We start from the raw sequence: 55171 nt of genomic DNA on the forward strand, positions 1-55171 counted from the left end.
CGCCCCCCCTCGTGTTCGCCGCGCGCCCCGCGCCCCCGCGCGGCCTCCGGGGGCTGTCCCAGCCCCCCCGCCCCGCCGGCCCCCGCACTACACAGGCAAACAGGCACAAAAAAGGCGGGGATTCCCGCCTTTTTTGTGCCTGATGGAAACGCCGGTTTACTCGGCGTCCACCACGCTGCCCTTGAGCGGTTCGGTGCCCAGCGGCGAGGACGGATCAACCACCGTCACCGTTTCCACCGAGCCGTCCGGCCATACGATCTGGAAGCTGCTGCCCGGCTGCAAGGTGTTGAACGGCATGCCGCTCTGCGCGCGATACACCGCCGCCGCCTGGGTGGCGCCAGCACGACGCAGATCTGCATCGGACTTGACGCTGGTCAGCTTGATCTTGGACAGCGTTCGATAGCGGTCTTCGTAGGTATCGATCAGCACCACGCCAACCGCGCCTGCCGAATAGGCCACGAACAACACGACCCAGACCCAGAACTTCGCACCGTGCATGAAACGTCGGTAGTTCATCGCACACCTCGCTGCGTCTTGCGCAAGCTGTTGACCATTTCGTTCATTTTTTCCACACCCTGCCGCGGTACCGCAGCGTCGTAAACGAATGACTGAAAATCCTGTTGGGGATCACGCGAACAGATCCCGCCATTGGCGCAATAGGCCACCATCAAGGCGCTGCTGGGCCCGCACGCCAGACCGAGCTGGCAGGCAGCAACCTGCCAGGCCAGCTGGCTGAACTGGCTACCGGCAACCATGCCCGTGTAGGCATCGTCACCAGCCGCAGCGGTACCCATCGCACCGGAGATGGCCAGGAAGGCTTCCGGGTCCTGCGAGGACTGCACCCGCTCCACCAGCTCACGCCGGTATTTGGGGGCCTCATCCAGCGGCTCACCCATCGACAGCAGTGCCGCTTCCGCCGCCAGATTGCCGGCCTTGGCCGAGGCCAAGCGTTGTTGCAGCAGACGCGCACGGCCCAGCCCATCAGCAGCGGTAAAGCCCGCGCAGCCCTGGCGCACCTTGCCGCGTGCGGCCAGCATCGCGGAAATGGCATCCAGGTCCATGCGCTGCAATGCGGCACTGTCCAGCGCGTAGCCCGAGGGATCCATCGCGAACACGCCGCAGTAGTCGTAAATGCGGCTGGCCATCCAGCCGGCCTCGGCATTACCCGCATCGGCAGCAGCCTGCAGTTGCCGGGCATAGGCGAACAGATCGCTACCGCTCTCGAAGGCTGCGCGCAGATCCAGCGGCAAGCCCGCTGCGACGGCGGTGGATTGCTCAGGCACCGGCGCAGTCGTGGCAGCACTCAAGGTCGACGCGCCCAATTCGGCGGGGCTGGCGTCACCGGCTGCGGCAACTTCCGCAGTATCCCCGTGCAGGAGGTTGCCACTGCGAACACCCAACGCAGCCATCAGCACTGCCGCAGGCAGCACCAATAGATACCAGGGTTTTCTGGCCAGCAACGAAAGCATGGGATCCGGCGGTCTATGGCGCAGGTACAAGATATCAATCATATCAAGACCCACTGCCCAGCCGGATGAACCAGCCAGCTGAACGCGCAATTGGGGCCCGCCTCGTCTAGGATGCGTGCCCTGTCCCGCCGTTGCCGTACGCCGCCATGCCCTTCCTCGAATTGACCCTGCGCTGCACTGAAGCCACCCAGCCCCGCTACGAGAACGCCCTCGATGACGTCGGTGCACTGGCGGTGACCATGCTCGACGCCGACGCTGACACCAGCAACGAGCGCGCGATCCTGGAGCCCGGCGTGGGCGAAACCCCGCTGTGGAACGAGCTGACCCTGACCGCGCTGTTCCCGGCCGACACCAATGCGTTGGCCCTGCTGGCCGCGCTGGAGTCGTTCGACCCGGGCCTGGAATGGACCAAGGCCAGCTTCCGCGCCGTCCAGGACGAAGACTGGGAACGCGCCTGGCTGGACCAGTTCCAGCCGATGCAGTTCGGCCAGCGCACCTGGATCGTGCCGTGGAACCATGAGCTGCCGGAAGCCGCACAGGCTGCCGACGCCGCCATCGTGCGGCTGGACCCGGGCCTGGCGTTCGGCTCGGGTACCCACCCGACCACCGCGCTGTGCCTGCGCTGGTTGGACCAGCTCTCGGACGAGGGCAAGCTGGCCGGCAACACCGTGCTCGATTTCGGCTGCGGCTCGGGCATCCTCGCCCTGGCTGCGCTGAAGCTGGGCGCCGCCGCAGCTGTTGGCGTGGACAACGACCCGCAGGCCCTGATCGCCACCCACGACAACGGCGAGCGCAACGGCGTGCATATCGCCGCCTATCTGCCGCAGGACGAGCCGGTCGCCACCTATCCGGTGGTGGTCGCCAACATCCTCGCCTCGGCGCTGGACGCATTGGCCGAGCTGTTGGCCGCGCGTGTCGCCGCCGGCGGACAGATTGCCCTGTCCGGCATCCTGCACGGTCAGGAAGACGAGCTGCTGGAACGCTATGCGGCCTGGTTCGACCAGCTTGAAGCCAGCCAGGATGGCGATTGGATGCGCATCACCGGCGTGCGCCGTGCTTGAATGGGGCCAGTGCCTCAGCCTGCCCTGCGATGACTGACGAAACCACGCCCACCCAGCCCTCCTTGGCAACCTTCCTGCAAGGTCCGGCCAACATCACACCCAAACCAGGCACGCCGGGAAGCGCGCCTGTGGCGTCGGCAACCGATGACACGCAAGCCACACTCGCACTGGATCTGCCTCCGGCAGGTCCAGCCGAAGTGGTAGCGCCTGAAGTCGCACTGGCTGAAGTCGAGCGTGCGGAAGTCGAACGATCAGTGGTTGAGCGCGCTGAACCGACGCAGCTGGAAGCAGCGCAAGCCAATCTCGTTATGCCGGAAGCCGCAGTCATCAGTGACAGCGCCGGCATCGAGGACGCGGAGCCAACTGAAGACAGCGCGTCGCCAACTGCAGCCGCGCCCAGCTTCGCGCGCCAGAACCGCGCGCATGCAACACCACCGGCTGACACCCCGCGCTGGCAATGGGGTCTGGTGCTGGCACTGGCACTGCTGCTCGGCCTGCAGATCATTCTTGCCGACCGCGCCAGACTCGCCGCCGATGCAGGCACCCGGCCCTTGGTCAGCGGCCTGTGCACAGTGCTGCGCTGCTCACTGCCGGCGTGGCATGAGCCCAGCGCGTTCAGCATGCTCAGCCGCGATATCCGCCCGGTTCCCGCGCAGGCCGGCGCGCTGCAGGTGCAAGCCAGCTTTCGCAATGACGCGCGCTGGGCGCAGGCCTGGCCGGCATTGCGCTTGTCGCTGTCCGATGCCGATGGTCGGGTGATCGGCCGGCGTACCCTGCAGCCGGCCGAATACCTGGGCCCTGGCGCCGATCCGCTGGCGCGATTGGAGCCCGGACAAAGCGCGCAGGTGTCATTCCGGCTGCGCGAACCGGCCGCTGCCACCGTCGCCTTCAACTTCGAATTTCAGTAAACGCAGGACAATGGCGTGGCAGGCCGACGGCCCACGCGCTAGACTCCCTCCCCCATGCCGGGCCAAAGCGCCCGACTTTGCTGAACCCGGGAACTCTCCTTGAACGCTGCCCCCACCCGTCCTGACACCAGTCGTGGCGCTCCGAAGCCGCCGCTTCGCGAACACGTTGCCCAGTCCGTACGGCGCTACCTGCGCGATCTGGACGGCTGCGACGCCGACGACGTGTACGAGATCGTGCTGCGCGAGATGGAAATCCCGTTGTTCGTGGAAGTGCTGAACCACTGCGAAGGCAACCAGAGCCGCGCTGCAGCCCTGCTGGGCATACACCGCGCCACCCTGCGCAAGAAGCTGAAGGAATACGGGCTGGCGTAAGCCCTGCGCTGTCTGTAGTGCCGAGCCATGCTCGGCAGAAGCGTTACAGGTAATGCCTGCCGTCGTGCGTTGTTGGTAAGGCCCCTTGCCGAGCATGGCTCGGCACTACGGATAGATTACGGGGAAAGCCCCTGCCGAGCATGGCTCGGCACTACAGGGAAGCGTCCCGGCATTCTCCCGGCCACGGATGTGACCGCGCGGCTACAATATGGGCCCGCTTCCGCTTCCCCCTGCCTCCCCATGTCTTCTGATCTGCTGCCCGTACGCCGGGCTCTGCTGTCCGTTTCCGACAAGACCGGCCTGATCGATCTGGCCCGTGCCCTGGCTGCCCGCAACGTCGAGCTGCTGTCCACCGGCGGCACCGCCAAGGCGATCCGCGAGGCCGGCCTGCCGGTCAAGGACGTCTCCGACGTCACCGGCTTCCCGGAAATGATGGACGGCCGGGTCAAGACCCTACACCCGATGGTGCACGGCGGCCTGCTCGGCCGCGCCGGCACCGATGATGCGGTGATGGCAGAACACGGCATCGCCGCAATCGACCTGCTGGTGCTGAACCTGTACCCGTTCGAATCGGTCACCGCCAAGGCTGACTGCACGCTCGCCGACGCGGTGGAGAACATCGACATCGGCGGCCCGGCAATGCTGCGCAGCGCGGCCAAGAACTTCGCCCGCGTCGCCGTGGCCACCAGCCCGGACCAGTACGACGCACTGCTGGCCGAACTGGCCAGCAACGACGGCAAGCTGTCCGCCGCCAAGCGCTTCGAACTGTCAGTGGCCGCGTTCAACCGCGTCGCCCAGTACGACGCGGCGATCAGCAACTATCTGTCGGCAGTGACCGACACCAGCGCCGCTGTGCCGGTGCGCAATGAATACCCGGCGCAGATGAACTCCTCCTTCATCAAGGTCATGGACCTGCGTTACGGCGAGAACCCGCACCAGAGTGGCGTGTTCTACCGCGACCTGTACCCGGTGCCGGGCACCCTGGCTACCTTCGTGCAGCTGCAGGGCAAGGAACTGAGCTACAACAACCTGGCCGACGCCGATGCCGCATGGGAGTGCGTGCGTCAGTTCGAGGTGCCGGCCTGCGTCATCGTCAAGCACGCCAATCCATGCGGCGTTGCGGTCGCTGCCGATGTCGGCGCCGCCTACGAGATGGCCTACAACACCGACCCGACCAGCGCCTTCGGCGGCATCCTCGCCTTCAACCGTACGCTGGACGTGGCCACCGCCAAGGCCATCCTCGACCGCCAGTTTGTTGAAGTGCTGATCGCACCGGACTACGAACCGGCCGCACTGGACTACGCCACCAAGAAAGCCAACGTGCGCGTGCTGCGCATTCCGGCCGGTGATGCGCGCAACAACTACGACACCAAGCGCATCGGCTCGGGCCTGCTGATCCAGAGCGCCGACAACCGCGGCATGAGCGCCGACGAATTGAAGACCGTCACCCAGCGCGCGCCGACTGCGGCTGAAACGCGCGACCTGCTGTTCGCCTGGCGCGTGGCCAAGTACGTCAAGTCCAACGCCATTGTTTACGCCAAGGACGAGCGCACCATTGGCGTGGGTGCCGGCCAGATGAGCCGCGTCTACTCAGCACGCATCGCCGGCATCAAGGCCGCCGACGCAGGCCTGGTGGTACCGGGTTCGGTGATGGCATCGGATGCGTTCTTCCCGTTCCGTGATGGCCTGGACGCCGCTGCCGAAGCCGGCATCACCGCGGTGATCCAGCCGGGCGGTTCGATGCGCGACAACGAAGTGATCGCCGCTGCCGACGAACATGGCATCGCCATGGTGTTCACCGGCGTGCGCCACTTCCGTCACTGATTCCATCACCGAGAGCTGGCACATGGCGACCAGGGTTTTCCCGCGTTTGATTTCCCTGCTCGCCGTCGCCCTGCTGGCCTCGTGCCAGCAGGGCACGCCCGCACAGAGCGACGCTCCGGCAGCAAAGCCAAAACTCAGCTACGAAGCCGGGGTAATGGCCGTACTGCAGGAGCGCTACGGCAGCGCCGTGCAGCTGCAGGGGCAATGGGCCCAGCAATTGACTGATCCCAATCTGGGGCACGCGCGACCGGTGCACCGCGACATCTGCGCCGACCAGAGCATCAGCGTGCAGAGCGGCAACTACCGCATGCTGGCGATCTGCACCAGCTACGACGACGCCAGCCCGATTGAACTGGGCAGCACCGATTTCATCGTCCTGCGCCGCGCCGCCGATGACGGCGTCAGCATCGCCGCCGAACTGCTCGGCCAGGGCAGCGGCACCGGCGGCAAGCCGGGCAGCGTCACCACGCTGCAGATGGGCGCAAACGCATGGGGCTTCCAGGTTGACGACGAACTGGTGGTGGTTGGCGCAGCAATGCGCAATCGCGCCTGGTATGTATTCGACGGCGACAAGACGTTGTCCAGCGCAGGCTGGCTACGCAGCCATCTGGATGATCGCAACGCCATCGATTGCAATGCCTCCGGCAACTGCTCGCACGGGCGCCTGGACCTGAACTTCGACGCAGTCCCCGACAACAGCCAGCCGCAGCTCGCCTATTGGCCGCTGCGTGTGCAGGAGAAAGGTCGGGGCTGTGCCGGTGCAGTCAACAAGAGCCACAGCGTCGCCTACGACACCGCGCAGTCACGCTACCTTATTCCTTCCACCATGCAGCTGGAGGCTTGCACCTGATGCGTAGCGCCATTCTCGCTGTCACCGTCGGCCTTTATGCCGTCCTGCTCGTCGGCTGTGGCAACAGCAAGCTGAGCGACGCCCAGCACACCGCGCTCGCCACGCTCGGCAAGCAACTGCCGACGCCTTACCGCGATGGATTGATCACTGCCTCGGCGCATCGCCATGGCGACGACATCGTGTTCGTGGTGAGTTTTCCCGGCGCCAGCGTCGCGATGGCCAAGGCCAAGCCGGACGTGTTCGAGGCCTTGCGCCGCGACGAGGGCGAAGCGATCACTGAGCTGTGCAGGGAACCGGCACTGCAGCCGGTCTATGCCGCCGGCGGCGGCATGCGCCGTCGCTTCGTGGATACCAGTGGCGCGACGTTCTTCGAAGTCACGCTGAAAGCCTCCGATTGCCTTCCCAATTGATGCCCCACAGGAACTGACCCCATGAAAATCCTCGTCATCGGCTCTGGCGGCCGCGAACACGCACTTGCCTGGAAGCTGGCGCAATCGCCGCGCGTAAGCGAAGTGATCGTCGCCCCCGGCAATGCTGGCAGCGCCACCGAAAGCAAGTGCCGCAATGTCGCAGTCAAGGTCAACGACATCGAAGGCCTGCTGAAGCTGGCACAGGACGAGGCCGTGGGCCTGACCGTGGTCGGTCCGGAAGTGCCGCTGGTGCTGGGCGTTGTCGATCGCTTCCGCGAAGCCGGCCTGCGCATCTTCGGGCCGACCGCCGCTGCCGCGCAGCTGGAAGGCAGCAAGGCCTTTGCCAAGGATTTCCTCGCCCGTCATGGCATTCCCACCGCGTACTACGCCGTGCATACCGAAGTGGATGCGGCGCTGGCCTACCTGCATGAGAAGGGCGCGCCCATCGTGATCAAGGCCGATGGCCTTGCCGCCGGCAAGGGCGTGATCGTGGCGATGACGATGGCAGAAGCCGAGGCTGCGGTGCATGACATGCTCAGCGGCAATGCGTTTGGCGATGCCGGCGCACGCGTGGTGATCGAGGAATTCCTCGAAGGCGAAGAAGCCAGTTTCATCTCGATGGTCGATGGCCGCATCGCATTGCCGATGGCCACCAGCCAGGACCACAAGCGCGTCGGCGATGGCGACACCGGCCCCAACACCGGCGGCATGGGCGCTTACTCGCCAGCACCGGTGGTAACGCCGGAAGTACATGCTCGCGTGATGCGCGAAGTGGTGGAACCGACCGTGGCTGGCATGATTGCCGATGGTGTGCCGTTCACCGGCTTCCTGTATGCCGGTTTGATGATTGATGACGCTGGCGCGCCGAAGGTGATCGAATTCAACGTGCGCTTCGGCGATCCGGAAACCCAGCCGGTGATGCTGCGCCTGCAGTCGGATCTGGTTGATCTGGTTGAAGCTGCCATTGATGGCGCGCTGGCCGGTGTGGAAGCGCAGTGGGACCCGCGTCCGTCGCTGGGTGTTGTGCTGGCGGCCAAGCCTTACCCGGAAACGCCGATCGTCGGTGATGTGATCAGCGGACTGGCTGATGTACCTGCCAGCGCCAAGGTATTCCATGCGGGTACCGCATTGGATGCTGACGGTAATGTGGTCAGCGCCGGCGGCCGTGTACTGTGTGTTGCTGCGCTGGGTGACAGCGTTGGCGATGCGCAGAAGCATGCGTATGCAGGTGTGGCCAAGATCCACTGGGCCAACGAGTTCCATCGCAACGACATTGGCTGGCGCGCGATTGCGCGCGAGCAGCAATAAGCGAAGCGAAATGGTAGTGGCGGGGGCAGGGGGGGCGGGGGGGGGGGGGGTTTTGGGCCCCCCCCCGGGGGGGGGGGGGCCCCTCCGGTAACCCCCCCCCGCCCCCTGCCCTCGGCTCTACATTTGAAGCAGAGCCCGGCTCTACCGATGCACGCTGCCAATGCTTGCCGCCGGATAACGCAACCCCGCCGCGGCATCCACCGGGAATACCGCGTCAATCCGCGCCAGGTCCTCGGCACTCAGCAGCACATCCAGCGCGCCCAGATTCTCTTCCAGATACGGCAAGCGCTTGGTCCCCGGAATCGGCACCAGGTCATCGCCCTGCGCCAGCACCCAGGCCAAGGCCAATTGCCCCGGCGTCACACCCTTGTCGGCGGCAATCGCATTGACCTGCTCCACCAAGGCCAAGTTCCGTTCGAAGTTCTCGCCCTGGAAGCGCGGCGAGTTGCGCCGGTAATCACCGTCCTCGAAATCAGCCGGACTGCGGATCGCACCGGTCAAAAAGCCACGACCCAACGGCGAGTACGGCACGAAACCAATGCCCAACTCACGCACCGTAGCCAGCACCTCGTTCTGCTCCGGCTCGCGTGACCACAGCGAATATTCGGTCTGCAATGCGGTGATCGGGTTTACCGCATGCGCGCGGCGGATCGTCTCCGGCGCCGCCTCGGACAAGCCCAGATAACGCACCTTGCCCTGTTCGATCAGCCGCGCCATCGCACCCACGGTGTCTTCAATCGGCACCAACGGATCGACCCGGTGCTGGTAGTACAGGTCGATATGATCAACACCCAGGCGCTGCAGGCTGGCCTCGCAGGCGGCCTGCACATATTCCGGACGGCCATCAACGCCACGCGCCTGCGGGTCATTCGCGTCCAGACGTACACCGAACTTGGTGGCCAGGAATACCTGCCCGCGACGATCGGCAATCGCCTTGCCGACCAGCACCTCGTTGGTATGCGGGCCGTACATGTCGGCGGTATCCAACAGCGTCACGCCGCGCTCCAGCGCGCGGTGGATCACCGCAATCGAGGCAGCGTCATCGCCGCGACCGCCATAGAACGCGCTCATGCCCATGCAGCCCAGGCCCAACGCGGAAACAACCGGCCCATCACGGCCAAGCACTCGGGTTTTCATTGGCTACTCCAACTGGGGAAAGGACGGCGCTAACTGTAGGCCCTCGCCACTATGTCGATAAAGACGGATACTCAGCATTGACCATGAAGCCTGACTTCACAGTAGACCCAAGCCTGTTGCCAGCCCTGGCGGCCTTCGCCTGTGTCGCAAGGCATGCCAGCTTCCGCCAGGCAGCTGTCGAACTGGCGGTATCGCCGTCGGCGTTGTCGCAGACCATCCGCACTCTGGAGCGCCGTCTCGGCACCCGCCTATTGCAGCGGACCACGCGCCGGGTCGGTCTGACCGAAGCCGGCCAACGCCTGTTGCTCGACACCGCGCCGGCGCTGGCCCGCATCGGCGAGGCGCTGCACGCGGTGGAGGCCAACCGCGACGTCGCCACCGGCCAGCTGCGCATCACCGCGCCGCGCTTCGCCATCGAATACCTGCTGCTGCCACACCTGCCCGCCTTCCATGCCGCCTACCCGCAGGTTGAAGTAGAACTGGCGATGCAGGCAGCGATGGTCGATGTGGTCGGCGAAGGGTTCGATGCCGGTATCCGTCTGGGCGAATCACTGGCTGACGGCATGATTGCGGTGCCGTTGGGGCCGCAGCTGCGCTGGACCGTGGTCGCCGCGCCAAGCTATCTGGATCGCCACGGCACACCGCAGACGCCCGAAGCCCTGCTCAGCCACGCCTGTATCCGCCACCGCAGCAGCAGCGGCCGGGTAATGCCGTGGGAGTTCAGCCGCGATGGCCGTGACTTCAGCCTCGATGTCAGCGGACCGCTGCTGCTCAACGACAGCACGCTCGCCTTGCTGGCCGCGCGCGATGGCCTTGGCCTGCTGCAGGTATTCGAGCCCATCGCCCGCGCCGACATCGACACTGGTCGCCTGCACAGCCTGCTCGATGCCTGGCAGCCGCCCTATGCGGGCTTCCATCTCTACTACCCATCGCGCGAGTAACTGGCGCCCAAGCTGCGTGTCTTCCTCGATTTCATGCGCGCCGCCAACGTAGCTGCGACGTGACCAAGCCGCTTCAAGACGTATCGCGCTTGCCTGCATCGCAATGGCACCGCAAGCTGACAGTCCATTGACTCCGCGAGCTTCCGCTTCCGGCATGCGCCGCATCGACCGTCACCTCGGCCAACTCTGGGCCCACGAAAAAGCCAGCTACGGGCTGCGCGTGTTCATCGCGCTCACCGCCGCCATCGCCTATGGCTGGTATGACGGCCATATCGAAGCCATCCCCGGCCTGTTCCTGGGCATCATCGCCAGCGCCATCGCCGAGACCGATGACAACTGGCTGGGTCGTACCAAGTCGGTATTGCTGTCGCTACTGTGCTTTGTCGCCGCGGCGGCGACGGTCATCGTGCTGTTTCCACTGCCCCTGCCCTTCATCGCCACTTTGGCGCTGGCCGCCTTCGGCCTGACCTTGCTCGGTGCGCTCGGCGAGCGCTATGCCTCCATCGGCCAGGCCACGGTGACGTTGGCAATCTACGCGATGATCGCGATGGACCAGCACCACAACGTCAGCCAGCAACAGGCGCTGCGCGAGGTGATCCCACTGCTGGTCGGCGCGGCCTGGTACGGCCTGCTCTCGATCCTGTGGACGGCGATGTTCGCCAACCGCCCGGTACGCGAGCGGCTGGCGCGGCTGTTCTTCGAGCTCGGCCACTACCTGCAGCTCAAGGCCGATCTGTTCGAGCCGGTGCGGCAAGGCGATCTGGAAGCACGCCGACTGGCCTTGGCCGAGCAGAACGTGCGCGTGGTGCAGGCGCTGAACATCGCCAAGACCGCCATCCTCAGCCGCTTCGGCCGCTCCGGCCGGCCCGGTGTGCAGTCGGGCCTGTACTTCCGCCTGTACTACATGGCGCAGGATTTCCACGAACGCGCCAGCTCCTCGCACTACCCGTATGAAGCATTGGCCGATGCCTTCTTCCACAGCGACGTGCTGTACCGCTGCCGGCGCCTGCTGTCGCTGCAGGGCAAGGCCTGCCAGACACTGGGTCAGGCCATCCGCCTGCGCCAGCCGTTCGACTACGGCGAACGCACCCGCATCGCCGGCCAGGACCTGCAGTCCTCGCTGCAGTACGTGCGCGAGCAACGCAATCCGCAGTGGACGCGCCTGCTGGGCTCGCTGCAGCTGCTTGCCGCCAACCTGTCCAGCATCGAACGGCAGCTGTCCGAAGCCGCGTTGGCGGATACGCCACTGGAAGGCATCGACACCCGCCTGCGCGATTCCTCACCGCACACCCTGCGCGAGATGGGCACCCGCCTGCGCCAGGCACTGACGCCGGGCTCGCTGCTGTTCCGCCATGGCGTGCGCATCGCACTGGCGCTGATCGCCGGTTACGCGCTGCTGAAGCTGGTGCACCCGGAAAACGGCTACTGGATCCTGCTGACCATCGTCTTCGTCTGCCGGCCCAACTTCGGCGCCACCCGCCTGCGGCTGGTGCAGCGTATCGCCGGCACCCTGCTCGGCCTGGGCGTGACCTGGGCACTGATGCAGCTGTTCCCCGGCACCGGCCTGCAGCTGCTGTTGGCCTTGGCGGCGGCCTTGCTGTTCTTCATCACCCGCACCGATAGATATCTGCTGGCGACCGCCGCGATCACGGTGATGGCGCTGCTGTGCTTCAACCTGATCGGCAATGGCTTTGTGCTGATCTGGCCGCGCTTCCTCGACACCTTGATCGGCTGCGTCATCGCCGCCATCGCCTCGCTGCTGATCCTGCCCGACTGGGAAGGCCGGCGCCTGCACAAGGTGATGGCGCAGGTGATCGCCACCAGCACCGCCTATCTGGATGAAGTGCTGGGCCAGTACCGCAGCGGCATGCGCGACGACCTGCCCTACCGCATCGCCCGCCGCGACATGCACAACGCCGACGTCGCGCTATCAGTGGCGCTGGCGAACATGCTGCGTGAGCCGGGTTATGCACGCGGCAACCTGGACGCGGGCTTTCGTTTTCTTGCCTTGTCCAACACCTTGCTTGGCTATCTGTCGGCCTTGGGGGCGCATCGCGCGCAGGCTGAATCGGTCGGTGAAGATGCATTGGTTGCTGATGGGCACCAGCAACTGCAGCAGTCGTTGGCTGCGTTGGCTACAGCCTTGGGTAAGCGCCAGCCCGCGATGCCGCAGGAAGATGAGATCGCGCTGGCTGATGCCTTGGAGCAGATGCCAGATGACATCGATGAGAAGTCGCGACTGGTGCGCACCCAGTTGGCCTTGATGTTGCGGCTGTTGCCGAAGCTGAGGGCGGCGGCGGAAGAGGCGATGTTGCCGGCGTAGTTGCTACTGCTTCTACCCCCTCCCTTGCGCGGAGCGCAGGGGAGGGTTGGGGAGGGGTGCGGTTGATTTCGCCCTTGGTTCTATCTCCAGGAAGGGCAAGTCTTGCAGCGCAACCCGCGAACGGAACCATCGCCAGCATCGTGGCTTACGCCGCCCCCACAAGTGCATGATGAGTGCAGGCAATCCTTCAGCGGAACGTTTGCCAGCTTCGCGGCTCACGCCGCTCCCACAAGTGCATGGTGAGTGCAGGCAATCCTTCAACGGAACCACCACCAGCTTCGCGGCTTACGCCGCTCCTACAACTGCACGGCGGGCTGGCAGGAAGTACACCAGCAGGCCGATCGCGGAGACCAGGCCACCCAGCACGCAGACGCCCGTCCAGCCATAGCGCGCCCAGGCCACCGTGCTCAGTACCGAACCGCTGGCACCGCCAATGAAATAGCAGGTCATATAGGCCGAGGTGATGCGGCTGCGGGCACTTTCATCCAGCTGGTAGATCACGCTCTGGTTGTTGATGTGCACTGCCTGCACGGCGATATCCAGCAACAACACACCCACCACCAGGGCTGCCAGCGACACCGGCGAAAATGCCAGTACCACCCACGACAGCAGCATCATCAACAATCCGCCAACCGCCACCGCGCGGCCATGGCCACGATCACTCAGCTTGCCGCCGCTGCTGGCAGCCAGCGCACCGGCCGCGCCGATCAGACCAAACAAGCCGATCGTGGCGATCGAATAGCCATAGGCAGGGCCAGACAACAGGAACGCCAGCGGCGTCCAGAACACACTGAAGGCAGCAAACGACAACGCCCCCAACAACGAGCGCTGACGCAGCAGCGGCTCGTCACGCAACAGCACCAACACCGAACCGATCAGACGCGGGTAAGACAGCGTGGCGCTGGGCTGATGGGCGGGCAGCAGCCGCGCCAGCACCACCGCCAACACCAGCAGCGCCACGCAAGCCACCCAATAAATGGTGTGCCAGGAACCCAAACCGGTCAGCACACCGGAGGCGGTGCGCGCAAGAAGAATGCCCAGCAGCAAGCCGGCCATGATGGTGCCCACCACCCGGCCACGTTGCTCCGGCTCGGCAAGACCCGCCGCGTGCGCCACGATGATCTGCGCCGCCACCGCGCTGAGCCCGGACAGCGCCGTACCCACCAGCAACTGCATGAAGTGCGTCGCGGTCGCGCTGATCGCCAAACCCACCGCGGCCAACACGAACAGCACGACGATCAGACGTCGCCGCTCAAGCCTGTCACCCAGTGGCACGATCAGCATCAGCCCAACGGCATAGGCCAATTGCGCCACCGTCACCGCCCAGCCGGCCTGCTCGGCGCTGATCTGGAACTCCTGCGCAAGGATCTGCAGCAAGGGCTGTGCGTAGTAGTTGCCGGCCACGATCAGGCCGGTGGCTGCGGCCAGCAGCAGAACCTGGGCCTGACTCAAGGGACGGTGGTGGGAGGGGGATGCGGGGGTATTCATGGGGGAGACCACGGCGGGAACAGGGGCAAGTCTGAGCCGCCGCCATCAATGACGCCAATGTATTGTTTTCATCCCATCCATCTGTTTCAGTGATGGTATGTTTACCCTGCGCCAGCTCGAATTCGCCGTCGCCGTGGCCGAGGAAGGCGGCTTCACCGCTGCAGCGGCCCGCTGCCACACCGTACAGTCGGCGCTGAGCCACCAGATCGCGCGGCTGGAGGATGCCTTCGGCACGCGCCTGTTCGAGCGCAGCCACCGCCGGGTACGGCCCACCGCCGCCGGCGAGGTCTTCCTGCACAACGCCCGACTGACCCTGCAGGCCGCCGCCCGCCTGCAGGAGGAAATGGCGCTGACCCTGGGCACGGTGCGGGGCCGCATCAACATTGGCCAGATCACCTCGCTCAACGTGGTCGATGTGCCGGCATTGCTGGCGGCGTTCCGGGCCGCGCACCCTGCTGTCGAGGTACACCTTAAAGCCGGCATGAGCGATGTACTGCTGGCCGAACTGGAGCAAGGCAGCCTGGACGTGGCACTGGTCGGCGTTGGCCCGCAGATCACCCTGCCGCCGCAGCACCGTCTGTTGCATGAGGAAGGTCTGTCGCTGGTGATGCCCATCGATCATCCGTTGGCCAGTCTCGCGGCAGTCCCGCTGCAAGCATTGCAAGGCCTGCCCTTGGCTGCCCTGGTGCCCGGTGCCGGGGTGCGCCGCATGCTCGATGACGCTCTGCGCGAACGTGGCATCCAGGCCCAACTGCAATACGAGGTCACCCACAGTGAACTGCAGCAGCAGCTGGTTGCCGCCGGCCTGGCGGTGGCGGTGGTGCCGGACAGCATGGCCGCGCGCATGCAGCGCACGCTTGTACGGCCTTTGGCTGAGCAATTCCGCTTCCGCACCTGCGCGGTATGGCGAGCCGACCCGACCCCCGCTGCACGTGCATTGCTGGGACTGTTACCCGTCAGCGACGCTTGAGACCGGTCTGCAATGCGAGCTCGGCTTGACCAATAGCGCCACGCGGTTCTGCTAATGTGCCGCGCAGCACCGAGGAGTCACGATGTCCGGCCACAATCAGTTCGCCCTGCTCAAGCAGCGCCGCTTCCTCCCGTTCTTCATCGTCCAGGCGCTGGGTGCGTTCAACGACAACATCTATCGCCAGGCGATCATCGGCCTGCTGTTCTACCTCGGTGTCAGCAGCGAAGAACGCACGCTGTACACCAATCTGGCGCCGGCACTGTTCATCCTGCCCTACTTCCTGTTTTCGGCCTTGGCCGGGCAGATCGCCGAGAAGCTGGAAAAACAGAAGCTCATCGTCATCACCACCACCATGGAAATCGTGGTGATGTCGCTGGCGGCGGTGGGTTTCCTCACCCAGAACATGCCGGTGCTATTGATTGCGCTGTTCTGTACCGGCCTGCAATCGACACTGTTCGGCCCGGTCAAATACTCGGTGCTGCCGTCCATCCTCAAGCCTGAGGAACTGACCGGCGGCAATGGCCTGGTGGAAATGGGCACCTCCATTTCCATCCTCACCGGCATGATCGCCGGCGGCATGATCTTCGCGCTGGCCGGCGCCCATGGCCCGATCGTTGCTGCCGTGGCCATCATTGCGCTTGCCCTGATCGGCAACTTCACCGCACGCATGATCCCGCGCGTGGACGCCGGTGCGCCGGAACTGAAGATCAACTGGAACCCGATCAGCGAATCGCTGGTGGTGCTGCGCCTGGCCAAGAAGCAGAAGGCGGTACGCAACGCCATCCTCGGCGTGTCCTGGTTCTGGTTCTTCGGCACCGTCCTGACCTCGCAGCTGCCGACCTATGCGGTGGTGAATCTGGGCGGCGACGAGGTCCTGTACATCTTCGCGCTGGCGCTGTTCTCGCTGGGCACCGGCGTCGGCTCGCTGCTATGCGAGAAGCTGTCCGGGCGCATCGTCGAAATCGGCCTGGTGCCGCTGGGCGCGTTCGGCATGAGTGCGTTCCTGCTGGATCTGTATTTCGCCCGTACCGGCGCGGTGACCGCAGCCGGGCTGGATGTTGCCGGCTTCATCCAGCAGCCCGGCAGCTGGCGCATCATCATCGACCTGCTGGGCATCGGCCTGTTCACCGGCTTCTTCGTGGTGCCGCTGTTCGCGCTGATCCAGAGCCGCACCCCCAAGTCGGAAATGTCGCGCGTGTTCGCCGCGCTCAACATCCAGAACTCCGGCTTCATCGTGCTGGCAGCGGTGCTGGGCCTGATCACCCAGAGCGTGTTCAAGTGGAGCATCCCGCAGCTGTTCCTGGCACTGGCCGTCGCAAATATCGTTGTCGCGGTCTACATCTTCAGCATCGTGCCCGAGTTCCTGATGCGCTTCCTCAGCTGGGTGATGGTGCGGACCCTGTACCGGCTGCGGGTCAACGGCGTTGAAGACAATGTGCCGGACGAGGGTGCCGCGCTGATCGTCTGCAACCACGTCAGCTATATGGATGCGTTGATCCTGTCGGCGGTGATCCCACGCCCGGCGCGCTTCGTCATGTACTACAAGATCTTCAACGTGCCGGTGATGCGCTGGATCTTCAAGACCGCCAAGGCCATCCCGATCGCCAGCCCCAAGGAAGACGCAGCGCTCATGCAGCGCGCCTTCGACGAGGTGGATGCGGCGCTGGCTGAAGGCGAACTGGTCTGCATCTTCCCCGAAGGCGCCTTGACCAAGGACGGCGAGATTGCCGCCTTCAAGTCCGGGGTGGAGAAGATCCTGGCACGGCGCCCGGTGCCGGTGGTGCCGATGGCGCTGAAGGGCATGTGGTCCAGCATGTGGAGCCGGCGCGATAGCCGACTGGGGCAGATGCGGGTGCCGCGCCGCTTCCGCGCGCATATCGAAGTTGTCGCCGGACCGCCGGTGGATGGCGCCCATACCGATGCCGCCCAGCTCGAAATCCTGGTCCGCAAGTTGCGCGGTGACGAGGCCTGAGTAGGGAAACCACTTTCCAGAAATAGGACAAGTGGCTAGGCTACCCCCCTATGTGTCTGCCGGGGAACGCGGCACAGCCAAGGAGCAAGGGGACAATGGACAACGCCACGCCATCACTGCCAGCCGTGCCACCTGCGCCGCCAACCGCGCCGCAGCAGGTACACCACTACTACCATCCGCAGAAATCCGGCGGGATAGCAGCGTTGCTGGAAGTGCTGCCGGGGTTTTTCCAGGTTTTCGGCATTGGCCACCTTTATGCGGGCAATGTCGCCACCGGCCTGATCATCATGTTCGGCTACTGGGCAATTGCCTTCGTCAACTTCCTGCTGTGCTTTGTTTTCATCGGTTTCATCACCTGGCCCCTATGCTGGATTGCCACAATGATCATCTCGCCGCTGACTGCGGCGAATGCCTGCAAGTCAAAGTAACCCCCTGTTGTCCTATCGGAGAAATGGATGAACGCCGTCAACACCAACACCAGCATTCCCAACCACCTGGCGTGGTCGATCATCGCCACTGTTCTGGCTACCTGCCTGTGCTGCCCACTGGGCCTGGTAGGCATCGTTGCGATCGTGTTCTCCAGCAAGGTCAACACGCTGCTGAACCAGGGTGACCTGGAAGGCGCCCGCCGCGCTTCCAACAACGCCAAGACCTGGTGCTGGGTTGCTACCGGCATGGCCATCCTCGGCCTGCTGATCAACATCGGCTACTTCGCCATGGTCGGCAGTGCCGGTTACATGGAAATGCTGCAGCAGTACCAGTAATACCTTGGCGCTGACGCTTAAAACCAGCCACAAGCTTGCACTGGCCGGGATGGCTGTCGCCGTCCCGGCGGGTGCGTGGTTGTTGTGGAAGTTTGATCCAAACGCTGCCGGCAATCCGTTTCCGCCCTGCATGTTTTATGCCTTCACCGGCCACTATTGCATCGGCTGTGGCTTGACCCGCGCACTGCATGCATTGGCCCACGGCGATATAGCCCGGGCATTTTCGATGAACCCCCTCGGCCTCATCACGCTGGCGTTGATTCCGCTGATGACCCTGTGGTCGGCCGGCTGGCAGCCGCGTTGGTTGAATCCGCTGATGCGAGTAGTCATGGAGCCGAAGCTTTGGTTGGTTTTGCTGCCTTCGTACTGGCTCGCGCGCAACCTGCCGTGGTTCCCCTTTACCCTGCTCGCGCCAACCTGAAAGCCCTTTCAAGCGGTTGGTTCAGCTGCGCGCGGTGGGGGTGTACCGGCAAGGCCTATGCCGAGCATGGCTCGGCACTACGTACAGACAAGAAGCCCGGCTGTTGGCCGTAATCCTGCTCGCCCGAGCGGGCAGTCTACTGGCTCAGCCCACCCAACCGGCAATGACCAGCAGCGCCAGCAAGGCCATCCACAGCAGCAACGTGCGCCAGACCAGGCTCATCGCATCGCGCAGTTCCGGGTAGCGCTCGTCGACCGGTACCTGCCCGGCCAGCCGCGCTTCCTCAGCCTCTTCGACAAGCTCGGCACCAACGCTGGCGCGTGCTGCCTCGGCCAGAAAGCCCAGTTGCAGCGCCCAGCGATTGCCAGCAGCTCGCCGCCAAGCCGAAAACACCGTGTCGAAATTGCCCACCAAGGCCATCGACAGCGTCATCAGCTGTGCCACCGGCCACTCCAGCACGGCCAGCAGCCAATCACCGGCACGTCGCTCTTCGGCGGACAGCAGTGTTGATTGCAGACCTTGCGAGGACTGCGCCAGCAACCGGTACAACACCGCGCCCAACGGCCCCAGCAACAGGAACCAGAACAGCGGCGCGAACCAGCGCCGCAGCGCATTGATCGCGGTCGCCTCGACCAGGCCCACGGCGTCCTCACGCATGCTGCCACCTGCGGCCTGCAGCCTGGATACCGCCAATGCAGCAGCAGCCTCGTCTTCAGCATCGATCACCGCTTCGACATCACGGTCCAGATCGCGCGGGCCCCAGCACAGCGCCAACACCGCAATGCCGAACAGCAAGGCGGGCAAGCCGAACAGACGCTCGGCGAAGGCCCACTGCAGCAAGCCGATCAGTAATACGCAGGGCGCAATCAGCAGCAATACGCTGTAGCGCGCGGCCGACTCGCCCAGCTGCGCACGCAGCCAACCCAGGCAACGCCCGAACCAGCGCCAATCGCGCAACGTGGCCAGCAGCGCGGGCGCCAGATGGCCGAGCACCAGTGCGGCGATTACCGCTACCAAAGTTGTGAACATGCGATCCCTCCGGCCTGTGATTGTAGGCCCTGCCAGCGCTGCAACGCCCGGCAAACTGCGCGGTCATCAGCCCTCACGGCGCTGACTCTGGTACCACTGCTCGATCAGGGTGCGCGCGATCGACAGCCGCGGTGGCAGCAGGATGCCCTGCCCGTCGTCCTTGCTCTCACGCTGCAGCGCCGCGCCGACCTCGTCAACACTGAACCAGCGCGCGTCTTCCAGCTCACCATCCACGGTCGGCACGTCGTCATGCGCGCTGGCGCGGAAGCCCACCATCAAGGCGCCCGGGAACGGCCACGGCTGGGTGCCCTGGTACTGCGCCTGGATCACCCGCACCCGCGCTTCCTCGAATACTTCACGGGCAACGGTCTGCTCGAAGGTTTCACCGGGTTCGACAAAACCAGCCAGCACCGAATAGCGGCGCGCGACCCAGCTGCTCTGCCGGCCCAGCAACAGGCGGCCATTGTTTTCGACCGCGACGATTACCGCCGGGTCCACGCGCGGGTAGTGCTCGGTGCGGCACTGATCGCAATGGCCAATGAAACCGAAGCGACCAAACCGCACCGGCGAGCCACACACGCCACAGAATCGATTGCGTGAGTGCCAGTACGACATCCCGCGGGCATAACAGAACACGTCGGCCAGCTCGGCCGGCCAGGTCACTGCGGCCTGACGCAGGTCCATGCGCTGCGGTGCCTGCACGCTCAGCGTTGCCGCCTCGGCCACAAACCAGGCGCGGCCTTCGCGCAGGCCAAGGAAGATCGCCGTACCCGGGCCACCGCCTAGATCATTGCCACTGAACAGTGCTGCTTGCCGGTCATCATCGGCAAACGCGGTGCCATCGGTGTCCAACACCAATATCTGTGCCGTTGGCCACAACGCAGCCAACGCATCGGCATCCCCACGCAGGGCATCGGCACGGTCCAAGGGCGCCCCGACAAAGGCGTGCCCGGCAATACGGGATTCAGAATTCAGCATCCGCCAGAGCCTGACGACAAAGCAGCACAAGCGCAACCAGCCGCAGTACGGCCGGAACGGCTTAGACCGAGAAGCTGCTACCGCAGCCGCAGGTGGTGCGGGCGTTGGGGTTGCGGATCACGAACTGGGCGCCGGTCAGGCTTTCGCTGTAATCCACCTCGGCGCCCATCAGGTACTGCAGGCTCAGCGGATCGACCAGCAGGGTGACGCCTTCGGTGACCACCGCCAGATCGTCTTCGGCACGGTTTTCATCGAACTCGAAACCGTACTGGAAGCCGGAGCAGCCACCACCCTGGATGTAGACACGCAGGGCGAGCGCAGCATTGCCCTCGTCCTGGATCAGCTCACGCACCTTGGAGGCAGCCGCCGGTGTGAAGTTCAGCGGACGGTCCAGGGACTGGTAATCAGGCGCCGGCTGCATGCCAGGCAGGGAAACTAAGGTGCTCATGGCGCTCAGGATGGGGGCGACAAGCCCCTGTTTCAAGCCGCAGTAGCTTCAGCTTTCTTGGATTTCTCAATGGCTTTGGCATCCGGTGCCGGCAGTGCGGCCATCGCCGCGGTATGCAGCAGGCGGCCGTTGAGCTGTGCACCGGCGCTCATTTCCACCACGGTGTAATGCACGTTGCCGGTGACACGGGCGCTAGGGGTCAGCTCGATCCGCTCGCTGGCATGGACGTCGCCCTCCATGCTGCCACTGAGCACCACCACGGCGGCCCGTACCTCGCCTTCAATGCGGCCGTGTTCAGCCAGGGTCAGCATGGCCTTGGCGCCCTCCTCGGCAATCACCTTGCCGATGATGCGGCCTTCCACATACAGGCTACCGCTGAACACCACGTCACCGCGGATTTCCACCTGGGAGCCGATCAGGGCATCTACGGACAGGTCGGTATCGTGCTTGGATTTGCTTTTGAACATGTTTATTCCCCTCTGCCGTTGCCAGCGAGTTTCCAATCGAATGTCTGGTTGGAGCCCCCCCCGGATCCGGACAGGGAGACTCGCACACGTTGCGGTGTGAAATCCCGGGGCAGCATCACGCTACCGTCCAGTTGTTGAAAATAACGGAAGGAATAATCCTGCCCGGGCACGCCTTTGCGCTGATGTAGGTCATCCCAGCTGACGGTTGTCAGCTTTCCGTCCTTCACACCCTCAACCGAGAATCGCATCTGGCCCTGGCTGATCGCACCGCGATTCAGGTTCTGGGTCAGCACCACGCTGTAATGCCAAGTGCCAGCCGCTTCCGGGGAAAATTCCACCGAATGCGCGTTCAGCCCCTTGCGCTGACTGGTCGAACCGACCAGACGTTCATAGAAGGCGACATCGGCGCGCAGGCCGGCGATTTCTTCGTCGCGCTCGGCCAACGAGGTCTGCACTTCGTTGTTGGCAGCGCGGCTGATCTTGTCCGATGCCTCCAGCGTGGCCTGTCGCTGCCGCAATTCCTCCAGCTGGCTGCGCTGCTGGCCGACCAAAGCCTCGCTCTGGCGCAGCTTCTCGCGCATGCCGCCAGCATCGGGCGAGGCGTAGCGCGCCGCCAGCCAGCCAACCAGCAGCAGTGACAGCAGCCATGCTGCCGCCAGAACAGCGATCGGCACCCAGCTTGGGCGCGGGGTCGCGCCGCCATGCGGGGTGATCTTGAAACGTGAAGAAGGTCGGTTGGTCATGGCAGGCTCCAGTGCTCCCGGAAGGGCGACACCCGTGCTCGATCTGGAACGACGGGCCAGTGTAAACGACAGCAATGCACACGCGCTTGCGCGTTGGCGGCTGGCATTCACCGCAGGCATGCTCGATAGTTGTGGACCTGCTCACAGTACCCCGGCCGGACTCTCCCCATGACCGAAGCCCACGTATTCGTCATCGGCATCTTGCTGGCCTGGCTGGCCGGCATCCGTGTCTATCTGACCGTGTTCGGCGTCGGCATGGCCGGACTGATGGGCTGGGTAGACCTGCCGCCGGCATTGCAGGCCACCGAGTCCTGGTGGGTGCTCGGCACCTCCGGCGCCCTGGCCGTGGCCGAGTTCTTTGCCGACAAGATCCCCGGCGTGGATTCCATCTGGGATCTGCTGCAGACCCTGGCCCGGGTGCCGGCCGGCGCCTTCCTCGCCGCTGCCACCCTGTCGCCCAATGGCGAACTGAGTACCGGCGTATTGGCCGCGGGCGCAGGCATTGCGCTGACCAGCCACGGCCTGAAGGCCGGCACCCGCGCCCTGCTCAACACCTCACCGGAGCCGGCCAGCAACTGGGTAGCCTCGTTTGCCGAAGACAGCGTGGTGATCGGCAGCTTGGCGCTGGCACTGGCGCACCCATGGCTGGCACTTATCTTCGTGCTCAGCGCCAGCATCATTGGCGCGCTGACGGTATGGCTGGTGTGGCGCATGCTATGGCGCGGACTCAAACGCATGTTCGCCAGCACCGACGCGCCAGCTTCGGCAATGCGCAAACCCGGTGACCACTCGCTGCCCCCCGCCCCGTGAGCACATAATTCCCCTCGATGGCCAGCAACGACACTCTTACCGCATCCAACCGCCCGCTGCGCGCGGAAACCCCACCGGCCGATTACTGGCAGCGTTGGAGTGTGCGCAATGCGCCACCCACCGAGGCCGTGCAGGCGCAGCTCAAACCAGACGCCGATGCAGGTGCGGCGGCCATGGCCAGCGATGTCGGTGATGACACTCCCTATCGCGTGCTGATCGTCGAGGACAACCGCTCGCAGGCACTGTTTGCACAAAGCGTGCTGCATGGCGCCGGCATGCAGGCCTTCGTGCAGATGGAAGTGGAAGGTGTGCAGCAGGCCATCAGTGAACACCGCCCGGACCTGATCCTGATGGATCTGCACATGCCCGGGCTCGACGGCATGCGCCTTACCGCGATGATCCGCCAGCAGCCACACCAGCAGCTGCTGCCGATCGTGTTCCTGACCGGCGAAGCCGACCCGGACCGCCAGTTCGAAGTGCTCGACTGCGGCGCCGACGACGTGCTGGTCAAACCGATCCGGCCGCGCCACCTGGTCGCCGCAGTCGCCAACCGCATCCGTCGCAACCGCATGCAGTCGCTGGGCAAGGCCGACGCCGGCCCATTGATGAACAACCCCGAGACCGGCCTGCCGACCCGTCACAACGTGATGCAGCAGCTACAGACTGCCATCACCGAGCGGCAACCGGCCGGCCTGATGTTCATCGAGATCGCCAGCGCGCTGGGGCTGCGTGAGCGCTATGGCTATGCCAGCTACGAACGGTTGATGGTGCAGGCCGGGCAACGCCTGGCCGAGAACCTGCGCCCGCACCAGCTGGCCCGCCTCAATGACAACAGCTTCCTGCTGCTCAGCCGCGGCATCGAAGAAGCGGCAGTACCGGCATTGGCGCAGCAGGTCCGTGATGGTCTGTCCGCGCAGCCGTTTGCACCGCGCGAAGACGAATCCGTATTCCTGCGTTGCGTGGTCGGCCACGCCAACCTGTCGCAGGATCTGAACGATGCTGACACCGCGCTGGAAGCAGTGGAGCGCACCGCCCTGCAGGCACGCCTGAGCAGCACTGGCATTGCTGCCTACGAGAGCAACGACGTCACCATCAACAACGAACACCTGGCCCTGCTCGATGGCCAGATCGAACTTGCCTACCAGCCGATCGTCGCCGTTGCCGGCGGCGACACCGCGCAATACCAGGTACTGCTGCGCCTGCGCCAGAGCACCGGCGCCCTGCTGTCTGCCGGCCAGGTGATTCCCGCGGCCGAAGCCGCCGGACGCATCGCCGACCTTGACCAGCAGGTTGTGGAACACGCGCTGGGCCTGCTGCATCTGTATCAGTTCGCGCAACCACCGATGCGCTTGTTCGTCTCGCAGTCGCTGCGCTCGCTGTCACGCAGTGCCTATGCCGAATGGCTGCTCAATGCGCTGCAGGAACGACAGGTAGCCGGCAATGGGCTGGTCATCGATGTGCGCCTGTCCGATGCACTGGTGCATGCGGTAAGCCTGCAACAGTTCTGCGCGCAGCTGATGCCGGCCGGCGTGCAGTTCTGCCTGAGCCAGTTTGAACCCGGTACCGAAGCCAATGCCTTGCTGACCCAGCTGCCTTTGAGCTTTGTACGCATGGCCGCGCGCTACGCCGAAAGCCACACCAACCAGAAGCTGCGCGACGAACTGCGCGGCACCATCGACCTTGCCCATCGCGCCAACCTGCAGATCATCGGCCAGCAGATCGAAGACCCGCAGGCGGCTGCCGCGATGTGGATGGGCGGCATCGACTTCATCCAGGGCAACGTCGTGCAACGCGCTGGCAGCGAGCTCAACTTCGACTTCCAGAACGCGGTGCTGTGAGCGCGGCTGCATCGGGCGCTGCGCGCGGTTGGGCACTGCTGGCAGCAGGCTGCGCCGCGGCCGCCTGCGCGCTCAGCTTCGTTCCCGCCATCCCTGCCGTGGCCGCCACTGCCTGCGCTGGCGTCGCTGCGGTCGCCGCGCTGCTGGCAGCCATCGGCGCCAGCCAGCAACTGCGGCAGGCGCATGACCTGCAACTGCAGATCGAAGAGCGGGTGCTGGAAAACACCCGCCTGCAGGTTGCCGCACAGGACCACAGCACGCTGCAGGAAGCGCTGCTGCAAGCCAAACAGGCCGCCGAAGCCGCCACTCTGGCCAAGAGCGAATTCCTGGCCACGATGAGCCATGAAATCCGCACACCATTGAACGGCATCCTGCCAATGCTGGAGCTGGTGGCACAGGGCCCGCTGAGCCTGGAACAGCGCAACATGCTCGACACCGCTACCGACAGTTCACGGCAACTGTTCCGCATCGTCGACGACATCCTCGATTACTCCAAGCTGGAAGCGAACCGCTTCGAGCTGGAAATCACCACCTTCAACCTGCGCGAAACCCTGGACGGCATGTTGCGGCTGATGCAGCGAGCCGCCGAGCACAAGGGCCTACGCCTGTCGCTGCACATCGACCCTGCAGTGCGCCTGTCAGTGCGTGGCGACCCGGTGCGGCTGCGGCAGATACTGGGCAACCTGCTGGTCAACGCGATCAAGTTCACCGAACTTGGCGAAATCAGCATCCACGTAAAGCGCCTGGGCGAAACCGCTGCACAGCACCGCCTGCGTTTTGAAGTGCGTGACACCGGCATCGGCGTGGATACCAGCCAACAACAACGCTTGTTCAACGCCTTCACCCAGGCTGATGCGTCCACCACCCGCCTGTACGGCGGCACCGGGCTGGGCCTGGCCATCTGCAAGCGCATCGTCGACCTGATGCACGGCAGCATCGGCGTGCACTCCGAACCCCTGCGTGGCTCCACGTTCTGGTTCGAAATTCCGCTGTTGAAAGTCATCGGCGACCTGCACCAGCCCGACCACCTGCGCAAAGTGCGCCAGGTGCTGCTGGTCACCCCCGAGCAGCGGCTGCGCCAGCGGCTGCAGTTGATACTGCCGAACTGGGGCTACCAGCCGGTTGTCGCCAACAACCTGCAGGAAGCATTGGAACGCCTGCGCAAGCCCACCGTGTCCGGTATTTTCCATGCCGTGATCGGCGATCTGGAGCCACTGCGCAACAGCGCGCCGGCCCTGCAGCGCGCGGTCGAGCGCATGGATGACAGCCGTCCACGGCTGCTGTGGCTATATGGCGACGCCCCGATCGCCGACGTACTGCGCGATGGCGCCACCCTGCTGCCGCGCCAACTACCCGATACCCAGTTGCGCAATGCCCTGGCCGAACCGCTGCAGCTTGCTGCCGGCCCACCTCCTGCACTCCTGCCGAGCACCGCCTTTGCGGCTGCGATAACGCCGGTTGCGACTACATCCACTTCGACAGCGGCAACAGCTGCACCTGCAGGCTTCCCTGCAAGCACGCAAAGCAAGCCGGTGACAGCGCCAGCCGCGGTCATCAGCACCGCCAACGCAGGCGCTGACCTGGCCGGCATGCTGGTGCTGTTGGTCGAGGACAACTCGGTCAACCTGATGGTGGCGCAGAAACTGTTGAAGGTCCTCGGCGCCAGCACCGAAGCCGCGGAGAACGGCGCCATCGCCCTCGACAAGATGCACGCCAAGCGCTACGACGCGGTACTGATGGACTGCCAGATGCCGGTACTGGACGGCTTTGCCGCCACCGGCCGTTGGCGCGAGCACGAAGCCAACAGCGGTGCCAGCAGCCGCCTGCCAATCATCGCCATGACCGCCAACGCCATGGCTGGCGACCGCCAGCGCTGCCTGGACAGCGGCATGGACGAATACCTGTCCAAACCCATCTCCCGCGCACAACTCCTGAACTGTCTGCTGGCCTTCAAGCCCGCATCCACCGCAACTGCCGATCCGGTTACCAGCATGCCCAGCACCGACCTCTCCGCCAATGCATTGGCCGCCGCCTCCACCGCCCATACCGATGGCATCACCGCCTCGATACTGGAGCGCAGCGTGCTGGATGAACTGTTCGAGATTGCCGGCGATGAGATCAACGCCATCATCGACGTGTTCCTGGACGAGACCCCGCAGTTGGTGCGGCATCTGCAGGAAGCAGCGGTGATGCCCGACCTGAAGCGACTGGGCGAGCTCGCGCACAGCCTGAAGTCTTCAAGCGCCAATGTCGGCGTACTGGCCCTGTCTGAAGCCGCGCGCCGGCTTGAGCACGGCGCGCGCAGTGGCACGCTGGAGCGGCCCACCGTGATGGTGGCGCTGATCGTGGCCGAGTTTTCGCGCGCGCGCATGGCACTGAACGGCTATCAGGCCGATCAGCGCGCGCAAACGCAGGAGTGATTCCGCTACAGCGGAATCAGTCTTCCAGCTTGGTGAGCAGGTAGTTCGGCTCGCCAATGCGTTCGATAAGATCGAGCTGGGTTTCCAGCCAATCGATGTGCTCTTCCTCGGAATCGAGGATCTTCACGAACAGCTCGCGGCTGACGTAATCACTGATCGACTCTGCATAGGCGACTGCATCGCGCAGCACCAATGCCGCCTCGTTCTCCAGCGCCAGATCGCACTTGAGGATTTCGGTGGGGTTTTCGCCGATGCGCAGCTTGCCCAGTGCCTGGAAGTTGGGCAGACCTTCGAGGAACAGAATGCGATCGGAGAGCACGTCGGCGTGCTTCATCTCGTCGATCGATTCCTTGTATTCGTGTTCGGCCAGCTCGTTCAAGCCCCAGTTCTTCAGCATCTTGGCGTGCAGGAAGTACTGGTTGATGGCGGTCAACTCGTTGTAGAGGACCTTGTTGAGAAATTCGATGACCTTGGCGTCGCCTTTCATGGCGCTGACTCCGACTAGAGGAACGAGCGCACTTTACCGGTTGCCGGCAGACAATGAAGGAACGCGAATCGTGATCATTAGCCACCGCCGCTGGCGGTGGCGGAGGGCCTGTTCAGGCCGCCCGCAGCAGCGGCAAGGGCAGCTCGCGGGTAGCACGCGCCTGCTCCAGCAGGCCGGCCGCCATGTCCAGGCAGGAACCGCAGTTGGAGCCGCAACCGGTGCGCATGGTCAGCTCAGACACCGTGTCGCAGCCGGCAAGCGCGGCTTCACGGATCTGGTGATCGGTAACTCCATTGCAGATGCAAACGTACACGGCTTGAGGCCCCAGAACCCGGCACGTATCGGCCGTGCCAGCATTCAATCGCAAATGCGAATGGTTGTCAATTTCGGACGTTAATCATTATTAATCTTCTTCCCGCGCCAAACCCCTGGACGCCGCGGGCGCTTGCGCGGCCGCTCATGGCCAGCACTGCTACCCGGCATCCAGGCCTCCTGTGCGGCCGCAGGCATCGCCTGAACGCCCTGGCCTGCGATACCCCGCGCCAAGGGCGCCAGATGGCGCAGCGCGCGCGCGTAGACGCCACGCTTGAAGATGACCACGTGCTCCACCGGGTACCAGAAGTCGACCCAACGCCAGTGGTCGAACTCCGGCGTATCGGTTTCATCCAGCCGCACATGCGCCTCGTCGCCGGTCAGCCGCAGCAGGAACCAGACCTGCTTCTGACCGATGCAGACCTGCTTCTCGGTGTGACGGATGGCCCGCGGAGGCAGCCGGTAGCGAAGCCAACCGGGGGTCGCCCCCAGGACTTCAACGTGTTCAGGCAGCAGGCCGGTTTCTTCCTGCAATTCGCGATACATGGCCTCGACCGGGGTTTCATCGGTATTCATGCCGCCTTGCGGGAACTGCCAGCCATCCCGGCGCACGCGTCGTGCCCAGAAAACCTGCCCGTCTTCCCGCATCAGCACTATGCCGACGTTCGGTCGATAGCCGTCCGGATCGATCACGATGCGGACTCCTAAAATTTCTACTGCCGAGGACTCTGCCATGGCTGCTGTCATGCCACAAGCACAGAAAAACCTGTTGACAAAACGTCACGGCACCACCAGAATTACCGGCTCCCAAGGCTATGTAGCTCAGCCGGTTAGAGCACAGCACTCATAATGCTGGGGTCGGTGGTTCGAGTCCACCTATAGCCACCATGGGAAGCAGGTTAGACCTGCACTACAGCCCCGTCGCCAAGCGGTAAGGCATCTGACTCTGACTCAGACATTCGGAGGTTCGAATCCTTCCGGGGCTGCCAAACATAAAAGGCCTGATCGAAAGATCAGGCCTTTTTTCTATTCCAGACCATCACACCCAGACCAACCAACAGGCCGGGTGTGCGATAATCGTCACGCACCATAGCCCCGTCGCCAAGCGGTAAGGCATCTGACTCTGACTCAGACATTCGGAGGTTCGAATCCTTCCGGGGCTGCCAAACATTAAAGGACCAGATCGAAAGATCTGGTCTTTTTTTTGCGCCTTGAGTTTTGCAGCAGACACCATTTCAGCTCCAGCTCCAGATCGACCCCCGCCCTTGCACCTACCCGCCTGCCGTCATTCCCGCGCAGGCGGAAATCGCCCTGGCCCGGGCTTTTGCATCCACCCTTGACCATGCAGATACCAAACCAGCAGCAAAAGGCAAAAGAGCCCAAGAGCGATTCCCGCCTGCGCGGGAATGACGGCATACAGCTGAATGCCAGGCCGAAGCCGAACGCAAATACAGAGGCAATTGAAATCCAAATCCCGACCCCATAAACGACAAAAGCCCGGCCAAGGCCGGGCTTTTGCTTTCCCAGTGGGATTCCGGAGAATCCCACCCCGAAGCGATTAACGCTTGGAGAACTGGGTGGCGCGACGTGCCTTGTGCAGGCCGACCTTCTTACGCTCGACTTCACGGGCGTCACGGGTCATGAAGCCAGCCTTGCGCAGCTCGGACTTCAGGGTTTCGTCGTACTCGACCAGCGCACGGGCGATGCCCAGACGGATCGCACCGGCCTGGCCGGTGGTGCCGCCGCCGGCAGCAGTGACAAGAATGTCAAAGCTTTCGGTGTTCTGGGTCAGTTCCAGCGGCTGACGCACGATCATGCGTGCAGTCTCACGGCCAAAGAACTCGTCCAGCGGACGGCCATTGACGGTGATGTTGCCAGTGCCCTTGCGCAGGAACACGCGAGCGGTGGAGGACTTGCGGCGGCCAGTGCCGTAGTTTTGAGTGATAGCCATGATTAGATATCCAGAACCTGCGGCTGCTGTGCTGCGTGCGGGTGCTCAGTGCCTGCATAGACCTTGAGCTTGCGGTACATCTGACGACCCAGCGGGCCCTTCGGCAGCATGCCCTTCACAGCGGTCTCGATGACGCGCTCGGGGTGACGCTCAAGCGCCTGCTCCAGGGACTCGGTCTTCAGGTTACCGATGTAACCGGTGAAGCGATGGTACTTCTTGTCCTTCAGCTTCTTGCCGGTAACAGTGATCTTGTCGGCATTGATGACGACCAGGTAATCACCGGTGTCAACATGCGGGGTGTAAACCGGCTTGTGCTTGCCACGCAGGCGGCGAGCCAGCTCGGTGGAAAGACGGCCCAGCGTCTTGCCGGCGGCGTCAACGAGGTACCAGTCGCGCTGGACGGTCTCGTTCTTTGCAGTGAAAGTGCTCATAAAGAACTCAGGTAGGTCGGGCTGGTTACGGCGAGATGAACCACCGGAACTTTGCCACGCGTTGTGAAGGTGAAACAGAAGAGGCGGGATTGTACTGGCCGCACGCCCCTAGCGCAACTCGGCGCCTGAACGGGCACCTCGCCACGGCCTTGGCAGGCCGCAGGCCAACGGCGAGAATCGGGCATACCCCACTGCACTGCCCTGCCATGATCACCGCCCGCGTAAACACGCCGCTGGACCACCTGCTGACCCAAGCCCAGCGCGCCCTGGATACGGTATTCGGCAATCCGCCGGCTGCCCGCCCCAACCCGGCCGGCGACACCCCGGAGGTGGTACTGGAACCCGCCGAGGTCCGCCACGCGGCCGGGCTGATGCGCATCAACCACGTCGGCGAGGTCTGCGCGCAAGGGCTGTATTTCGGCCAGGCAGCGGTCGCCCGCGACCCGGCCACGCGCGCACATCTACTGGAAGCGGCGCAGGAAGAGACCGACCACCTGAGCTGGTGCGCCGATCGCCTGCGCGAACTGGACAGCCGCCCCAGCCTGTTCAACCCGCTCTGGTACGCAGGCAGCTACACCATCGGCACCCTGGCCGGCCTGCGCGGTGACGGCTGGAACCTGGGCTTCGTGGTGGAAACCGAACGCCAGGTGGAGGCCCACCTGGATGAGCACCTGCAGACCCTGCCGCCGGCCGACCAACGCAGCCGCGAGATCCTCAAGGTGATGAAGATCGATGAAGCCCGGCACGCCGAGCACGCCGAACATGCCGGCGCGCGCAAGCTGCCGTTCCCGATTCCGTCGGTGATGGCACTGGCCTCCAAGGCCATGAAGGCCGTGGCCTACCGGCTTTGACGCCCGCAGCCATGCTGCGCCAGGGCTACCGGCCACGCCCCACCTGTAGTGCCGAGCCATGCTCGGCAGGGGCCTTACCGACCAAACTCCACCCGTAGAGCCGAGCCATGCTCGGCAGGGGCGTTACCGGGAAAGCATCTGCCGAGCATGGCTCGGCACTACAGGTGAAGCCCAATGCCGAGCCTGGCTCGGCCCTACATTTACAAAAAGAAGGCGGCCCCGTGCATTAACACCCGGCCCCCAACGGCAAAACTCTGCATCGGATGCAGGGCGGGCTGTCCCGCCTGTTTTTGCGCAAAACCGGCATACCGGCCGTGCGCAGGCAGTGCTTATTCGGCCAGATTGCGCCCGTGGAACAGCTCTTCGATCTCGCGACGCAGCAGCGCTTCGATCTTCATGCGTTCCTTGAACGACAGGTTCTTGGCCTTCTCTTCGAACAGGTACTTGTCCAGGTCAAAGTCCTGCAGGTGCATCTTCGTGTGGAAGATGTTTTCCTGATAGACATTGACGTCGAACATCTCGTAACGCGACTTGATGTTCTTGGCCAGGAAGTTCTGGATCGAATTGATCTTGTGATCGATGTAGTGCTTCTTGCCCTTGATGTCACGGGTGAAGCCACGCACGCGGTAGTCCATGATCACGATGTCTGATTCCAGACTCTCGATCAGGTAGTTCAGCGCCTTCAACGGCGAAATCACGCCACAGGTTGCCACATCGATATCGGCGCGGAAGGTAGCAATACCCTCCTGCGGGTGCGTTTCCGGATAGGTGTGCACAGTGATGTGCGACTTGTCCATGTGCGCGACCACGGCATCGGAGATCAACTCCTTGCCGGCCTGCTTCTTGTCGATCACCGGCTCCTCGGAAATGAGAATTGTGACCGAGGCACCCTGAGGGTCGTAATCCTGACGCGCAATGTTCAGGATGTTCGCACCGATGATTTCAGCCACATCGGTGAGGATCTGCGTGAGTCGATCGGCGTTGTATTCCTCGTCGATGTACTCGATATAACGCTGGCGCTCCTCTTCGGTACGCGCATAGCAGACGTCATAAATGTTGAAGCTCAAGGCCTTGGTGAGGTTGTTGAATCCTTGCAACCTCAGGCGAGGCAACGGCTTGACCACGGCGGTCGATCCTGTAGATGGTGGGAAAGGCGGAAGTATGGGGCAAAGTGGGTCGCTGTGATACTTGAACCTTTATGCCCGTTTGCCCCTTATGCTCAGCGTCGTTAAGCTTGCCCATTAAGCAAGTTCATCCAAACTGTGAACGCCATCATGAGCCCAGGTAACGCCACCACCGCGTCAAACGTGCGTCTTGCCTCCAGCCCGCTGGCGCTGGACATCGCGACCATCGATCGCTTTCTGGCCCACAGCCACCGCCGCCGCTACCCGGCGCGGACCGATGTGTTCCGTCCGGGTGACCCTGCGGGGACCATGTATTACGTGATCAGCGGCTCGGTCAGCATCATTGCCGAGGAAGACGACGACCGTGAACTGGTACTGGGCTACTTCGGTGCCGGCGAGTTTGTCGGCGAGATGGGCCTGTTCATCGAGTCGGACAAGCGCGAAGTCATCCTGCGCACCCGCACCCCCTGCGAGCTGGCCGAGATCAGCTACGAACGCCTGCACCAGCTGTTCCTGGGTCCGCTGTCGGTAGACGCACCCAAGCTGCTGTACGCCATCGGCTCACAGATCTCCCGGCGCCTGCTGCATACCAGCCGCAAGGCCAGCCGCCTGGCCTTCCTGGACGTGACCGACCGCATCATCCGCACCCTGCACGATCTGTCCAAGGAGCCGGAGTCGATGAGCCACCCTCAAGGCACCCAGCTGCGCGTCTCCCGTCAGGAAATCGCCCGACTGGTAGGCTGTTCGCGGGAAATGGCCGGCCGCGTACTGAAAAAGCTGCAGGTCGACGGCCTGCTGCATGCCCGCGGCAAGACGGTGGTTCTTTACGGGACGCGGTAGCACCCGCGCTGATACGTATTCACGTATCAACCCCATGGTTTGCGAAGCAAACCATGGGCCCCGGCTCATAAGCTCCCAATTCCCCGCGCCTGTCGGCGCGCCCCCTTTACTAAAGGGGGCTGTCTGGCTTGATTTACCTCGCGAAAGCCCTTTGTCTGCGATCTGGTAGCGCGGGCGAGCGGACGCGCACCCGGGGCCTTGGCGCGTTGGCGGCTATACCGTCAGCCGCCCGCCAATCGATGTGATGTTTACCGACTTCCTGCAGGCGTTATATCTTCCGTGCGGCATCGTTGAAGTGTGATGCCTGTCGGCGCCAAGAATCTCATTCGCCATTGCGAATTCCCGAGCTACTTCGTGCTCGATGCCACGCCAAATCGCCATTCCGAATCCCGCGGCGAATGACCACTTCGCCGACATAGTTGCGAATTAGCGACTGTTCGGCGCTGATATTGGTCAGAAATCGACCTGGGCCATTACTTACCGATGTAGCTTTCCTTGACCTGCCCTGCCGTGACCCGCAGGCTTGGGGTATGGAATTTGGCAATGAATTTTACTGGTTCATCCTGATCGGGCTGGGCGCGCAGCTGGTGGATGGCGCGCTGGGGATGGCGTTCGGGCTTATCTCGTCCTCGGTACTGCTGAGCATGGGGCTGCCGCCTGCGGCGGTCAGCGCCAGCATTCATACTGCCGAGGTGTTCACCACCGGGGCCTCCGGGGTTTCGCACCTGGTTGCGGGCAATGTGGATAGGCGCCTGTTCTTTCGTCTGGCGATACCCGGCGCCATCGGCGGGGCAATCGGCGCCTATGTGCTGACCCAGCTGCCCGGCGATGTCGTACGCCCCTTCATCTACCTCTACCTGCTGGTGCTGGCGATCTTCATCCTGGCCCGCGCGGCCGGTAAGTTCATGGCCAAGCAGGAAGTGAAGCGGGTGCCGGTACTGGGCTTCTTCGCCGGCCTGCTGGACGCAACCGGGGGCGGCGGCTGGGGGCCGGTGGCCACATCCACCCTGCTGGCCCGAGGCGGTCAGGCACGCACCACCATCGGCTCGGTCAACGCGGCCGAATTCATCGTCACCTTGTCGATCTCGGCGACCTTCCTGCTGTCGATGGGCCTGCAGCACCTGTCCATCGTCGCCGGCCTGCTGGTCGGCGGGATGATGGCCGCGCCGGTAGCGGCGCTGCTGGTGAAGCGGGTCAAGGAGCGCTGGGTACTGATCGCCGTTGGCGTACTGGTGCTGTCGATCAGCCTGTTCCAGATTGGAATGGCGGTGGTGAAGCTGCGGGGGGCTTGAGGCGATGTTGCTCTTAATAGCCCCTCTCCCGTTCACGGGAGAGGGGTTGGGGTGAGGGCAGCTTTTGCCTTAAAGCCTTAAAAGCCCCCTCATCCGCCCTCCGGGCACCTCGCTCCGCGCCCCGGCCCCGCGTAGCACGCGGGGCGTACGAACAGTCACGAGCCTTTGGCTCGTAAACGCCTGTTCTTAACCCCGCAGGCGGGAGAAGGGATGTCGGCTCCGGCAGGCTCTTCAGACACGTCAAAAGCCCCCTCATCCGCCCTTCGGGCACCTTCTCCCGTAGACGGGAGAAGGGATGTCGGCTTCGGCAGGCTCTGCTGGTGCGTCAAAAGCCCCTCCCCCGTCCTTCGGGCACCTTCTCCCTTAAACGGGAGAAGGTATGTCGGCTCCGGCTGGATCGTTGTCGGCTCCGCTTTGGATTACTTGGGCAGCGGCTTGCCGCCGCGCCCCGGGCAGCCCCAGTTGAGGATCGGGGTGCCGGCCGGCAATACCTTGCCGAAATACTCAACGCGCGAATGCTTGGGGTTCACCACCACCGGGGCCTTGGCGGCCTTGAGCAGCGGCAGGTCGGCAGTGCTGTCGGAATAAGCGATGGCGATATCGCCGTAGCCGCGCTCGCGCAGCATGCGCATCTTCTCTTCGTTGTGGCAGTGACGGGTGGCGCCCATCGCGCCCAGCCGCGGGCCGACTTCGCTGCCGATCACCGGCACGCCCTGCTCGGCCACGAAGGCCAGGATGGCGCGAGCCAGCTCCGGTGGTGCGCCGGTTGCCACGATCACCCGGTCGCCGGCACGGCGGTGTGCGGCGAACACCTGCAGGGCATGCGGCAGCAGATGCTGACGGATCTCGTCCTCGTGCTTGAACACATACTGGTCGATCACCTTGTTGAAATCACGGGCCTGATGCAGGCCGAAGGTGGCGATCCAGACATAGCCGGAAATACCGAAGCGACGCGTCGGCAGCATCGCCACCAGCAGCCCCAGCAGCGGCGTGGCAAGGATGGCTACCAGCAGCCGCAGCGGATTGCGCTTGATCAGCCAAGCAAACAGATGGCTGCCGGAATCGCCGTCGTACAGGGTGTGATCGAAGTCGAAGACAACCAGTTGCGCGTCGTCACGCGGGTTCGGGTAGGGATCAGTCATGCCGGGAAGAATAGCTGACGCAGGCCCTCGCCCGGCTCTTCGACGCGCATGAAGGTCTCGCCGACCAGGAAGGCATTGACCCCGGCGTCGCGCATCAGTTTGACGTCGGCCGGGCCCATGATGCCGCTCTCGGTGACCAGCAGACGGTCGCGCGGCACCGCGTTACGCATCTCCAAGGTGGTGTCCAGCGAGACTTCGAAGGTGCGCAGGTTGCGGTTGTTGATGCCGACCAGCGGCACCGGCACCTGGATGGCACGCTCCAGCTCATCGATGTCGTGCACTTCCACCAGCACGTCCATGCCCAGCTGCATCGCCAGATCCGACAGCTCGGCCAGCTGGCGATCGTCCAATGCCGAGACGATCAGCAGGATGCAGTCGGCACCGAGCACGCGCGCCTCATAGACCTGGTACGGATCGATGACGAAGTCCTTGCGCAGCACTGGCAGCGTGCAGGCCTCGCGGGCCTGGCGCAGGTACAGGTCGGCACCCTGGAAAAAATCCACATCGGTCAGCACCGACAGGCAGCTGGCGCCACCCAGCTCGTAGCTCACCGCGATGTCGGCCGGATGGAAATCCGGGCGTATCACGCCCTTGGACGGGCTGGCCTTCTTGACCTCGGCAATCACCGCAGGGTCACCATTGGCGATGGCCGCGTTCAGCGCGTTGGCAAAGCCGCGCACCGGCGAGGCATCGGCCAGGCGCGCCTTCAACTCGGCCAGCGGCACGTTGATGCTGCGCTCGGCTACCTCCTGCACTTTGCGGGCAAGGATGGTATTGAGGATGTCGCTCATGGATCTGCTTCCTGGAAGACGGGCGTTGCTGACGCGGGTGATGAGGGATTATCAGGGATTGCCGGCCAGCGCGCGGCTGGTGGCGACGTACTGCTGCATGCGTGCGCGGGCGCTGCCATCAGCAATCACCGCGCGGGCACGGGCCAGGCCATCGGCGATGCTGTCGGCGACACCAGCCACATACAGCGCGGCACCGGCATTGAGCGCGACGATATCGTTGGCCGGGCCCGGCTGGTTGTCCAGCACCGCGCGCAGCATGGCGATGGACTCTTCGGGATTCTCGACCTTGAGATTGCGGCTGGCCGACATGGCGATGCCGAAGTCTTCCGGATGAATCTCATACTCACGCACCTTGCCGTCACGCAGCTCACCAACCAAGGTGCCAGCACCGAGCGAGATTTCATCCATGTTGTCGCGCCCCCACACCACCAGCGCACGCTCGGCGCCCAGCTCACGCAGCACGCGCGCCTGGATGCCGACCAGATCCGGGTGGAACACGCCCATCAGGATATTGGTAGCGCCGACCGGATTGGTCAGCGGGCCGAGGATGTTGAAAATGGTGCGCACGCCCATTTCGCGGCGTACCGGCGCGACCACCTTCATTGCCGGGTGGTGCATCGGCGCGAACATGAAGCCGATGCCGGTCTGTTCGATGGCTTGTGCCACCTGCTCCGGCTGCAGCTCGATCACCGCACCCAGTGCTTCCACCGCATCAGCGCTGCCGGACTTGGACGACACACTGCGGTTGCCGTGCTTGGCGACCTTGGCACCAGCTGCGGCGACCACGAACATCGAACAGGTGGAGATATTGAAGGTATGCGAACCATCGCCACCGGTGCCGACGATGTCGACCAGATGGGTCTTGTCGGCAACCTGCACCGGGCGCGCGAACTCGCGCATCACCGTGGCGGCGCCGGCGATCTCACCAACGGTTTCTTTCTTCACGCGCAGACCGGTGAGGATGGCCGAGGTCATGGTCGGCGAAATCTCGCCACGCATGATCTGCCGCATCAGATCGACCATCTCGTCGAAGAAGATCTCGCGGTGCTCGATGGTGCGTTGCAGGGCTTCCTGCGCGGTGATGGTCATGACAGCTCCAGAATCAGGAAATAACGATGTAGTCGCTTTGGCTGTGGATGCCTGCGTGCGCGCCACGACTCAACTGCACGTGCAGGCCTCCGATCGGCCCCACCGGCAGGCAGCTGTCCACTTCCAACAGCGCGTCGCGGTGCGGCTTGATCCACTGCGCTTCGGCCTGCGCCAGCGCCTTGCGCTTGGCCTCGACCGCATCGGCAGCGACTACCAGCAGATAGCGATGCGCTTCGCCGAATTCGCCTTCGACATAGCCGCCGAGATTGACGAAGAACAATGTCGGCGCGTCGGCCGCAGGCGCGTCATCACAGATGCGTACCTGCCAGCCCTCGACGCCATCGACCGTCATCCACGAATCAAGGTGCAGGCCTGCAGCCTCGCCGAACCATTGCTGGCGCAGCTGTGGATAGGTCTGCTCGATGCTGGGGCCAACCCCGAACACCACGTCATGCACCTCGGTATTGGCGCGCGCATGGCGGCCACCGAGCATGACCACGAACAGGCGGAAATCCTGCAGGCTCATGGCGCCGGCCTCGCGGTGAGTGCCAGACGCAGGCCGAAGCCGATGAACAGTGCACCGGCCAGCTTGTCCAACCACTGCATGCCGCGCGCGGCCCAACGGCTGCTGCGCACGCGGTCCGCCGCCAGCACGTAGGCGGCATTGATCGGCAGTGCGTTGACCATGAAGATCAGTCCCAGCAGCGCAAATGCCAACGGCTTGTTCTGCACCGACGGCGCGATGAACTGCGGCAGGAACGCCAGGAAGAACAGCACCACCTTCGGGTTCAACACATTGGTCAAGAAGCCGCCGGCGAATACCTGCCACCACGAGCCTGCGCTACCGCTGCTGGCGGCGATGTCGGCCTGCAAGGTCGAGTCACCGGTGTTGCGCAGCAGGCGCACGCCCACCCACAGCAGATAGGCCGCGCCTATCCACTTGATCACGGTGAACAGCGTTGCCGAGGTCGCCAGCAGCACGCCCAATCCCAGCGACGCCAGCGCCACATGCACCAGACAACCAGCACTGATACCCGCGATGGCGGCAAACCCGGCACGACGGCCGCCGCGCAGTGAACGGCTGACGATGTACAGCACATCCGGGCCCGGCGTGAGGTTGAGCAACCAGCCGGCCAGCATGAACAGCAGCAACTGGCTCGGCTCGATCAACATGTGCGATCCAGGAAGTTCTTCATCAGCGCGTGGCCGTGCTGGGTAAGGATGGATTCGGGATGGAACTGCACACCTTCGACCGGGTACTCACGGTGGCGCAGGCCCATGATCTCTTCCATCGAACCGTCCGGGTTCTCGGTCCAGGCGGTGATTTCCAGAGCTGCCGGCAAGGTGTTCTTGTCCACCACCAGCGAGTGGTAGCGGGTGGCCTCGTAGCGGTCCGGCAGGCCTGCAAACACGCCCTTGCCTTCATGCCGAATCGGCGAAACCTTGCCATGCATGATGTTGCTGGCGCGGATCACATCGCCGCCATACACCTGACCGATGGCCTGATGACCCAGGCACACACCGAACAGCGGAATGCTCGGGCCAAGCTGGCGGATCACATCCAGCGACACACCGGCTTCGTTCGGCGTCTTCGGGCCGGGCGATACCACGATGTGCGAAGGCTGCAGCGCGGCGATTTCAGCGACGCTCATCGCGTCATTGCGCACCACCTTCACTTCGGCACCCAGCATCTGCAGGTATTGCACGAGGTTGAAGGTGAAGCTGTCGTAGTTGTCGATCATCAGGAGTCTCATGATTCTAAGTCCTTGATTTCATTAATGTTTTCCATTACACACAACCTCCATTACCCACTTTATTACACACATCGACAGTTGATTGCGATGGACGAAGCGCGAGCATGTGCTGGCTCAAGGTAGCAAGGGCTCCTGAGAGATGTCTTGGCGTGCGCCAGTGCGGTGTACTGACGCAGCGACGGCGCCCGCATGCCAGGGCCAAGTGCTGAGACTGGGCGGACAGACCTACCCCTCGCGGCGACACAGCGCGCGGGGCATCAGTTCTACGACGGGGCTGGGGTGCCAAGGGCATCGGGCAATCTCCTCAAATCTTGGAGCCGCCGTGCCGGGGAGCCTTCTTGAAACCTTGCCTGCCGGTACGGCGGCAAGGTGCGGTCAAGACCGCAACGACATGCCGCTTCCTATTGGAAGCGCCACCACAGAGCGATGTTGGTCGAAGCGGTACGGGTCATGGACAGACCAAAGTGTTGAATTTAAAAGCCAGAACTCGGCCCGAGTACACCCGAACGGAATTCCAAAGTAAGCCTGGGGAATTTTACCATGAGCATGTTAGGCAAAGCCACTTCCTGGAATGCCAGGGCATTCATCACCCCGCCCATCTACCTCGGACCGGACGACAACACTTCCAGTCTCGAAACCAGAGAGCAAGTAGACCAACTGCTACGGACTTGTGAGCATCGAATCTCAGGTTGGCAGTCATCTGGACCTGCGCGGGTGATGCTATATCGCTATATCAGCATCCGGGGCAGATATGACACCGCCGGATTTTCTCTGCCGACCCTAGGTCCCGGAGAACAGAAGCCGTTGATCGCAGCTTCTGAAACCATCGCCGTATCAGACCATACCAAATCGGTTTTGCGGGGAACAGCGCAGCGCATGACGCTGGTACCGTGAGCGCCAATATCGAGCTTTCGTCCTCATCGCTCGATGGGCCGGCAACCGATCGATTCTTGCACAACGAGCAAGACGAGGCCACCTACAGCGGACGCCAAACCAATCACCTCGCCCGTCTACGTTCAGGGCATCTTCCCAGGCACCCGCGGAAGGTCATAACGACACAGCAGCCCTTGGCAGGGCAAGAAAGGAGCCGGTGATGTAGCGCTTCCGAAAGGAGACGAAGACATGCACAAGGACATTCCAACATCGAAGGTGTTCTATCGTCCCATCGAGGCTGCCATACGGTGGGCCGGGTTGCTGCGGTACCTGCCGATGATCCTGGCTGCGATCGCGTCACCGCGCTTCCTGCCTCCATCGTTGAATTGCCCGCGATGGAATGAGTGCCGGCTGTACTCGGAGCGTATCTATGACGGCATCCTCAACGGGGAGCTGCCCTACGGCCAGAACGGCATCACGCTCAATGATCCGAAGCTGCTGCAGTCGCCGGATCTGACCGTTCGCCATGTCGATCTGAAGCGCTGGATGCGCAACCACTATCCCGAGCACCGGCCAGGATTCCTGTTCAGCCGTGGCGAACGCATGGCGCATCCTTTTATCACCTTGGAAACAGGACAGGCGATCCTGATCGAGCGACTGGCCCTTCAGGCGGCCCTGGAGCATGCGCGTCGCCAGATGCAGGAATTGCAGGAGCAGCGCGACACCTTGCTCAAGCAGTCCACCGCGCTGCTGGCTTCCAAGCAATGCGAGATCAGCGAGCGAGCGGAGACGACGTATCTCAACATCATCGGCGGGATGCTGACGCTGATGCTGGGCCAGTCCCCTTCGGGTGTGCCCTATTCCAGCTTCAAAACACAGGAGGCACTCGTCTCGGCATTGGTCGCCCACTTCGGCGGCACCATGGGCATCACGGAGCGAACCTTGAACGGCAAGTTCGCCAACGCCAGGAAGTACGTCCGTAGCGCAAGCGCATGAGGTTTTTCCAGCTTGTATGTGCAACCGCGGAGATTGCATTTGCAATGTCTTTCCGCAGCCAGGTCTATTGAATAGAGGTCACGCCAACAAACGCCACCGAGCGTTCAGGAGTGACCGCCATGTCGCAGCCCCCTGTACTCCCGCCGAACGAGCGCCGCATCCTGCGGCTCGATGAAGTCGAAGCCAAGTCCGGCTTCAAACGCGCCCACATTTACAACCTGATGAAGAAGCGCCAGTTTCCCCAGGCGCTGCGCCTGGGCGTGCGCGCCGTCGGCTGGGATTCGATCGAAATCGACCAGTGGATCGCCGAGCGCCTCAACCACCGGACCTGACCCGTTCTCCCGCGGACTTCCCATTCCCAGCCGGAGAGCGCCATGCAGGTCGTATCCATCATTTCAACGAAGGGCGGCGTCGGCAAGACCACGACGGCCGCCAACCTGGGCGGGCTCGCCGCGGACGCGGGCCTGCGCGTGCTGCTGCTCGATCTCGACGTGCAGCCCACCTTGTCCTCCTACTACGAACTGACCCAGCGCGCGCCGGGCGGCATCTATGAGCTGTTGGCCTTCAACGAGCGCGACCTTGGCCAGCTCGTGTCCCGCACGATCATCGCGGGCCTGGACCTGGTGCTGTCCAACGACCACCGGGGCGAGCTGAACACCTTATTGCTGCATGCGCCGGATGGCCGCCTGCGGCTGCGGCATCTGCTGCCAGCACTTGCTCCCCTCTACGACCTGGTGCTGATCGACACCCAGGGCGCGCGTTCCGTGCTGCTGGAGATGGCGGTGCTCGCCTCCGACCTTGCGCTGTCGCCCGTCACGCCGGAAATCCTCGCGGCCCGGGAGCTTCGACGCGGCACCATGCAGTTGCTCGAAGACATCGCGCCGTACCGGCACCTGGGCATCGAACCGCCGCCGCTGCACCTGCTCATCAACCGCGTCCACCCGGTGTCGGCGAACGCCCGACTGATCCAGCAGGCCCTGCGCGACCTGTTCCAAGACCATGCCGGCATCCGCGTGCTCGCCACCGACGTGCCAGCCATCGAAGCCTATCCGCGCGCCGCGACGCGCGGCCTGCCGGTGCATCGGGTCGAGCACCGCCAGCCGCCCGGCAGGGTCGCGCCGGCCTCGCTCGACACGATGCGCGCGCTCGCGAGCGAGCTGTTCCCGCAATGGCAGGACAGATTTGCCGCAATGTCCGGTCGCCCGCCACGTCCTCTTGATGCCGGGAGGTCCCATGGCGAACGCACATGAACTGGCCCGCGGCCACAAGCGGCTGCGCGCGCTGATCGAGTTCGCGGTCGGTGAAGGCTGGCACGTCAAGCGCACGCCGGGCGGGCACCTCAAGTTCACCAAGGCCGGCTGCGCGGCGATCTACACCAGTTCGACCGCGAGCGACCACCGGGCCGAATTGAACGCCCGTGCGCAGATCCGCCGCGCCGAGCGAGAGGCCCGCATGGCGCCGGCCGGCGGTCGTGGGGACTGCGAGGGGTGCGGCCATGGCTGACATGACCTCGCAGGACATGGCCGGCAAGCTGTTCGCGGCCGGCTTCGAGCGCAGCGGCCCAGCGGCTACGGCCTTGAGCGACCCGATCGCGGACACGCCCATGGTCGTGACGCTGGACCAGCTGCGGCCCTACGACCATGACCCGCGCATGAAGCGCAACCCCGCCTACGAGGAAATCAAGGCGTCCATCCGCGAGCGCGGCCTGGACGCGGCGCCAGCCATCACCCGCCGGCCCGGCGAGGACCACTACATCATCCGCAACGGCGGCAACACGCGGCTGGCGATCCTGCGCGAACTCTGGTCGGAGACCAAGGACGAACGCTTCTTCCGCATATCGTGCCTGTTTCGGCCATGGCCGGAGCGCGGTGAAATCGTCGCGCTGACCGGGCATCTTGCCGAGAACGAACTGCGCGGTGGCCTCACGTTCATCGAGCGCGCGCTCGGCGTCGAGAAAGCACGCGAGTTCTACGAGCAGGAGAGTAGCGCCGCCCTGAGCCAGTCGGAACTGGCCCGCCGCCTGGCGGCCGATGGGTTCCCCGTCCAGCGGTCGCACATCACCCGCATGGCCGACGCGGTGCGCTACCTGCTGCCCGCCATTCCCACTGTGCTCTATGGCGGCCTGGGGCGCCACCAGGTCGAGCGGCTGTCGGTCATGCGGACGGCCTGCAAGCGCACCTGGGAGCACTATGCCAAGGACCGCACGCTGCCGCTGGACTTCGACAGCTTCTTTCAGGAGGTGCTGGCGCAGTTCGACACGCAGGGCGACGAGTTCGCGACGCAGCGCGTGCAGGACGAGCTGATCGGCCAGATGTCCGAGCTGCTGGGCATCGGCTACGACGTGTTGGCGCTGGACCTGACCGAATCGGAAAGCCGCCACCGGGCGCTGGTCAGTGACCCGACGCCACCTGCGGCGCCGCCGGCGTTGCCTTCGCCCACCGCCGGCACGCCGCCTCCCCCGGGCGTAGCATCGTCCATCGCCAAGCCTGCAGCGGCGGCCAGTCCTCCACCCGCCAGCCCTCCGGCGTCCGAGCCCACCTTGCGCGAGGATACGGCCCGAGAGACGACAACGGAAAGCCCCGCGGCCGCACCAGGCGATCTGCTTCTCGAGCACATCGTCTCGCCGGCACCGACGACCGAACGGCTGCAGTCGATCCAGCGCATGGTTGCCGACCAGTTGGGCGATGCGCTGCCGCCCGACTTCTCGGCGAGCGTGCTGCAGTCCATCCCGGTGCAAGCCGGCGGGCTCTATCCGATCTCCGACGTCTGGTACATCGACGCCGGCCTGGACACGCCCGATCGGCTGCGCATCCACATCGCGCAGTTCGCGCGCGAGATCGCCGGGGAGGCAGCCCTGGACGAGTGCATCGAGGATCGCTCCGATGGCATCGGCTTCGTTTGCTGCGCGCCCGCCCATGCACCATCGCCGCTCGGCCGGGCGGTGCTGGCGCTGCTCATCACTCTGACGGGTCAGCCCACTGCTGAAGCGGGCGTGGATGGCGCGCAGCTCGCCGCCGACTTGCCAGCACTGCTGCACGGCCAGGGTCAACACCACGGCGACTGCACAAGGCGCTTGAGCGACACGGCGTTGGTCAAGCTATTTCGGCTGCTCCGCCTGGCCCGGCGTCTGCTGGACCTGGAAGCCGGCACCACGGCGCCCGGGACGTGAGCGAGGGAGGCCGCATGTCCACATCGCATCCGCTCAACCAGGCCGTGATTGCCCAGGCGCTGTATGACCTTCGCAACGGCCAACTGCGCCGCTGCAAGGCCATGGGCTTCGGCGAGGCCGAGCTGGATGCGCTCAAGCACCCCGCGCTGATCAGCGTGCTGGCCAACGCCAGCGTCTCGTGGTGCTCGGTCACGGTCAACCGCGAAGTGCTGCAGCGCCTGCTCAACCAGGCACAGGACGTGGAGAAGGAAATCGCCACGGTCGATCGCATGCTGCGGCTGGGGGCCAGCACGGAGATGGTCAGCCGCTTCTATGGCCTGACCCATCAGGAAGTCGCCCTGCGGCGGGAGATCCTCGGCCTGCCCAAGCGCAAGGGGCGCCACCCCGTCCTGGACGAGACCCAGGACACCGAACTTTGGCGGCAATGGAAAGCCGTGACCAGCAGCAGGAACGTCGATCTGGAGGATGAGACCTCGATTCTCGATGCGGCCATGGACCTGGCCGAGGGCATGTCACTGCCGCTCTCGGTGGTCTGGGCCGCGATCAGGAACTGGGTCGATCAGGGATTGGACTAGGCCATGGCCGTGGACGACACCGCCCCACGAGCCCCGCGTCAAGGCCCCATCGCACTCGCCGACCTGTTCGACGCTGCGCTGAAGGACCTCACGCCCAATCCAAATCCCCGCGCGCCAGCGCCCATGGCAGTGCCCACGCCTGCGGCGTCCGGCGACGCCTTCCTATTCAGTGGCAATCGGCACGAGAGCGTGCCGCGGCGGCTGTTCGTCGACCGCCGCCTGACACCGCTGGAGCGCAACGCCTGGCAGGTGTTCCGGCTGATGCTCAACGACGACGGCGTCACGACGTTCCCGACCTATGAGCAGTTGCGCCCATGGCTGGCGTCCATGCCCTGCGCGGGACAAGCCTCCCACGAGACCGTCGCGCGGGCGCTGACGCTGCTGCGCCTGACGCGCTGGCTGAGCCTCGTGCGACGACGGCGCGACCCCAAGACCGGCCGCATCCTCGGAAACCTCTACGTCCTGCACGACGAACCCCTGACACTGTTCGAGGCCATGCAGCTCGACGCCGACTACCTGGCCCTGGTCAGCCAGTCGCTGGGGCATTCCGCCAAGGCCGTCCAGGTGGTGGGACTCAACACCCTCCAGGAGATCGCGGACGACCCGATGTTGTCCGGACGCACCTTGCCGTCGCGGCTGCAAGTGCTCGCCGAGCGCCTGGCCGACCAGGGCATCACCGCCACCGCAAGTTATCCACAGGAGGATGCGATCCACGATTCCGAAGAAGGGCCCGCCAGCCTTCTTCGGAATGGCGAACGCCCTTCTTCGGAATCCGAAGCAGGGCCGAAACCCGCGCCAGACGGCGCTCTTCGGAATCCGAAGCAGGACCGTACAGTACGTAGTAGTCGTATTGATGAAGTACGTACTACCGCGCAGGCGCGCGCGCTGGGCGACCTGCAATGGCCCAAGCGTTTCGCGGAACTGAAGGCGGAACAGCAAGCCGGCGCCAGGATGGCGTTGCAGCAAGTGGACGCTGCCCTGCGGCAGGCTGTGCTGGACGAGTGGGCCGCACGGTGCGGCAAGCATGGCATCCGCAACCCCGCCGGGTACCTGTTCGGCATCATCCAGCGCGCCATGCGCGGCGAGTTCAATGCGTGGGCCAAGCAGACCAGCCCGGCAGCGCCAACACCATCGGCGGCGCGAGCGCCACCGCCCGAGCCGCCGCGCAACGTCGTGCCGCCCGCGGTGGCCCGGCAGCACATCGAGCGCCTGCGCGATCTGCTGCGCAAATCCTGAGCGCAGGGCCTGGCAAGGCCATGAAGCAGACCTCCTTGGCGGTCGGCAGAAACGGTCCCCAGGGGACGGCTGTGTGGTGAAACGCCGGACGACGGCGCGACATGCTGCGCAAAACCTGAGTAGAGCGCCTGCAAGACCATGAAGCAGACCTCCATGGCGCTCAACGGAACGGTCCCCTGGGGACGGCTGCGCGGCGAAGGATCGTGTCGAACGGCAGCGCGACGTGCGGTGCAGTACGCATACCGTCAACGACCGAGGCACGGAGCGCCAACGTGAATGCTCCGGCCTCCAAGGGACCGTTGCGCGCTGCGCCGCCAGCGCGCATAGAACCGGGGGCCGGCTCATTTCGGTTTGTTGACTGACTGCCTTCCGCTGCATGCGGATGCTGGCGGCTCCCTGTCCAACTGCGAGCGCTCACCATGGCAACCAGCAACGAACCATTGCAACTCAACCTCGGCTCCCTGCGCAGCGCGATGTCGCTGACGCTGCACACGCATCACGCTTCCCGCATCTGGCACGGCCGCGCCGCCGCCGAAGGGCGACCCGGCATCGTCGGCCTGAACGGCTACATCGCGGTGATGAATAAGATGAAGCGCGGCTCGGAGCAGGACGACCCCTACAGCGACTGGTGGATGCTGCGCATCGAGGACAAGCTCGACCAGACCAGGACCACGCTGCAGACCTTGCGCAAACAAGTGGACCAGGCACTGGCGGGCGTGCCTGCGGCATTGAGCCTGGGCGAGAACCTCAACGTGCAGCCCGTCAAGCTGCCGCTGTTCGTCAATGCGCAGTTGGGCTTTGCCGCCGTCTATCTCCTGGCCGACTACGACGACATCGCGCGCAAGCTGATCCTCGCCCACCACACCGCGCTGATCGACCGCAGCACTTTGGAGCGCTGGCTCAACGAGGGCGCGCACGCGCTGCGCAGCCTGTTCTCGCTGGCCCAGCAGTACCGCTACTCGGGCTGCACCCGCGACGATTTCGCGGCGAAGAATGCCGCAGCGCGGGTCGCGCTGGAGAAGTTCGGCGAGTTGCCGCAGGACGTCCTCGAAGGCACGCGCCGCTCGACGTTTGCGCCACCCATGGTGCGCCGTGGTCTGCAACAGCGCGGTGAGAATCCTGCCGCAGCCGCTACCAGCGTCGATGGTGATGCGGCCGCTGCTGCCGACCCGTCCGAAGGCGCAGCCACTGCCGGCGAGGACGAATCCGCATGAGCGATCTGAACCAGCCGACCCGCTACTTCCGGGGCCTGCAACAGGGAGCCTTCATGCGCCTGGAACACGCGGCCTCTCTAAAAGGCCTTTTAAAGCCTTTTAAAGGTAAAGGGGACTTGGAGGCCTGGGCCAGCCAGTGCTTCGCCATGCGCGACGAGTTGATCGGCCTGGCGCAGCGACAAGTGCTGCAACAGGCCGGTGGGCATCCCTTCCATCTGCTGCCCGTGGAACTGGCCCAGCAGACCACTGGCGCGGGAACGACGTTCCTGCGCTGGCGCAGGAACGACCGCTCGGCCATGGGCGTGGCCCTGTGGCAGGAGCTGATGGCGAGCACCAGCACGCCGGTCAACCTGCTGGCCGACCTGCACGCGATCGAGCTGCAGCGCATCACGCTGAACATGCAGATCAGCCTGTTGCACACCCTGGGTAGGCAGGCCCAGGAGTGCGCCAGCAAGGCCGCCGAGGCGGAAGACGCCTACCTGCGCCGGCTCGCGTCCATACCCCCCGGAGTGCGCGATCGGTGATCGCGTCGGGCACCCCAGCACGCGCCCGACGCCGACATGGCACGGGTATTTCAACCACCAAGGAGATTGCACCATGAGCACGCATTTTTCGGGCGAAGGCAACATCGGCTCGCCCCCCGAGTACCGGGAGTTCCCCAACGGCAACGACGAACCGCGGCGCTTGTTGCGGCTGAACGTGTATTTCGACAACCCCGTTCCCACCAAGGGCGGTGACTTCGAGGACCGCGGCGGCTTCTGGGCGCCGGTGGAAATCTGGCACCGCGACGCCGCACACTGGAAGGACCTTTACCAGAAGGGCATGCGCGTGCTGGTCGTCGGCCGCATGGAGCGCGAACCCTGGACCGACAACGAGGATCAGCCGCGCGAGACCTGGCAGATCAACGCGCGCAGCGTCGGCATCCTGCCGTTCCGCATCGAGTCCGTCGTTCTGAGCCCCAAATCGCAGGAGACCGCACAGGACGCGCAGCCCAAGCCCCAGGCCGCCCAGGAACCGGCAGCGTCGAAGGAGCCCAAGCGCAGGAAGTGATCCGGCGTGGGGGCGGCCGCAGTACGTTGCCGCCCCCCATGTCCTCGCGAGCTATCCCCAGGGGATAGCTCCATCAGCGTCCACCGGCTTCCGCGCGCTCCCGAACATCGCGGCTCCCGGCTCGCACACCGCCGGCCGCACGCCATCCCGCCCAAGCCGTTCCATCGGCGTGAAAGCGGTCGCTGCCGCATGCAGCTTGTTTGCTGCTGCCCCAACAGGCGCTCGGCATCCTCGATCCCAGCAACTCCATGAACAACGGGAAGCGGATGGACGGACATGCGGCTGTTTCTGTGCGAGAAGCCCTCCCAGGGCAAAGACATCGGCCGGATTCTCGGCGCCACGCAGCGCGGTGAAGGCTGCCTCAACGGCTCCGGTGTCACGGTCACCTGGTGCATCGGCCATCTCGTCGAAGCGGCAGCACCCGAGGTCTATGACGCGGCGCTCAAGCGCTGGTCGCTGGAACAGCTGCCCATCATTCCCCAGCAGTGGCGGGTCGAGGTCAAGCCGAAGACCGCCACGCAATTCAAGGTCGTCAAAGCGCTTCTGGCGAAGGCGACCCAGCTTGTCATCGCCACTGACGCCGACCGCGAAGGCGAACTGATCGCACGCGAGATCATCGACCTGTGCGGCTACCGCGGTCCCATCGAACGCCTGTGGCTGTCGGCGCTCAACGATGCGTCCATCCGCACCGCGCTCGCCAAGCTGCGGCCCTCGGCCGAGACGCTGCCGATGTATTACTCGGCGCTGGCGCGCTCGCGCGCCGACTGGCTCGTGGGCATGAACCTCAGCCGGCTGTTCACCGTGCTCGGGCGGCAGGCCGGCTACGATGGCGTGCTGTCGGTCGGGCGTGTACAGACCCCGACGCTCAAACTCGTGGTGGACCGCGACCGAGAGATCGCGGCCTTCGTGTCCGTGCCGTACTGGGCCATCGACGTGTCGCTGTCCGCAGGCGGTCAGACGTTCACCGCGCAGTGGGTGGCACCCGATGCCAGCACCGACGACGCCGGCCGCTGCCTGCGGCAGCCCGTCGCACAGCAGGCCGCGCAGCAGATCCGCGCCGCGGGCAGTGCCCAGGTGGTGTCGGTCGAGACCGAGCGCGTGCGCGAAGGCCCGCCGCTGCTGTTCGACCTGGGCACCTTGCAGGAAGTCTGTTCCAAGCAGCTTGGGCTGGACGTGCAGGAAACCTTGGAGATCGCCCAGGCCCTGTACGAGACGCACAAGGCCACGACGTACCCGCGCTCGGATTCGGGCTACCTGCCCGAAAGCATGTTCGCCGAAGTGCCCACGGTCCTGGACAGCCTGCTCAAGACCGATCCCACGCTGGCCCAGATCATGGGCCAGCTCGACCGCACCCAGCGCTCGCGCGCCTGGAACGACGGCAAGGTGACGGCGCACCACGGCATCATCCCGACGCTCGAACCCGCGAATCTCTCCGCCATGAGCGAGAAGGAACGGGCGTTGTACCGGCTGATCCGGGCACATTACCTGGCCCAGTTCCTCCCGCACCACGAGTTCGACCGCACCGTGGCGGATCTCTCCTGCGGCCAGCAGAAGCTGGTGGCTACGGGCAAGCAGGTCGTCGCCCGCGGCTGGCGCCTGGTGCTGGCCGAGTCCGAACGTGAAGGCAGCGCCGATGAGGATGGCGACGCCCCCGTGCGCACCCAGGTGCTGCCTGCGCTGCGTGACGGGATGGCATGCCAGGTCGCCGGGGCCGACATCAAGGCCCTCAAGACGATGCCGCCCAAGCCCTATACCCAGGGCGAACTGGTCAAGGCGATGAAGGGCGTTGCGCGTTTCGTGACCGACCCGCGCCTGAAGCAGAAGCTCAAGGACACGACGGGCATCGGCACCGAGGCGACGCGGGCCAACATCATCAGCGGGCTGATCGCCCGCGGCTATATCGTGAAGAAGGGGCGCTCCATCCGCGCATCGGATGCGGCGTTCACGCTGATCGACGCCGTGCCCGCGGCGATTGCCGACCCCGGCACCACCGCCGTCTGGGAACAGGCGCTGGACATGATCGAGGGCGGACAACTCACCCTGGATGTGTTCATCGGCAAGCAGGCCGCCTGGATTTCGCAGTTGATCGCGCAATACGGCAGCACGTCCCTGTCCATCAAGGTTCCCCAAGGACCGGCTTGTCCGCAGTGCGGCGCACCCACGCGCCAGCGAACCGGCAAGAGCGGCCCGTTCTGGTCGTGCAGTCGCTACCCCGACTGCAAAGGCACGCTGCCGGTGGCAACCGGCACGTCCAGGCGTGGTGCCTCGCGTCCACGCCGTACCAGTGGCGGTGGCCGCAAAGGCGCCTGACCGCCCCCGTTCCCCGTGAGCCATGCCCGCCATCGGCGGCGTGGCCCGTGTCCCGCATGCCCTGCGGGACGCCCCAGCGCGCAACGCCTTCTTGCTCCGTGTGCGCGTCCCGTCCGGCCGGCCCCGGCCGCGGGACCTGAAGGTGGCTTCTCCGCGAACCGCACCCCGCGCGTTCTCCTCGTCTGCATTCCTTCCGCCGCTGCGAAGGGTCCCCCGATGGCTTGCCTGTGCGAGCCATCCGGAGACCCTTCGCGGTCAGCGGTATTCGGTGCCGGTGCCCGCCGGCGCAAAAACGGGCTCCCTTTGTGCGCGGATGTGCGCCAGACGATGCCGGCCCCAGCCACGACATGGGCCGGGTGTGATTGCTGGATGAGCAGACGGTTCTAGCGACGACCGGGCCTGCCAATCAGCCCACGGGTGGTTCTTCTTTCCTCCCGAGCCGAAGGCCCCTGGGGCCTTCGGCGCCTTTCTCCTGCCTTTCAACGCCCCGGCCAGGGCGATGGCCCTGCGCCACACGAACGGGAGACCCACATGACCGCCAACATTGCAATCCGCCTCACTACGCACCGCCGATGCACCGAACTGCAAGGCGATCGGCAATTCCATGGCCGTGCTGTGCGTCGCGTGGCTGGGGACGCCGGCTGGTGCAGTACCTGCACAAGACGGGATCGATCGCTTCGGATTGATGCAAGACGCGGCCGGCGGGTCGCGCGATCCTCCCTCCTGCATTGCCGACGCATCGGCAACAGCCAGCAGCCAGGGTGTCCAGACTGCCGTGGGTTCCGCCCACGCCACCCGCCAGTTCGCCCCGGCATCTCTCCGGCGAACGCTGCCCACCGGGCATCGATGCCACCTTCCTCCAACCCACGGGATGTATGCCGCGTCCCGTCAGGGGCGTGTCGTCAACCCGGTCGATATCAGGACTTCCCATGGACACCATCACCCGACAAGACCGCATCACCCTCAAGAACCTCAAGGTCGCGGATTTCGCGAGCGAGGAAACGCTGTGCTTCACCGCCACCGTCATGTTCGACGGCAGGCCCATCGCCGAAGCCCGCAACGACGGACACGGCGGCTCGACGTTCGTGCGCGCGTTGCAAGGCCAGGCCGCGCTGCTGGCCCAGGCCGAGGAATTCGCCAAGAGCCTGCCGCCGGCATCGCTCGACGTCGAACGCGAAGACGACGAGCCGCTTCTCATCGACATGACGCTCGACTTCCTAGTGGACCAATTGGCCGATGCCATGCACGCGGAGCGCAAGCTGCGCACCGCGTTCAACCGCGACATCGGCAACAAGGTGCTGTTCATCAAGGACGGCAGGCTGCTGTTCCTCAAGGGCATCAAGCTCAAGGCCATTGCCGACCGCGCAGCGTATTTCGCAAAGCTGCGCAGCCGACAGGACCAGCCCATCGTCATCCTGGCCGAGCTGCCAGCGGACGAGGCATTCGCCATCTGGAAGCAGCATGTCCTGGGCGACAAGCCCCGCTGATCCAGCCTCACCGCACCGTCATGACCGCCCCGCACTTGCTGCGGGGCTTTTCTTTGTCTCTGCGTACATCAATCGGGGCTGGACCAGATGCCGATTTCCAACTGACGTGGCGCGCCCCCCCCACGAAGCTGCCCGCATGCTCGCTGATTCGTCAGCACATGCCAGCAGCCAGGGTTTCAGGCTGCCGCGGGGTTCTCCCCGCGCAACCCACCAGTCCGCATCGCATCCATTGCGCGGACGCACGTCGCCAAGACGCTGATGCTTTTTTTCAACCGCGTGCGGGAGCTGCCATCCCGTGAGGGACAGGGCCCCGCTTTTCCAAGGAGCCCATCCATGTCCCAGCAAGCCTCTTTCGGCCGATTCGGTCAATTGGCCTTGACCTACTGCGGCAAGTTCCTGCCGCTCGAAGTCCTGCACAGCGCCGCCGGCCACTACATCGGCACGCGCGATACCGAAGGTCCCGTTTCGCGGGAATCTCGTGAGTACTTCCGCAGCCATGCCGCGGCTCAACGTGCCCTCGAAAGAGGCGGCTGGTCCCAGCTCGCCGTTCCCTGATCCAACTGGAGGAATCACGTCATGAACCAGCTACTGCCGCAGGAAGTCGTCGATCAGATCGTTCGGGAAGAACGGCATTTCAGCGCCGCGCCCCAAGCCTTTTTCGAGGCATGGAAGCGTGGTGTCGAGATCGCCGGCCCGCAATGGTTTGGCGATGGCACCCGTGAAGGTCTGAACCAGGCCAAGAGCAAGTGGGATCTGCGCCCCGACATGCTGCGCCTCAACGACGCCCTCGGCGTCCTGAGCAGCGGGGAACGCATGTTCCTGTCCGCGATGGTCAGCTTCTACAACGCGCGCGAGGGCGGTGCCATGCTCAAGCGCTGCCACTTCAACGGGTTGTCGGACTTCGACGGCCTCGATCTGCCTCGTCGCCAGGTGATCGCCGACCTGCTGCTGAACTACAGCGGTTGGTGAGCCGGTCCCCGGCACACCTTCATCACTGCGTTCACGCGACCCCATGAGGGACATGCGCCTCGCCCGAGGCCATGTCCCTCGCGTTTCTCCCCGCCCAGTGCCATCCGGCATCAGGCGGTTCCCCTGCGGATGCCATCGTCCGCAAGGGCTGGCTCCGTTCATTCATCGAAAGGAGCCTTCATGGCCAACAATTACTACGAAGCCACCGGCGTTCTCGTGCTCGACCGTGTGACGCCCGTCATCCAGGCGCTGTTCGGCGCCTTCGCGCTGGACGAGAGCCATCCCGGCAACGGGCAGGCCTACATCGCCCAGATCGCCGAGACCACCAATCCGCAATGGCCGGACGTGCTCGATGGCCTGGAAGACCTGGCCACGCAACTCGGCATTCCGATGCCGGACGACGAAGGGCTTTCGATCCCGCCGCTGCTCGAACTGCTCGCCGTGCACTTCGGTGCCGATGAGGACGAAGAGCTGGGGAACTTGATCGAGCGTCATTCGTTCGAGGACACCGCCGATCTCGACGCATTGTTTCTGATCGCCACCCGATTCGATGACGGCCACCACCTGACCGCCATCCAGTTCGAGGGATGCTGGTATTGCAGCAAGCCGCGGCTGTTCGAGTTCGGCGGCAACGGCTGCTACCTGAGCCGCGAGGTCCGCGTCATCAGTTCCTCCTCGCAGGCCCTCCAGCTCGGCGACCAACTGCGCAAGGCCATTGTGGCCGCCGACATCGAAGAGGCCTCGGCCCTGATTGCGCTGGAGACCATCAATCTGCTGGCGGGCGTCAGCGACGAGCCATTCCGCATGAATTTGCGCCGACGCGTCGCCGAGCGATTGGCCCAAACGCCAACGATCAGCGTCACCTGACGCTGTTTCCTTTCTTTCCACCCACCGGGGTCAATTCCCGGTGGCGGGGATTGGCTCCATCATTATTCTGTTGGAGAAATCCCATGTCCCAGAATCCCAATCCCTTTCTACGCGGCTACTGGAATCTGAAAATCGTCCGCACGCTGTCCATCAGCCACGAGGACGGAAGCCCGCATGTCTGGCGAAACATCCACCAGAGCCAAGAACACCTCTCCGATGAGGAGCTGGTTTCAGCATCCTGCATCGTCACCAGCGATTTCGCCGTAGTCAGCAATGGCCCAGACTCCGTGAGTGCCGAGGTGCTGGCCGAACGCGATGCCGGTGAAGGCGCCTACGGCGTGGTGGGTGCCGTGGTGTACGCGATCCACGGCGACGACTTCGACGGCCGCCCCGTCCACATTGGCGACACTTATTCGGCCGAGGCCGCACGGGAAGTCGTGCAGCGGTTGAGCTTCGAGACCGGCTACTACAGCCGGTGCTGGGAAATCAGCAGCGCGCACATCAGCCACGAAACCGGCCAGTACCTGGCCAACCTGGCTGACCTCGCGACGCCGGAAGCCTTTTTGTTCATTGCGTTCCGGGTTCCCTACAGCCCGGCGATCGGCGTCAAGCTGATTTCCACGCCCTGGACGGGCCAGCACCTGCAGGACGTCGAGGAGATCTCCGCCGAGCAGCTTCGGCAGGAGCACTGCAGCAAGGGCATGCCGGACGACCTGGCACAGATCCTTGCACTGGCCGGCCAGGCCGATGTGCGCATCCTCATTCTCGATGCCGACGCACCCGTGTTGCCGGGCCTGCCGTTGGCCGGCGAATAACTGCCAGACACATCCCCAGCCTACCTTTTCCTCACCGCATGCCGGCCCGTCTCCCGCCAGGGAGCCGGGCCGGTTCACTTTCATAGGAGCGATCCCATGTTCCCCGATCTCATCTCGCCCGTATCGGACTTCGAGCACCAGCTTGGAGCCTGCTTCAATGCCATGAGCCAGGACGATGCCATCGGCCAGATCCTGGTAGTCGAGCGCATGAGCGGCATGCTGCACATGCGCCATATCGCCAGCGCCGACCTGATGGACACCGACGTGGACGACTACGAAATGGTCATCTTCGACGGTGGCAACACAAGCGGGGACACGTGGAAGCACGTGTTCTTTCCGCGTCAGCGCGAGCACTACTTCGTGTACCAAGCCTGACCCCTCCGGCCCCTTTCGAGGGGCTTTTTCTTGTACGCAGCACAGGAATGCGGGCATGTTGCGGTGCCGTTTCCTGCGGGCAGGCCGACCACCCCGGGGCCATGCTTACCCCATGTCCGTCGGCGCTGCCGACACATGCCCAGGCAGTCGAGACCTTCGAGGCTGCAAGCACGGGAAACCGTGCTGGTCGTTTCTTCCTACGGACCTACCGCGTCCATCC

The 55171-nt window shown here is 64.5% G+C and carries 59 protein-coding genes and 3 tRNA genes; 41 read left to right on the top strand and 21 right to left on the bottom strand.

What is annotated here, in order from left to right:
* Nucleotides 1-156: 156 nt before the first annotated feature.
* Nucleotides 157-516, bottom strand: coding sequence for a hypothetical protein (locus ACVOMB_RS01715; RefSeq protein WP_481529665.1), 360 nt, complete (start codon nt 514-516; stop codon nt 157-159).
* Nucleotides 513-1511 carry a hypothetical protein gene (locus ACVOMB_RS01720; RefSeq protein ID WP_481529666.1) on the bottom strand — a complete coding sequence of 333 codons (999 nt, stop codon included), beginning with the start codon at nt 1509-1511 and terminating at the stop codon, nt 513-515. The genes ACVOMB_RS01715 and ACVOMB_RS01720 overlap by 4 nt, the downstream gene beginning before the upstream one ends.
* A 104-nt stretch (nt 1512-1615) precedes the next feature.
* Here ACVOMB_RS01720 and prmA point away from each other — a divergent pair, with 104 nt between their 5' ends.
* The 7 genes from prmA (at nt 1616) to purD (ending at nt 8202) form a co-directional block, all read left to right on the top strand.
* Nucleotides 1616-2530: a 50S ribosomal protein L11 methyltransferase gene (gene prmA / locus ACVOMB_RS01725; RefSeq protein WP_481529667.1), complete on the top strand. Its 915-nt coding sequence runs from the start codon at nt 1616-1618 to the stop codon at nt 2528-2530.
* 29 nt (nt 2531-2559) lie between these two features.
* A complete protein-coding gene (locus ACVOMB_RS01730; protein WP_481529668.1) occupies nt 2560-3438 on the top strand; it encodes a DUF3426 domain-containing protein in 879 nt (292 codons plus the stop codon).
* Nucleotides 3439-3537: 99 nt separating this feature from the next.
* A complete protein-coding gene (fis, locus tag ACVOMB_RS01735; RefSeq protein WP_057626401.1) occupies nt 3538-3810 on the top strand; it encodes a DNA-binding transcriptional regulator Fis in 273 nt (90 codons plus the stop codon).
* 240 nt (nt 3811-4050) lie between these two features.
* Nucleotides 4051-5634, top strand: coding sequence for a bifunctional phosphoribosylaminoimidazolecarboxamide formyltransferase/IMP cyclohydrolase (gene purH, locus ACVOMB_RS01740; protein WP_481529669.1), 1584 nt, complete (start codon nt 4051-4053; stop codon nt 5632-5634).
* Nucleotides 5635-5656: 22 nt separating this feature from the next.
* On the top strand, nt 5657-6484 hold the full coding sequence (locus ACVOMB_RS01745; protein WP_481529670.1) for a hypothetical protein: 828 nt from the start codon (nt 5657-5659) through the stop codon (nt 6482-6484).
* Nucleotides 6484-6894, top strand: a complete 411-nt coding sequence (locus tag ACVOMB_RS01750) for a hypothetical protein (RefSeq protein WP_481529671.1) — start codon at nt 6484-6486, stop codon at nt 6892-6894. Before ACVOMB_RS01745 ends, ACVOMB_RS01750 begins: the two co-directional genes overlap by 1 nt.
* Before the next feature lie 21 nt (nt 6895-6915).
* Entirely contained in the window at nt 6916-8202 is a 1287-nt protein-coding gene (purD, locus tag ACVOMB_RS01755) for a phosphoribosylamine--glycine ligase (RefSeq protein WP_481529672.1), read from the top strand.
* A gap of 141 nt (nt 8203-8343) precedes the next feature.
* Here the strand turns inward: purD and ACVOMB_RS01760 are convergent, their stop codons facing one another.
* On the bottom strand, nt 8344-9339 hold the full coding sequence (locus tag ACVOMB_RS01760) for an aldo/keto reductase (RefSeq protein WP_481529673.1): 996 nt from the start codon (nt 9337-9339) through the stop codon (nt 8344-8346).
* 83 nt (nt 9340-9422) lie between these two features.
* Here ACVOMB_RS01760 and ACVOMB_RS01765 point away from each other — a divergent pair, with 83 nt between their 5' ends.
* Entirely contained in the window at nt 9423-10280 is an 858-nt protein-coding gene (locus tag ACVOMB_RS01765) for a LysR family transcriptional regulator (protein WP_481529674.1), read from the top strand.
* Between the two features lie 154 nt (nt 10281-10434).
* Nucleotides 10435-12603, top strand: a complete 2169-nt coding sequence (gene yccS, locus ACVOMB_RS01770) for a YccS family putative transporter (RefSeq protein ID WP_481529675.1) — start codon at nt 10435-10437, stop codon at nt 12601-12603.
* Between the two features lie 285 nt (nt 12604-12888).
* On the opposite strand, the gene ACVOMB_RS01775 is transcribed toward yccS, so the two are convergent.
* Nucleotides 12889-14091 (bottom strand): MFS transporter, encoded by a 1203-nt coding sequence (locus ACVOMB_RS01775; RefSeq protein ID WP_481529676.1) that lies wholly within the window; start codon nt 14089-14091, stop codon nt 12889-12891.
* 97 nt (nt 14092-14188) lie between these two features.
* Between ACVOMB_RS01775 and ACVOMB_RS01780 the strand changes: the two genes are divergently transcribed.
* The 5 genes from ACVOMB_RS01780 (at nt 14189) to ACVOMB_RS01800 (ending at nt 18218) form a co-directional block, all read left to right on the top strand.
* Complete coding sequence (locus ACVOMB_RS01780; RefSeq protein ID WP_481529677.1) at nt 14189-15061, top strand: LysR family transcriptional regulator; 873 nt, start codon at nt 14189-14191, stop codon at nt 15059-15061.
* 82 nt (nt 15062-15143) lie between these two features.
* Complete coding sequence (locus ACVOMB_RS01785) at nt 15144-17033, top strand: MFS transporter (RefSeq protein ID WP_481529678.1); 1890 nt, start codon at nt 15144-15146, stop codon at nt 17031-17033.
* Between the two features lie 95 nt (nt 17034-17128).
* Nucleotides 17129-17461, top strand: a complete 333-nt coding sequence (locus tag ACVOMB_RS01790; protein ID WP_481529679.1) for a hypothetical protein — start codon at nt 17129-17131, stop codon at nt 17459-17461.
* A gap of 27 nt (nt 17462-17488) precedes the next feature.
* Entirely contained in the window at nt 17489-17797 is a 309-nt protein-coding gene (locus tag ACVOMB_RS01795; protein ID WP_481512352.1) for a CD225/dispanin family protein, read from the top strand.
* Between the two features lie 10 nt (nt 17798-17807).
* Nucleotides 17808-18218, top strand: a complete 411-nt coding sequence (locus ACVOMB_RS01800; protein ID WP_481529727.1) for a DUF2752 domain-containing protein — start codon at nt 17808-17810, stop codon at nt 18216-18218.
* 144 nt (nt 18219-18362) lie between these two features.
* Here the strand turns inward: ACVOMB_RS01800 and ampE are convergent, their stop codons facing one another.
* The 5 genes from ampE to ACVOMB_RS01825 form a co-directional block, all read right to left on the bottom strand.
* Nucleotides 18363-19247, bottom strand: a complete 885-nt coding sequence (ampE, locus tag ACVOMB_RS01805; protein ID WP_481529680.1) for a regulatory signaling modulator protein AmpE — start codon at nt 19245-19247, stop codon at nt 18363-18365.
* 66 nt (nt 19248-19313) lie between these two features.
* Nucleotides 19314-20225, bottom strand: coding sequence for an NAD(+) diphosphatase (nudC, locus tag ACVOMB_RS01810; protein ID WP_481529681.1), 912 nt, complete (start codon nt 20223-20225; stop codon nt 19314-19316).
* Nucleotides 20226-20286: 61 nt separating this feature from the next.
* Nucleotides 20287-20673 carry an iron-sulfur cluster insertion protein ErpA gene (gene erpA, locus ACVOMB_RS01815; protein WP_481529682.1) on the bottom strand — a complete coding sequence of 129 codons (387 nt, stop codon included), beginning with the start codon at nt 20671-20673 and terminating at the stop codon, nt 20287-20289.
* 32 nt (nt 20674-20705) lie between these two features.
* Nucleotides 20706-21140: a bactofilin family protein gene (locus ACVOMB_RS01820; RefSeq protein ID WP_481529683.1), complete on the bottom strand. Its 435-nt coding sequence runs from the start codon at nt 21138-21140 to the stop codon at nt 20706-20708.
* 2 nt (nt 21141-21142) lie between these two features.
* A complete protein-coding gene (locus ACVOMB_RS01825) occupies nt 21143-21883 on the bottom strand; it encodes a DUF6776 family protein (protein WP_481529684.1) in 741 nt (246 codons plus the stop codon).
* A gap of 168 nt (nt 21884-22051) precedes the next feature.
* Here ACVOMB_RS01825 and ACVOMB_RS01830 point away from each other — a divergent pair, with 168 nt between their 5' ends.
* From ACVOMB_RS01830 to ACVOMB_RS01840, 3 genes are read left to right on the top strand one after another with little or no spacing between them, the layout of a single operon-like run.
* Nucleotides 22052-22693: a DUF4126 domain-containing protein gene (locus ACVOMB_RS01830; RefSeq protein ID WP_481529685.1), complete on the top strand. Its 642-nt coding sequence runs from the start codon at nt 22052-22054 to the stop codon at nt 22691-22693.
* 17 nt (nt 22694-22710) lie between these two features.
* Nucleotides 22711-24531 (top strand): EAL domain-containing protein, encoded by a 1821-nt coding sequence (locus ACVOMB_RS01835; RefSeq protein ID WP_481529686.1) that lies wholly within the window; start codon nt 22711-22713, stop codon nt 24529-24531.
* Nucleotides 24528-26951, top strand: a complete 2424-nt coding sequence (locus ACVOMB_RS01840; RefSeq protein ID WP_481529687.1) for an ATP-binding protein — start codon at nt 24528-24530, stop codon at nt 26949-26951. The genes ACVOMB_RS01835 and ACVOMB_RS01840 overlap by 4 nt, the downstream gene beginning before the upstream one ends.
* Nucleotides 26952-26967: 16 nt before the next feature.
* On the opposite strand, the gene bfr is transcribed toward ACVOMB_RS01840, so the two are convergent.
* From bfr to ACVOMB_RS01855, 3 genes are all read right to left on the bottom strand, one after another.
* Nucleotides 26968-27438, bottom strand: a complete 471-nt coding sequence (bfr, locus tag ACVOMB_RS01845; RefSeq protein ID WP_481510232.1) for a bacterioferritin — start codon at nt 27436-27438, stop codon at nt 26968-26970.
* A 112-nt stretch (nt 27439-27550) separates the two neighbouring features.
* Entirely contained in the window at nt 27551-27751 is a 201-nt protein-coding gene (locus tag ACVOMB_RS01850) for a (2Fe-2S)-binding protein (RefSeq protein ID WP_296249808.1), read from the bottom strand.
* An 80-nt stretch (nt 27752-27831) separates the two neighbouring features.
* A complete protein-coding gene (locus tag ACVOMB_RS01855) occupies nt 27832-28443 on the bottom strand; it encodes an RNA pyrophosphohydrolase (protein WP_481516544.1) in 612 nt (203 codons plus the stop codon).
* Between the two features lie 118 nt (nt 28444-28561).
* On the opposite strand from ACVOMB_RS01855, the gene ACVOMB_RS01860 reads away from it, so the two are divergent.
* The 3 genes from ACVOMB_RS01860 to ACVOMB_RS01870 all read left to right on the top strand — a co-directional run bounded on the left by ACVOMB_RS01860 (nt 28562) and on the right by ACVOMB_RS01870 (nt 28916).
* Nucleotides 28562-28638, top strand: a tRNA-Met gene (locus ACVOMB_RS01860).
* Nucleotides 28639-28664: 26 nt separating this feature from the next.
* Nucleotides 28665-28739 (top strand) — tRNA-Gln (locus tag ACVOMB_RS01865).
* A gap of 102 nt (nt 28740-28841) precedes the next feature.
* Nucleotides 28842-28916, top strand: a tRNA-Gln gene (locus ACVOMB_RS01870).
* A gap of 392 nt (nt 28917-29308) precedes the next feature.
* Here the strand turns inward: ACVOMB_RS01870 and rpsI are convergent.
* Both rpsI and rplM read right to left on the bottom strand, forming a co-directional pair.
* Entirely contained in the window at nt 29309-29701 is a 393-nt protein-coding gene (gene rpsI, locus ACVOMB_RS01875; RefSeq protein ID WP_057626426.1) for a 30S ribosomal protein S9, read from the bottom strand.
* Nucleotides 29702-29703: 2 nt separating this feature from the next.
* Complete coding sequence (gene rplM, locus ACVOMB_RS01880) at nt 29704-30132, bottom strand: 50S ribosomal protein L13 (RefSeq protein WP_481516541.1); 429 nt, start codon at nt 30130-30132, stop codon at nt 29704-29706.
* Nucleotides 30133-30338: 206 nt separating this feature from the next.
* Between rplM and coq7 the strand changes: the two genes are divergently transcribed.
* Nucleotides 30339-30983: a 2-polyprenyl-3-methyl-6-methoxy-1,4-benzoquinone monooxygenase gene (gene coq7, locus ACVOMB_RS01885; protein WP_481529688.1), complete on the top strand. Its 645-nt coding sequence runs from the start codon at nt 30339-30341 to the stop codon at nt 30981-30983.
* A gap of 329 nt (nt 30984-31312) precedes the next feature.
* Here coq7 and speD read toward each other — a convergent pair whose 3' ends face one another.
* Nucleotides 31313-32107 carry an adenosylmethionine decarboxylase gene (gene speD, locus ACVOMB_RS01890; protein ID WP_481514339.1) on the bottom strand — a complete coding sequence of 265 codons (795 nt, stop codon included), beginning with the start codon at nt 32105-32107 and terminating at the stop codon, nt 31313-31315.
* 150 nt (nt 32108-32257) lie between these two features.
* Here speD and crp point away from each other — a divergent pair, with 150 nt between their 5' ends.
* Together crp and ACVOMB_RS01900 are read left to right on the top strand one after the other, a co-directional pair.
* On the top strand, nt 32258-32947 hold the full coding sequence (gene crp, locus ACVOMB_RS01895; protein ID WP_481514338.1) for a cAMP-activated global transcriptional regulator CRP: 690 nt from the start codon (nt 32258-32260) through the stop codon (nt 32945-32947).
* A gap of 530 nt (nt 32948-33477) precedes the next feature.
* Nucleotides 33478-34239, top strand: coding sequence for a sulfite exporter TauE/SafE family protein (locus ACVOMB_RS01900; protein ID WP_481529689.1), 762 nt, complete (start codon nt 33478-33480; stop codon nt 34237-34239).
* A gap of 419 nt (nt 34240-34658) precedes the next feature.
* On the opposite strand, the gene ACVOMB_RS01905 is transcribed toward ACVOMB_RS01900, so the two are convergent.
* The 6 genes from ACVOMB_RS01905 to ACVOMB_RS01930 are packed head-to-tail and all read right to left on the bottom strand — an operon-like array spanning nt 34659 to nt 39015.
* Nucleotides 34659-35381 carry a haloacid dehalogenase-like hydrolase gene (locus ACVOMB_RS01905; RefSeq protein WP_481529690.1) on the bottom strand — a complete coding sequence of 241 codons (723 nt, stop codon included), beginning with the start codon at nt 35379-35381 and terminating at the stop codon, nt 34659-34661.
* Nucleotides 35378-36172 carry an indole-3-glycerol phosphate synthase TrpC gene (gene trpC, locus ACVOMB_RS01910; protein ID WP_481529691.1) on the bottom strand — a complete coding sequence of 265 codons (795 nt, stop codon included), beginning with the start codon at nt 36170-36172 and terminating at the stop codon, nt 35378-35380. The genes ACVOMB_RS01905 and trpC overlap by 4 nt, the downstream gene beginning before the upstream one ends.
* Nucleotides 36173-36223: 51 nt before the next feature.
* Nucleotides 36224-37261 (bottom strand): anthranilate phosphoribosyltransferase, encoded by a 1038-nt coding sequence (trpD, locus tag ACVOMB_RS01915; protein ID WP_481529692.1) that lies wholly within the window; start codon nt 37259-37261, stop codon nt 36224-36226.
* Nucleotides 37262-37274: 13 nt separating this feature from the next.
* Nucleotides 37275-37787, bottom strand: coding sequence for a DUF1543 domain-containing protein (locus ACVOMB_RS01920; protein WP_481529693.1), 513 nt, complete (start codon nt 37785-37787; stop codon nt 37275-37277).
* Complete coding sequence (locus ACVOMB_RS01925) at nt 37784-38434, bottom strand: LysE family translocator (RefSeq protein ID WP_481529694.1); 651 nt, start codon at nt 38432-38434, stop codon at nt 37784-37786. The genes ACVOMB_RS01920 and ACVOMB_RS01925 overlap by 4 nt, the downstream gene beginning before the upstream one ends.
* Nucleotides 38428-39015 (bottom strand): anthranilate synthase component II, encoded by a 588-nt coding sequence (locus tag ACVOMB_RS01930; RefSeq protein ID WP_481529695.1) that lies wholly within the window; start codon nt 39013-39015, stop codon nt 38428-38430. The genes ACVOMB_RS01925 and ACVOMB_RS01930 overlap by 7 nt, the downstream gene beginning before the upstream one ends.
* Nucleotides 39016-39555: 540 nt before the next feature.
* Here ACVOMB_RS01930 and ACVOMB_RS01935 point away from each other — a divergent pair.
* The 18 genes from ACVOMB_RS01935 to ACVOMB_RS02020 all read left to right on the top strand — a co-directional run bounded on the left by ACVOMB_RS01935 (nt 39556) and on the right by ACVOMB_RS02020 (nt 54951).
* Complete coding sequence (locus ACVOMB_RS01935; protein ID WP_128457255.1) at nt 39556-39909, top strand: hypothetical protein; 354 nt, start codon at nt 39556-39558, stop codon at nt 39907-39909.
* A gap of 228 nt (nt 39910-40137) precedes the next feature.
* Complete coding sequence (locus ACVOMB_RS01940) at nt 40138-40884, top strand: hypothetical protein (protein WP_003050429.1); 747 nt, start codon at nt 40138-40140, stop codon at nt 40882-40884.
* A gap of 119 nt (nt 40885-41003) precedes the next feature.
* Nucleotides 41004-41216, top strand: coding sequence for an AlpA family transcriptional regulator (locus ACVOMB_RS01945; RefSeq protein WP_003050427.1), 213 nt, complete (start codon nt 41004-41006; stop codon nt 41214-41216).
* 42 nt (nt 41217-41258) lie between these two features.
* Entirely contained in the window at nt 41259-42134 is an 876-nt protein-coding gene (locus ACVOMB_RS01950) for a ParA family protein (RefSeq protein WP_003050424.1), read from the top strand.
* Nucleotides 42118-42387 carry a hypothetical protein gene (locus tag ACVOMB_RS01955; protein WP_003050422.1) on the top strand — a complete coding sequence of 90 codons (270 nt, stop codon included), beginning with the start codon at nt 42118-42120 and terminating at the stop codon, nt 42385-42387. The genes ACVOMB_RS01950 and ACVOMB_RS01955 overlap by 17 nt, the downstream gene beginning before the upstream one ends.
* Entirely contained in the window at nt 42380-44053 is a 1674-nt protein-coding gene (locus ACVOMB_RS01960) for a ParB family protein (RefSeq protein WP_104052791.1), read from the top strand. Before ACVOMB_RS01955 ends, ACVOMB_RS01960 begins: the two co-directional genes overlap by 8 nt.
* Nucleotides 44054-44067: 14 nt before the next feature.
* On the top strand, nt 44068-44628 hold the full coding sequence (locus tag ACVOMB_RS01965) for a DUF2857 domain-containing protein (RefSeq protein ID WP_003050401.1): 561 nt from the start codon (nt 44068-44070) through the stop codon (nt 44626-44628).
* A 3-nt stretch (nt 44629-44631) separates the two neighbouring features.
* Nucleotides 44632-45864 carry an STY4528 family pathogenicity island replication protein gene (locus tag ACVOMB_RS01970; protein WP_003050398.1) on the top strand — a complete coding sequence of 411 codons (1233 nt, stop codon included), beginning with the start codon at nt 44632-44634 and terminating at the stop codon, nt 45862-45864.
* Between the two features lie 419 nt (nt 45865-46283).
* Nucleotides 46284-47078 (top strand): PFL_4669 family integrating conjugative element protein, encoded by a 795-nt coding sequence (locus tag ACVOMB_RS01975; RefSeq protein WP_003050396.1) that lies wholly within the window; start codon nt 46284-46286, stop codon nt 47076-47078.
* Nucleotides 47075-47602, top strand: a complete 528-nt coding sequence (locus ACVOMB_RS01980) for a DUF3158 family protein (protein ID WP_003050393.1) — start codon at nt 47075-47077, stop codon at nt 47600-47602. The genes ACVOMB_RS01975 and ACVOMB_RS01980 overlap by 4 nt, the downstream gene beginning before the upstream one ends.
* 73 nt (nt 47603-47675) lie before the next feature.
* Nucleotides 47676-48128, top strand: a complete 453-nt coding sequence (locus ACVOMB_RS01985; protein ID WP_003050391.1) for a single-stranded DNA-binding protein — start codon at nt 47676-47678, stop codon at nt 48126-48128.
* 276 nt (nt 48129-48404) lie between these two features.
* Nucleotides 48405-50438, top strand: coding sequence for a DNA topoisomerase III (locus tag ACVOMB_RS01990; RefSeq protein WP_018715759.1), 2034 nt, complete (start codon nt 48405-48407; stop codon nt 50436-50438).
* A 929-nt stretch (nt 50439-51367) separates the two neighbouring features.
* The gene (locus ACVOMB_RS01995; protein ID WP_003050381.1) at nt 51368-51925 is read left to right on the top strand and encodes a hypothetical protein; all 558 of its coding nucleotides are present in this window, start codon (nt 51368-51370) and stop codon (nt 51923-51925) included.
* Between the two features lie 333 nt (nt 51926-52258).
* Complete coding sequence (locus ACVOMB_RS02000) at nt 52259-52480, top strand: hypothetical protein (protein ID WP_003050378.1); 222 nt, start codon at nt 52259-52261, stop codon at nt 52478-52480.
* Between the two features lie 21 nt (nt 52481-52501).
* Nucleotides 52502-52894: a hypothetical protein gene (locus ACVOMB_RS02005; RefSeq protein ID WP_003050375.1), complete on the top strand. Its 393-nt coding sequence runs from the start codon at nt 52502-52504 to the stop codon at nt 52892-52894.
* 180 nt (nt 52895-53074) lie between these two features.
* Complete coding sequence (locus tag ACVOMB_RS02010) at nt 53075-53761, top strand: hypothetical protein (RefSeq protein WP_003050366.1); 687 nt, start codon at nt 53075-53077, stop codon at nt 53759-53761.
* A gap of 83 nt (nt 53762-53844) precedes the next feature.
* On the top strand, nt 53845-54576 hold the full coding sequence (locus ACVOMB_RS02015) for a DUF5983 family protein (protein ID WP_018715758.1): 732 nt from the start codon (nt 53845-53847) through the stop codon (nt 54574-54576).
* Between the two features lie 96 nt (nt 54577-54672).
* The gene (locus ACVOMB_RS02020) at nt 54673-54951 is read left to right on the top strand and encodes a hypothetical protein (RefSeq protein ID WP_003050361.1); all 279 of its coding nucleotides are present in this window, start codon (nt 54673-54675) and stop codon (nt 54949-54951) included.
* The last annotated feature ends 220 nt before the right edge of the window (nt 54952-55171 follow it).

The sequence above is a fragment of the Stenotrophomonas sp. STEN018 genome, from assembly GCF_056760235.1.

Excerpts from the sequence above, each read along its gene's own strand:
- ACVOMB_RS01715 (WP_481529665.1), bottom strand. The coding sequence starts at position 516 with ATGAACTACCGACGTTTCATGCACGGTGCGAAGTTCTGGGTCTGGGTC.
- ACVOMB_RS01720 (WP_481529666.1), bottom strand. The coding sequence starts at position 1,511 with ATGATTGATATCTTGTACCTGCGCCATAGACCGCCGGATCCCATGCTT.
- prmA (WP_481529667.1), top strand. The coding sequence starts at position 1,616 with ATGCCCTTCCTCGAATTGACCCTGCGCTGCACTGAAGCCACCCAGCCC.
- ACVOMB_RS01730 (WP_481529668.1), top strand. The coding sequence starts at position 2,560 with ATGACTGACGAAACCACGCCCACCCAGCCCTCCTTGGCAACCTTCCTG.
- purH (WP_481529669.1), top strand. The coding sequence starts at position 4,051 with ATGTCTTCTGATCTGCTGCCCGTACGCCGGGCTCTGCTGTCCGTTTCC.
- ACVOMB_RS01745 (WP_481529670.1), top strand. The coding sequence starts at position 5,657 with ATGGCGACCAGGGTTTTCCCGCGTTTGATTTCCCTGCTCGCCGTCGCC.
- ACVOMB_RS01750 (WP_481529671.1), top strand. The coding sequence starts at position 6,484 with ATGCGTAGCGCCATTCTCGCTGTCACCGTCGGCCTTTATGCCGTCCTG.
- purD (WP_481529672.1), top strand. The coding sequence starts at position 6,916 with ATGAAAATCCTCGTCATCGGCTCTGGCGGCCGCGAACACGCACTTGCC.
- ACVOMB_RS01760 (WP_481529673.1), bottom strand. The coding sequence starts at position 9,339 with ATGAAAACCCGAGTGCTTGGCCGTGATGGGCCGGTTGTTTCCGCGTTG.
- ACVOMB_RS01765 (WP_481529674.1), top strand. The coding sequence starts at position 9,423 with ATGAAGCCTGACTTCACAGTAGACCCAAGCCTGTTGCCAGCCCTGGCG.
- yccS (WP_481529675.1), top strand. The coding sequence starts at position 10,435 with ATGCGCCGCATCGACCGTCACCTCGGCCAACTCTGGGCCCACGAAAAA.
- ACVOMB_RS01775 (WP_481529676.1), bottom strand. The coding sequence starts at position 14,091 with ATGAATACCCCCGCATCCCCCTCCCACCACCGTCCCTTGAGTCAGGCC.
- ACVOMB_RS01780 (WP_481529677.1), top strand. The coding sequence starts at position 14,189 with ATGTTTACCCTGCGCCAGCTCGAATTCGCCGTCGCCGTGGCCGAGGAA.
- ACVOMB_RS01785 (WP_481529678.1), top strand. The coding sequence starts at position 15,144 with ATGTCCGGCCACAATCAGTTCGCCCTGCTCAAGCAGCGCCGCTTCCTC.
- ACVOMB_RS01790 (WP_481529679.1), top strand. The coding sequence starts at position 17,129 with ATGGACAACGCCACGCCATCACTGCCAGCCGTGCCACCTGCGCCGCCA.
- ACVOMB_RS01795 (WP_481512352.1), top strand. The coding sequence starts at position 17,489 with ATGAACGCCGTCAACACCAACACCAGCATTCCCAACCACCTGGCGTGG.
- ampE (WP_481529680.1), bottom strand. The coding sequence starts at position 19,247 with ATGTTCACAACTTTGGTAGCGGTAATCGCCGCACTGGTGCTCGGCCAT.
- nudC (WP_481529681.1), bottom strand. The coding sequence starts at position 20,225 with ATGCTGAATTCTGAATCCCGTATTGCCGGGCACGCCTTTGTCGGGGCG.
- erpA (WP_481529682.1), bottom strand. The coding sequence starts at position 20,673 with ATGAGCACCTTAGTTTCCCTGCCTGGCATGCAGCCGGCGCCTGATTAC.
- ACVOMB_RS01820 (WP_481529683.1), bottom strand. The coding sequence starts at position 21,140 with ATGTTCAAAAGCAAATCCAAGCACGATACCGACCTGTCCGTAGATGCC.
- ACVOMB_RS01825 (WP_481529684.1), bottom strand. The coding sequence starts at position 21,883 with ATGACCAACCGACCTTCTTCACGTTTCAAGATCACCCCGCATGGCGGC.
- ACVOMB_RS01830 (WP_481529685.1), top strand. The coding sequence starts at position 22,052 with ATGACCGAAGCCCACGTATTCGTCATCGGCATCTTGCTGGCCTGGCTG.
- ACVOMB_RS01835 (WP_481529686.1), top strand. The coding sequence starts at position 22,711 with ATGGCCAGCAACGACACTCTTACCGCATCCAACCGCCCGCTGCGCGCG.
- bfr (WP_481510232.1), bottom strand. The coding sequence starts at position 27,438 with ATGAAAGGCGACGCCAAGGTCATCGAATTTCTCAACAAGGTCCTCTAC.
- rpsI (WP_057626426.1), bottom strand. The coding sequence starts at position 29,701 with ATGGCTATCACTCAAAACTACGGCACTGGCCGCCGCAAGTCCTCCACC.
- rplM (WP_481516541.1), bottom strand. The coding sequence starts at position 30,132 with ATGAGCACTTTCACTGCAAAGAACGAGACCGTCCAGCGCGACTGGTAC.
- coq7 (WP_481529688.1), top strand. The coding sequence starts at position 30,339 with ATGATCACCGCCCGCGTAAACACGCCGCTGGACCACCTGCTGACCCAA.
- crp (WP_481514338.1), top strand. The coding sequence starts at position 32,258 with ATGAGCCCAGGTAACGCCACCACCGCGTCAAACGTGCGTCTTGCCTCC.
- ACVOMB_RS01900 (WP_481529689.1), top strand. The coding sequence starts at position 33,478 with ATGGAATTTGGCAATGAATTTTACTGGTTCATCCTGATCGGGCTGGGC.
- ACVOMB_RS01905 (WP_481529690.1), bottom strand. The coding sequence starts at position 35,381 with ATGACTGATCCCTACCCGAACCCGCGTGACGACGCGCAACTGGTTGTC.
- trpC (WP_481529691.1), bottom strand. The coding sequence starts at position 36,172 with ATGAGCGACATCCTCAATACCATCCTTGCCCGCAAAGTGCAGGAGGTA.
- trpD (WP_481529692.1), bottom strand. The coding sequence starts at position 37,261 with ATGACCATCACCGCGCAGGAAGCCCTGCAACGCACCATCGAGCACCGC.
- ACVOMB_RS01920 (WP_481529693.1), bottom strand. The coding sequence starts at position 37,787 with ATGAGCCTGCAGGATTTCCGCCTGTTCGTGGTCATGCTCGGTGGCCGC.
- ACVOMB_RS01925 (WP_481529694.1), bottom strand. The coding sequence starts at position 38,434 with ATGTTGATCGAGCCGAGCCAGTTGCTGCTGTTCATGCTGGCCGGCTGG.
- ACVOMB_RS01930 (WP_481529695.1), bottom strand. The coding sequence starts at position 39,015 with ATGAGACTCCTGATGATCGACAACTACGACAGCTTCACCTTCAACCTC.
- ACVOMB_RS01935 (WP_128457255.1), top strand. The coding sequence starts at position 39,556 with ATGAGCATGTTAGGCAAAGCCACTTCCTGGAATGCCAGGGCATTCATC.
- ACVOMB_RS01940 (WP_003050429.1), top strand. The coding sequence starts at position 40,138 with ATGCACAAGGACATTCCAACATCGAAGGTGTTCTATCGTCCCATCGAG.
- ACVOMB_RS01945 (WP_003050427.1), top strand. The coding sequence starts at position 41,004 with ATGTCGCAGCCCCCTGTACTCCCGCCGAACGAGCGCCGCATCCTGCGG.
- ACVOMB_RS01950 (WP_003050424.1), top strand. The coding sequence starts at position 41,259 with ATGCAGGTCGTATCCATCATTTCAACGAAGGGCGGCGTCGGCAAGACC.
- ACVOMB_RS01955 (WP_003050422.1), top strand. The coding sequence starts at position 42,118 with ATGGCGAACGCACATGAACTGGCCCGCGGCCACAAGCGGCTGCGCGCG.
- ACVOMB_RS01960 (WP_104052791.1), top strand. The coding sequence starts at position 42,380 with ATGGCTGACATGACCTCGCAGGACATGGCCGGCAAGCTGTTCGCGGCC.
- ACVOMB_RS01965 (WP_003050401.1), top strand. The coding sequence starts at position 44,068 with ATGTCCACATCGCATCCGCTCAACCAGGCCGTGATTGCCCAGGCGCTG.
- ACVOMB_RS01970 (WP_003050398.1), top strand. The coding sequence starts at position 44,632 with ATGGCCGTGGACGACACCGCCCCACGAGCCCCGCGTCAAGGCCCCATC.
- ACVOMB_RS01975 (WP_003050396.1), top strand. The coding sequence starts at position 46,284 with ATGGCAACCAGCAACGAACCATTGCAACTCAACCTCGGCTCCCTGCGC.
- ACVOMB_RS01980 (WP_003050393.1), top strand. The coding sequence starts at position 47,075 with ATGAGCGATCTGAACCAGCCGACCCGCTACTTCCGGGGCCTGCAACAG.
- ACVOMB_RS01985 (WP_003050391.1), top strand. The coding sequence starts at position 47,676 with ATGAGCACGCATTTTTCGGGCGAAGGCAACATCGGCTCGCCCCCCGAG.
- ACVOMB_RS01990 (WP_018715759.1), top strand. The coding sequence starts at position 48,405 with ATGCGGCTGTTTCTGTGCGAGAAGCCCTCCCAGGGCAAAGACATCGGC.
- ACVOMB_RS01995 (WP_003050381.1), top strand. The coding sequence starts at position 51,368 with ATGGACACCATCACCCGACAAGACCGCATCACCCTCAAGAACCTCAAG.
- ACVOMB_RS02000 (WP_003050378.1), top strand. The coding sequence starts at position 52,259 with ATGTCCCAGCAAGCCTCTTTCGGCCGATTCGGTCAATTGGCCTTGACC.
- ACVOMB_RS02005 (WP_003050375.1), top strand. The coding sequence starts at position 52,502 with ATGAACCAGCTACTGCCGCAGGAAGTCGTCGATCAGATCGTTCGGGAA.
- ACVOMB_RS02010 (WP_003050366.1), top strand. The coding sequence starts at position 53,075 with ATGGCCAACAATTACTACGAAGCCACCGGCGTTCTCGTGCTCGACCGT.
- ACVOMB_RS02015 (WP_018715758.1), top strand. The coding sequence starts at position 53,845 with ATGTCCCAGAATCCCAATCCCTTTCTACGCGGCTACTGGAATCTGAAA.
- ACVOMB_RS02020 (WP_003050361.1), top strand. The coding sequence starts at position 54,673 with ATGTTCCCCGATCTCATCTCGCCCGTATCGGACTTCGAGCACCAGCTT.